51 protein-coding genes and 1 pseudogene (1 of these 52 only partly in view) are annotated in these 56,256 nt (G+C 64.9%); 31 read left to right on the forward strand and 21 right to left on the reverse strand.

Annotated features, from left to right (window positions below):
- Positions 1-331 precede the first annotated feature (331 nt).
- Positions 332-643 (forward strand): annotated as a pseudogene (locus M3I56_RS26820) (integrase core domain-containing protein); the annotation flags it as partial.
- On the opposite strand, the gene M3I56_RS26825 reads toward M3I56_RS26820, so the two are convergent.
- The 3 genes from M3I56_RS26825 to M3I56_RS26835 form a co-directional block, all read right to left on the reverse strand.
- Positions 640-1,287: a hypothetical protein gene (locus tag M3I56_RS26825; protein ID WP_254356519.1), complete on the reverse strand. Its 648-nt coding sequence runs from the start codon at positions 1,285-1,287 to the stop codon at positions 640-642. The pseudogene M3I56_RS26820 and the gene M3I56_RS26825 sit on opposite strands and share 4 nt — an antisense overlap.
- Before the next feature lie 107 nt (positions 1,288-1,394).
- A complete protein-coding gene (locus M3I56_RS26830; RefSeq protein WP_254356520.1) occupies positions 1,395-1,991 on the reverse strand; it encodes a plasmid pRiA4b ORF-3 family protein in 597 nt (198 codons plus the stop codon).
- Positions 1,992-2,002: 11 nt separating this feature from the next.
- On the reverse strand, positions 2,003-3,547 hold the full coding sequence (locus M3I56_RS26835; RefSeq protein WP_254356589.1) for an IS66 family transposase: 1,545 nt from the start codon (positions 3,545-3,547) through the stop codon (positions 2,003-2,005).
- 72 nt (positions 3,548-3,619) lie between these two features.
- On the opposite strand from M3I56_RS26835, the gene M3I56_RS26840 reads away from it, so the two are divergent.
- The 3 genes from M3I56_RS26840 (at position 3,620) to M3I56_RS26850 (ending at position 5,842) form a co-directional block, all read left to right on the forward strand.
- Positions 3,620-4,312, forward strand: coding sequence for a hypothetical protein (locus M3I56_RS26840; RefSeq protein WP_254356521.1), 693 nt, complete (start codon positions 3,620-3,622; stop codon positions 4,310-4,312).
- Complete coding sequence (locus M3I56_RS26845; protein WP_254356523.1) at positions 4,309-4,467, forward strand: hypothetical protein; 159 nt, start codon at positions 4,309-4,311, stop codon at positions 4,465-4,467. Before M3I56_RS26840 ends, M3I56_RS26845 begins: the two co-directional genes overlap by 4 nt.
- Before the next feature lie 598 nt (positions 4,468-5,065).
- Positions 5,066-5,842 carry an NAD(P)H-dependent oxidoreductase gene (locus tag M3I56_RS26850; RefSeq protein ID WP_254356524.1) on the forward strand — a complete coding sequence of 259 codons (777 nt, stop codon included), beginning with the start codon at positions 5,066-5,068 and terminating at the stop codon, positions 5,840-5,842.
- A gap of 51 nt (positions 5,843-5,893) precedes the next feature.
- On the opposite strand, the gene M3I56_RS26855 is transcribed toward M3I56_RS26850, so the two are convergent.
- From M3I56_RS26855 to M3I56_RS26890, 8 genes are all read right to left on the reverse strand, one after another.
- Positions 5,894-6,235 (reverse strand): hypothetical protein, encoded by a 342-nt coding sequence (locus tag M3I56_RS26855; RefSeq protein WP_375541796.1) that lies wholly within the window; start codon positions 6,233-6,235, stop codon positions 5,894-5,896.
- Positions 6,236-6,319: 84 nt separating this feature from the next.
- Complete coding sequence (locus M3I56_RS26860) at positions 6,320-7,252, reverse strand: hypothetical protein (protein ID WP_254356591.1); 933 nt, start codon at positions 7,250-7,252, stop codon at positions 6,320-6,322.
- A 133-nt stretch (positions 7,253-7,385) separates the two neighbouring features.
- Entirely contained in the window at positions 7,386-7,766 is a 381-nt protein-coding gene (locus M3I56_RS26865) for a potassium channel family protein (protein WP_254356526.1), read from the reverse strand.
- Positions 7,763-8,809 (reverse strand): DUF2955 domain-containing protein, encoded by a 1,047-nt coding sequence (locus M3I56_RS26870; protein ID WP_254356527.1) that lies wholly within the window; start codon positions 8,807-8,809, stop codon positions 7,763-7,765. The genes M3I56_RS26865 and M3I56_RS26870 overlap by 4 nt, the downstream gene beginning before the upstream one ends.
- Positions 8,810-8,818: 9 nt before the next feature.
- A complete protein-coding gene (locus tag M3I56_RS26875) occupies positions 8,819-9,937 on the reverse strand; it encodes an HlyD family secretion protein (protein WP_254356529.1) in 1,119 nt (372 codons plus the stop codon).
- Positions 9,934-11,463 carry a TolC family protein gene (locus M3I56_RS26880; RefSeq protein WP_254356592.1) on the reverse strand — a complete coding sequence of 510 codons (1,530 nt, stop codon included), beginning with the start codon at positions 11,461-11,463 and terminating at the stop codon, positions 9,934-9,936. Before M3I56_RS26880 ends, M3I56_RS26875 begins: the two co-directional genes overlap by 4 nt.
- A gap of 64 nt (positions 11,464-11,527) precedes the next feature.
- The gene (locus tag M3I56_RS26885) at positions 11,528-12,634 is read right to left on the reverse strand and encodes an AI-2E family transporter (RefSeq protein ID WP_254356531.1); all 1,107 of its coding nucleotides are present in this window, start codon (positions 12,632-12,634) and stop codon (positions 11,528-11,530) included.
- Between the two features lie 340 nt (positions 12,635-12,974).
- Positions 12,975-13,343 carry a hypothetical protein gene (locus M3I56_RS26890; RefSeq protein ID WP_254356532.1) on the reverse strand — a complete coding sequence of 123 codons (369 nt, stop codon included), beginning with the start codon at positions 13,341-13,343 and terminating at the stop codon, positions 12,975-12,977.
- 501 nt (positions 13,344-13,844) lie between these two features.
- Between M3I56_RS26890 and M3I56_RS26895 the strand changes: the two genes are divergently transcribed.
- Both M3I56_RS26895 and M3I56_RS26900 read left to right on the forward strand, forming a co-directional pair.
- Positions 13,845-14,573 carry a type IV pili methyl-accepting chemotaxis transducer N-terminal domain-containing protein gene (locus tag M3I56_RS26895; RefSeq protein WP_254356533.1) on the forward strand — a complete coding sequence of 243 codons (729 nt, stop codon included), beginning with the start codon at positions 13,845-13,847 and terminating at the stop codon, positions 14,571-14,573.
- Positions 14,574-14,596: 23 nt separating this feature from the next.
- Positions 14,597-15,991 (forward strand): MFS transporter, encoded by a 1,395-nt coding sequence (locus M3I56_RS26900; RefSeq protein ID WP_254356535.1) that lies wholly within the window; start codon positions 14,597-14,599, stop codon positions 15,989-15,991.
- Positions 15,992-16,048: 57 nt separating this feature from the next.
- Here M3I56_RS26900 and cobA read toward each other — a convergent pair whose 3' ends face one another.
- Entirely contained in the window at positions 16,049-16,843 is a 795-nt protein-coding gene (gene cobA / locus M3I56_RS26905; RefSeq protein WP_254356593.1) for a uroporphyrinogen-III C-methyltransferase, read from the reverse strand.
- 673 nt (positions 16,844-17,516) lie between these two features.
- Between cobA and nirB the strand changes: the two genes are divergently transcribed.
- From nirB to M3I56_RS26920, 3 genes are all read left to right on the forward strand, one after another.
- A complete protein-coding gene (gene nirB, locus M3I56_RS26910; RefSeq protein ID WP_254356594.1) occupies positions 17,517-20,108 on the forward strand; it encodes a nitrite reductase large subunit NirB in 2,592 nt (863 codons plus the stop codon).
- Between the two features lie 29 nt (positions 20,109-20,137).
- Positions 20,138-20,485, forward strand: coding sequence for a nitrite reductase small subunit NirD (gene nirD / locus M3I56_RS26915; RefSeq protein ID WP_133186372.1), 348 nt, complete (start codon positions 20,138-20,140; stop codon positions 20,483-20,485).
- A gap of 96 nt (positions 20,486-20,581) precedes the next feature.
- Positions 20,582-24,775 (forward strand): bifunctional nitrate reductase/sulfite reductase flavoprotein subunit alpha, encoded by a 4,194-nt coding sequence (locus M3I56_RS26920; protein ID WP_254356537.1) that lies wholly within the window; start codon positions 20,582-20,584, stop codon positions 24,773-24,775.
- Here the strand turns inward: M3I56_RS26920 and M3I56_RS26925 are convergent.
- The gene (locus M3I56_RS26925) at positions 24,729-25,205 is read right to left on the reverse strand and encodes a hypothetical protein (protein ID WP_254356539.1); all 477 of its coding nucleotides are present in this window, start codon (positions 25,203-25,205) and stop codon (positions 24,729-24,731) included. The genes M3I56_RS26920 and M3I56_RS26925 overlap by 47 nt on opposite strands.
- A gap of 4 nt (positions 25,206-25,209) precedes the next feature.
- Here M3I56_RS26925 and cynR point away from each other — a divergent pair, with 4 nt between their 5' ends.
- Positions 25,210-26,106 carry a transcriptional regulator CynR gene (cynR, locus tag M3I56_RS26930; RefSeq protein ID WP_254356540.1) on the forward strand — a complete coding sequence of 299 codons (897 nt, stop codon included), beginning with the start codon at positions 25,210-25,212 and terminating at the stop codon, positions 26,104-26,106.
- A gap of 35 nt (positions 26,107-26,141) precedes the next feature.
- Here cynR and M3I56_RS26935 read toward each other — a convergent pair whose 3' ends face one another.
- Positions 26,142-27,530, reverse strand: coding sequence for an alkaline phosphatase family protein (locus M3I56_RS26935; protein ID WP_254356541.1), 1,389 nt, complete (start codon positions 27,528-27,530; stop codon positions 26,142-26,144).
- 275 nt (positions 27,531-27,805) lie between these two features.
- Here M3I56_RS26935 and ilvD point away from each other — a divergent pair, with 275 nt between their 5' ends.
- Together ilvD and M3I56_RS26945 are read left to right on the forward strand one after the other, a co-directional pair.
- Positions 27,806-29,665 (forward strand): dihydroxy-acid dehydratase, encoded by a 1,860-nt coding sequence (ilvD, locus tag M3I56_RS26940; protein ID WP_254356542.1) that lies wholly within the window; start codon positions 27,806-27,808, stop codon positions 29,663-29,665.
- Between the two features lie 324 nt (positions 29,666-29,989).
- Positions 29,990-31,201, forward strand: coding sequence for a DUF535 family protein (locus M3I56_RS26945; protein WP_254356543.1), 1,212 nt, complete (start codon positions 29,990-29,992; stop codon positions 31,199-31,201).
- 115 nt (positions 31,202-31,316) lie between these two features.
- On the opposite strand, the gene M3I56_RS26950 is transcribed toward M3I56_RS26945, so the two are convergent.
- Positions 31,317-33,560 carry an NADP-dependent isocitrate dehydrogenase gene (locus M3I56_RS26950; RefSeq protein ID WP_254356544.1) on the reverse strand — a complete coding sequence of 748 codons (2,244 nt, stop codon included), beginning with the start codon at positions 33,558-33,560 and terminating at the stop codon, positions 31,317-31,319.
- Positions 33,561-33,992: 432 nt separating this feature from the next.
- On the opposite strand from M3I56_RS26950, the gene M3I56_RS26955 reads away from it, so the two are divergent.
- Together M3I56_RS26955 and M3I56_RS26960 are read left to right on the forward strand one after the other, a co-directional pair.
- Positions 33,993-34,409 carry a MarR family winged helix-turn-helix transcriptional regulator gene (locus M3I56_RS26955; RefSeq protein WP_254356545.1) on the forward strand — a complete coding sequence of 139 codons (417 nt, stop codon included), beginning with the start codon at positions 33,993-33,995 and terminating at the stop codon, positions 34,407-34,409.
- Between the two features lie 61 nt (positions 34,410-34,470).
- Positions 34,471-34,719, forward strand: a complete 249-nt coding sequence (locus M3I56_RS26960) for a hypothetical protein (RefSeq protein ID WP_028207161.1) — start codon at positions 34,471-34,473, stop codon at positions 34,717-34,719.
- A 24-nt stretch (positions 34,720-34,743) separates the two neighbouring features.
- Here the strand turns inward: M3I56_RS26960 and M3I56_RS26965 are convergent, their stop codons facing one another.
- Together M3I56_RS26965 and M3I56_RS26970 are read right to left on the reverse strand one after the other, a co-directional pair.
- Positions 34,744-35,568, reverse strand: a complete 825-nt coding sequence (locus M3I56_RS26965; protein ID WP_254356546.1) for an alpha/beta fold hydrolase — start codon at positions 35,566-35,568, stop codon at positions 34,744-34,746.
- Between the two features lie 279 nt (positions 35,569-35,847).
- Entirely contained in the window at positions 35,848-36,756 is a 909-nt protein-coding gene (locus M3I56_RS26970) for a LysR family transcriptional regulator (RefSeq protein WP_254356547.1), read from the reverse strand.
- 117 nt (positions 36,757-36,873) lie between these two features.
- Here M3I56_RS26970 and M3I56_RS26975 point away from each other — a divergent pair, with 117 nt between their 5' ends.
- The 5 genes from M3I56_RS26975 to M3I56_RS26995 all read left to right on the forward strand — a co-directional run bounded on the left by M3I56_RS26975 (position 36,874) and on the right by M3I56_RS26995 (position 42,562).
- Positions 36,874-37,752 (forward strand): alpha/beta fold hydrolase, encoded by an 879-nt coding sequence (locus M3I56_RS26975; protein ID WP_254356548.1) that lies wholly within the window; start codon positions 36,874-36,876, stop codon positions 37,750-37,752.
- 35 nt (positions 37,753-37,787) lie between these two features.
- Positions 37,788-39,206 carry a 3-isopropylmalate dehydratase large subunit gene (leuC, locus tag M3I56_RS26980; RefSeq protein ID WP_254356549.1) on the forward strand — a complete coding sequence of 473 codons (1,419 nt, stop codon included), beginning with the start codon at positions 37,788-37,790 and terminating at the stop codon, positions 39,204-39,206.
- Entirely contained in the window at positions 39,199-39,837 is a 639-nt protein-coding gene (gene leuD, locus M3I56_RS26985; RefSeq protein ID WP_254356550.1) for a 3-isopropylmalate dehydratase small subunit, read from the forward strand. The genes leuC and leuD overlap by 8 nt, the downstream gene beginning before the upstream one ends.
- 98 nt (positions 39,838-39,935) lie before the next feature.
- On the forward strand, positions 39,936-41,252 hold the full coding sequence (locus M3I56_RS26990; protein WP_254356551.1) for an MFS transporter: 1,317 nt from the start codon (positions 39,936-39,938) through the stop codon (positions 41,250-41,252).
- Between the two features lie 119 nt (positions 41,253-41,371).
- The gene (locus tag M3I56_RS26995; protein ID WP_254356552.1) at positions 41,372-42,562 is read left to right on the forward strand and encodes a sugar transporter; all 1,191 of its coding nucleotides are present in this window, start codon (positions 41,372-41,374) and stop codon (positions 42,560-42,562) included.
- A 105-nt stretch (positions 42,563-42,667) separates the two neighbouring features.
- Here M3I56_RS26995 and M3I56_RS27000 read toward each other — a convergent pair whose 3' ends face one another.
- Together M3I56_RS27000 and M3I56_RS27005 are read right to left on the reverse strand one after the other, a co-directional pair.
- Positions 42,668-44,095: a sensor histidine kinase gene (locus tag M3I56_RS27000; protein WP_254356553.1), complete on the reverse strand. Its 1,428-nt coding sequence runs from the start codon at positions 44,093-44,095 to the stop codon at positions 42,668-42,670.
- Complete coding sequence (locus tag M3I56_RS27005; RefSeq protein ID WP_254356554.1) at positions 44,082-44,747, reverse strand: response regulator transcription factor; 666 nt, start codon at positions 44,745-44,747, stop codon at positions 44,082-44,084. The genes M3I56_RS27000 and M3I56_RS27005 overlap by 14 nt, the downstream gene beginning before the upstream one ends.
- 159 nt (positions 44,748-44,906) lie before the next feature.
- Between M3I56_RS27005 and M3I56_RS27010 the strand changes: the two genes are divergently transcribed.
- The 4 genes from M3I56_RS27010 to M3I56_RS27025 all read left to right on the forward strand — a co-directional run bounded on the left by M3I56_RS27010 (position 44,907) and on the right by M3I56_RS27025 (position 48,353).
- Positions 44,907-45,953 carry an ABC transporter substrate-binding protein gene (locus tag M3I56_RS27010; protein WP_254356595.1) on the forward strand — a complete coding sequence of 349 codons (1,047 nt, stop codon included), beginning with the start codon at positions 44,907-44,909 and terminating at the stop codon, positions 45,951-45,953.
- An 88-nt stretch (positions 45,954-46,041) separates the two neighbouring features.
- Positions 46,042-47,301: an MFS transporter gene (locus M3I56_RS27015; RefSeq protein WP_302057018.1), complete on the forward strand. Its 1,260-nt coding sequence runs from the start codon at positions 46,042-46,044 to the stop codon at positions 47,299-47,301.
- 199 nt (positions 47,302-47,500) lie between these two features.
- The gene (locus M3I56_RS27020; protein WP_254356556.1) at positions 47,501-47,875 is read left to right on the forward strand and encodes an alpha/beta fold hydrolase; all 375 of its coding nucleotides are present in this window, start codon (positions 47,501-47,503) and stop codon (positions 47,873-47,875) included.
- Between the two features lie 133 nt (positions 47,876-48,008).
- Entirely contained in the window at positions 48,009-48,353 is a 345-nt protein-coding gene (locus tag M3I56_RS27025) for a hypothetical protein (RefSeq protein ID WP_254356557.1), read from the forward strand.
- Between the two features lie 12 nt (positions 48,354-48,365).
- Here M3I56_RS27025 and M3I56_RS27030 read toward each other — a convergent pair whose 3' ends face one another.
- On the reverse strand, positions 48,366-48,740 hold the full coding sequence (locus M3I56_RS27030; protein WP_254356558.1) for a hypothetical protein: 375 nt from the start codon (positions 48,738-48,740) through the stop codon (positions 48,366-48,368).
- Between the two features lie 151 nt (positions 48,741-48,891).
- Here M3I56_RS27030 and M3I56_RS27035 point away from each other — a divergent pair, with 151 nt between their 5' ends.
- Positions 48,892-49,869, forward strand: a complete 978-nt coding sequence (locus M3I56_RS27035; protein ID WP_254356559.1) for an IclR family transcriptional regulator — start codon at positions 48,892-48,894, stop codon at positions 49,867-49,869.
- Positions 49,870-49,911: 42 nt separating this feature from the next.
- On the opposite strand, the gene M3I56_RS27040 is transcribed toward M3I56_RS27035, so the two are convergent.
- Complete coding sequence (locus M3I56_RS27040; protein ID WP_028207175.1) at positions 49,912-50,985, reverse strand: porin; 1,074 nt, start codon at positions 50,983-50,985, stop codon at positions 49,912-49,914.
- 451 nt (positions 50,986-51,436) lie between these two features.
- Between M3I56_RS27040 and M3I56_RS27045 the strand changes: the two genes are divergently transcribed.
- The 7 genes in view from M3I56_RS27045 to M3I56_RS27075 are tightly spaced (at most 45 nt apart) and all read left to right on the forward strand, a layout consistent with a single transcriptional unit that may run on beyond the window.
- A complete protein-coding gene (locus M3I56_RS27045) occupies positions 51,437-51,751 on the forward strand; it encodes a non-heme iron oxygenase ferredoxin subunit (RefSeq protein WP_028207176.1) in 315 nt (104 codons plus the stop codon).
- Position 51,752: 1 nt separating this feature from the next.
- On the forward strand, positions 51,753-52,064 hold the full coding sequence (locus M3I56_RS27050) for a recombinase-like helix-turn-helix domain-containing protein (protein ID WP_254356560.1): 312 nt from the start codon (positions 51,753-51,755) through the stop codon (positions 52,062-52,064).
- A 35-nt stretch (positions 52,065-52,099) separates the two neighbouring features.
- Positions 52,100-53,185, forward strand: coding sequence for an aromatic ring-hydroxylating dioxygenase subunit alpha (locus tag M3I56_RS27055; protein WP_254356561.1), 1,086 nt, complete (start codon positions 52,100-52,102; stop codon positions 53,183-53,185).
- Entirely contained in the window at positions 53,178-53,954 is a 777-nt protein-coding gene (locus M3I56_RS27060) for an SDR family oxidoreductase (protein WP_254356562.1), read from the forward strand. The genes M3I56_RS27055 and M3I56_RS27060 overlap by 8 nt, the downstream gene beginning before the upstream one ends.
- A gap of 45 nt (positions 53,955-53,999) precedes the next feature.
- Positions 54,000-54,536: a cupin domain-containing protein gene (locus M3I56_RS27065; RefSeq protein WP_254356563.1), complete on the forward strand. Its 537-nt coding sequence runs from the start codon at positions 54,000-54,002 to the stop codon at positions 54,534-54,536.
- A gap of 29 nt (positions 54,537-54,565) precedes the next feature.
- A complete protein-coding gene (locus M3I56_RS27070) occupies positions 54,566-55,477 on the forward strand; it encodes an alpha/beta fold hydrolase (RefSeq protein ID WP_254356564.1) in 912 nt (303 codons plus the stop codon).
- Positions 55,474-56,256, forward strand: the 5' portion of a protein-coding gene (locus M3I56_RS27075; RefSeq protein WP_254356565.1) for an IclR family transcriptional regulator. The gene runs 84 nt beyond the window's last position; the window shows 783 of its 867 coding nt (coding positions 1-783); it begins with the start codon at positions 55,474-55,476; its stop codon lies beyond the right edge, outside the window. The genes M3I56_RS27070 and M3I56_RS27075 overlap by 4 nt, the downstream gene beginning before the upstream one ends.

A 56,256-nucleotide genomic window follows, 5' to 3' on the forward strand; every position in this document is an offset into this window, starting at 1 on the left:
GACCAGGCGTTCCCGTCTAACCGTCTGCTCGCCTCGGCCACGCTCGACCGGCTGCGCCACAACGCTTATTGCCTCGTGCTCGACGGTCACTCCTATCGAAGCCCGCGGCACCTTCCGGAGCATCACTTGAACCTTGCAAACGCGACTTAAACGGCCCATTCTTAAACCACAAAGATGCTCGTTTCTACCCACTTCTGCTGGCGCCTATATGCCGGAAATACCCGGCTCCTTTATGCCGGAAGGTGACACCCTGTTTGTTGCGAGGCCCAACCTCGTGGTCTTCCCATTTAACACCTCCATATTAGAGGTGTTGCGACGACCGGTTGAATCCGCCCAATACGTCAGCATTCGCTACAGCGAACGTCTGGCCGAAGCGGGTATCGAGCCCTCCGTCGGCAGTCGTGGCGACAGCTACGATAATGCGCTGGCCGAAACGATCAACGGCCTGTACAAGACAGAACTGATTCATCGGCGCGCCCCGTGGAAAACGCGGGAATCCGTCGAACTGGCAACGCTGGAATGGGTGGCCTGGTACAACCATCATCGGTTGATGGAGCCGCTGGGCTATATCCCGCCCGCTGAAGCTGAGGCAAACTACTACGGGAAACTCAGAAATATCACTGACGTGCCCGCATTAACTTAAACCAACCGGCCTCCACGATTCCCGGTGCGGTTCACTTGCCATAATGCTTCATCTCCATTCACGCCTTTAGCCGCCTTCAGTTGGTTGAAGTAGGTCGGCTCGCTCAGTAACTTCGCAAACGTGGAAACTTGCCGCTTGCGATAGCCAAGAGCAACAACGTCTTCTCTCGTGATAGCCTGACGGACGACCTCTGAGAAGAGGTCTTGGTTGTCCTGAACTAAGCTGGCAGCTTGTTCCTTCGATAAGACAAGCCGCCTCAGTTCAGTATCAGTGATGTTGATTTTGTCCTGCGACGCAAACTCGACGGACGCAATGTGCTCAAAGAAAGCAAGCAGTTTCGGAATCTCTTCGCCAATAAATGAGAAATGAGTTTTATGTGGCGTACCTGTTTGGCCATTGAAAGCCTGAATTGTCAGGACACGCAAGTCTCTTGTAGATTCCAGAAACTTGGCGACGATCTCGGTACGACCTTTTTCGGTGCGCCGCAGCAAGACTTCCTTTTTCACTGTCGCATAGTGAAGCCCGTCTGAGTCGATCACCTTCGAGGCTATCCGCACTGCCTCATGTGCATCGATATAAATCCGCGGACTAATGTAGGTTTTTCCCGGCAACTTGTTTTGATGAATTTGATCTTCGTCGTCCATCGTGCCCCCATGGCTTCGTTGTAGCGAATCGAACAAGCGCCGCTAACAACAGAAAAGCAGGCAAAAGCGCCTACAGCGTAAGCGTCAATCTGAGGCCGTCTTGACGATCAGAACTTGACTTCCGAGAGCTGCTGATTCGCGAGCACGAGATCGAAGGCGGCGGGATCGAAGCTGCCGCCGCACCACTCAAGGAAGTGGTCGTGCTCTTCGTGCCTCGGATCGGCGATCGCTTCGAGGAAGTCGGCATATCCTGGCACTCCACCGACGTCTTCCGGTGGACACGCATTCTGCCCGTCCAGGCACAACGGCCGGCGCATATCTGGATCAGGCACGAGTGCCTTCTCGACTTTGATCCGATGCTGCCAGTTGTCACCGTAGTCGTAGATGTAGGTGAATGACTTCAGCCCGCCCAGCGCCTTCGCCAGCGTGACCCGTGCTTCATTGAGCATCGGCGGATCGCTCTGGAATCCGAAGTCATCCGGTTCACCATAGTTGGTTTCGCCGAAGACGAACTCGTGCAGGTGCCCGCCTTCCCAGCCCATGGCCAGTTGCAGCACGACATGCAGCTTGCCCAGACGGATCGAGCCGGGAACGATGATTCGTCGCCAGATCGCCGGCTTGATGTACTTCAGCTCAACGCGCAGTACGTAATCGGGCACTGGCGCCTTGACCAGGCGCACTGCAGGTTTGCGGGGTTGGACCATCGGATTGATTGTCAGGCGGCTTGCTGCTCGATGTGTGCAGCCGGCATCAGGCGCCACGGCAGCAACTCGTCGATGCGGTTGATGGGATGATCGGCGATGCGCTCAAACACCGTGCGCAGGCAGGCAAACGGCTCGATGCCGTTCAGGCGCGCCGTACCGATCAGGCTATAGATCACCGCCGCGCTTTCGCCACCACCGTCGGAGCCTGCGAACAGATAATTGCGCCTGCCGAGAACCAGCGGCCTGATCGCGCGCTCCGCCGTATTGTTGTCCACCTCGACGCGCCCGTCTTCGCAATAGCGTGTGAGTGCGTGCCAGTGCCCCAGCGAGTATCTGATCGCCTTCGCCAGCCCCGACTTCGCTGAGACCTGTGACAGCGTGTGTTCGAGCCAGGCCTTCAGCTCAGTGAGCAATGGGGCCGAGCGTAGCTGACGCGCAGACAGGCGCACGTCCGGCGTCTGGCCACGAACCTCGCGTTCAACAGCATACAGCGCCCCAATGCGGCGCAGTGCTTCCTCGGCAATCGGTGAGCTGTCCAGCCTGTACAGGTCGTAGAACTTGCGCCGCGCATGCGCCCAGCATCCGGCCTCGATGACCGTGCCGTCACGATACAGCGCGTCATACCCGCTGAAGGCATCTGCCTGCAGGATTCCCGTGTAGCCCGCCAGATGTTCCCGAGGTCGCTCACCTTTGCGGTCGGGTGAGTACCTGTACCAGACTGCTGGTGGCGCGCGGCTCCCTGCCGGGCGGTCATCCCGCACATAGGTCCACAGGCGCGCCGTGCGTGTCTTGCCACGCCCCGGCTCCAGCACCGGCACGGGCGTGTCGTCGGTATGGATCTTGTCTGCGGCGCGCACGTAACCACCGAGTGCGTCGGACAGGGGTTGCAGCAGCGCAGCCGCTTCACGCACCCACGAAGCCAGTGTTGCCCGGTCCAGTTCGATGCCCGCGCGGCGATAGATGCCGGCCTGCCGGTATAGCGGCATATGGTCAGCGTACTTCGCGACGACGACCTGTGCGAGCAGCCCCGCACCCGCCATCGAGCGTGCTATCGGCCGCGAAGGTGCCGGCTCCTGTACTACTGCGGCACAGCGCGGGCAGCTCAGCTTCGGACGTACGTGACGCAGTACCTTGAAGTAGCCGGGCACATAGTCGAGCACCTCCGAGACGTCTTCGCCGAGCGCACGCATCTGTTTGCCGCATTCCGGGCATCCGCAGTTTGACGGCGCATGCACAACCGTTTCGCGAGGAAGATGGGCAGGGAAGTGCCGTGACTTGCGGCGCAGCGGAACAAGGTTCGTAGTGGCCGACGTATCCGCACTCGCGTCGGCATCAGGCGCCTTCGCCGGTGCTGCCATAGCTGGTTCAGGAACAGGCAGCTCACCGAGCGCGAGCTGCAGCTGGTCCATCAGTTCTGTCATGCGCTCCGATGAGCGGCCATACTGCCATCGCTTCAGTCGCGAGATCTCGGCCAGCAACTGCGCGATGGTCTCGTCGCGCGAGGCAACGATGCGCTTGAGAGCGGCGATGTCATCGGGCAGATGGTTGGCTGGCATGCATGTCAGTGTAAATGAAGCCCACGCGCCGGCCGCTACGCTGCCCAAGATAGACTCTTGATGGGTGATGCGATGAAGTCCATCGTCGTGACTGCCTACCTGGCGAAGGCCACGCGGCAGATATGCTGTGTCGCCATGGTGCTCAGCTGCCTTGCAGGCCCCGTCTTGGCAGAGGAGTCCGAGGGAACCCCGGGCAACCCCGCGACCGCGGCTCCGGTCTACAAGGTCGGCGACACCTGGACATTCTCGGTGTGCACGACGAACACAAACTCCGATGCTGCCGTCCAGCACGTCGAGTCTGTCGTCACCGTGGCTGACAATCAGACCACACTCAATGTCCCGAGAAAAGGTGCGCCGCCCCTTGAGATGGTTTTTAATGCCCAGGGCGACGTTATCAGCGATGGTGGCTCAACCTATGAGCCCGCTAAAGGGTTGCTCGATTTCCCGATGGCGGTCGGCAAAAGCTGGGACATTCGTCACGTCAGGCACTGGGCGTCGGGAGGGAACATGGTCGTCAGCGCGCACGCGTCGGTCGAAGCGTTCGAGAAAGTGCAGGTGGACGCCGGATCCTTCGACGCCTACAAAATCGTGGTCCACGGACTGAACAAAGGAAAGCTCAGCGGCGGTCCCGCGTCGCGATTCGACATCACGTACTGGTACGCGCCCAGTACAAAACGAATCGTGAAGTACGTGTACCAGTGGACCAACTATCTCCATCTGGAAAATTACACGTACGAGCTGACGGCGTATTCACTTGCACCTTGACCGCTGATGTCGAACTATTGACATCAGCGGACGGGACCGGCTTCGCACGTTGTGCCGAGCAACAAGCGCGCAAGCTGCGCGCTGGCCTGCTCACTGAACCGGATCGCGAGACCATCGCGGAAGCGCTGGAGCGGCTCGCGCACGCACTGCCGTGAGTGGGTTGGTCGCCGCGCGCGGTCGCTGCAAAACGCTGGCTGGTGGCACCAGGCTGCGGCAGAACCCGTGTCCAGCGGCACGGTCTGGACGGCGAGCGCCGACCGGCGTGGTCGGTTGCAATTGCGGACGGGCGCAGCAGGATTGCTCGCATCGTCAAACCCGCGCCGAGCCTGCGCGAGACCGGGTCTGACACCCGCGGGGTGGGAAAACCGCGCGCCAAACCCGCCCGGCAGCCCCGCGGCGGGGACGGGGGCCCTTGCTCAGCGACTCCGGAGGGCCGGCGATGTGGGGGGCGTGCCGTGATAAGCGGCGTTATCGCCGCTACGTTCCCACCACCGTTGTGCCCTCTGAACACATCTCTCGATATTTCTGTTGGCTTACATGTTTCAGTTTTTATTGGGTCAAACGCAGGTGCTTGTTCTCGTTTTTATTGTTTTCTTTTTTGATCATTTTTGTGGGCGAACACGAGCGTGACGAGCAGGTTGAGATCGAGGCTGCGCAAATTAGCGGACATAATGGCTGGTATTTCCGTTATTCATTTCCACTATAGCAGCCGGGAAACTAAGCTGGGTTCGTACCAGATCACGGAGCCCTCCTATGAATATCCTGCTCGTCTATGCGCATCCCGAACCCAAGTCGCTTAACGGCGCGCTCAGAGACTTCACCGTGCGGCGTCTCGAGGCGGCGGGTCACGCCGTTCAGGTGTCGGACCTCTATGCCATGAACTGGAAAGCGACGCTCGACGCGCAGGACAGCGTCGAGCGCCGGGGCGGCGCGCCGTTCGATCCGTCGCTCGATTCGAAGCACGCTTTCGAGAACGGCCTCCAGGCCGGGGACATCGCGCGGGAGCAGGCCAAGCTCTTGTGGGCCGATACGCTCATCCTGCAGTTTCCGCTCTGGTGGTTCTCCATGCCTGCCATCCTCAAGGGCTGGGTGGAGCGTGTATTCGCGTACGGCTTCGCCTATGGCGTGGGTGAGCACTCCGACGTGCGCTGGGGAAACCGCTACGGCGAAGGTACGCTGGCCGGCAAGCGCGCGATGCTCGTCGTGACGATGGGCGGCTGGGCGTCGCACTACGGGCCTCGGGGCGTGAACGGCCCGATCGACGACATTCTGTTCCCGATCCATCATGGCGTGCTCTATTACCCGGGCTACGACGTGCTGCCGCCGTTTCTCGTGTATCGCACGGGACGCATTGACGAGGTGCGCTATGCGCAAACGCGCGACGCGCTCGGTGCTCGCCTCGATGCGCTGGCAAAGACCGAACCCATTGCGTTTCGCAAGCAGAATGGCGGCGCGTATGAAATCCCGGCGCTCACGCTGCGTGAAGGCGTTGCGCCGGAGCGCACGGGGTTTGCCGCGCACGTAGCGTAAGCGAGTGCGGTGGCGCTTGCGGACTCCGCAAGCGGCCGGGAAACGATCTGCCTAGCGCCCCATGCGCCGGTCGTAGCTGCTCACGACCCGGTGAATCAGCGTGGGGTCGCGCGCGTCGGCGGTATCGAACTTCACGACTACGCTGCCGTCGGTTTGCTGGTGCACGTTCGCCGTCACGGTGCCACCGTCGAGTGTCCCCGCAATCGTGCCCGTGCCGGGGTCCTGCACCGTGATCGCGAGTCCCTCGTCGCGCATGGCGCCCGATGCGGCGGCGAATGACCGGTCGTAGCTGGCGGGCGTCATGACCACGGTGCCGGGCGGCACCGCATAGTAGGGACATCCCGCCAGTGGCAGCAGGCAGGCACAAACCCCTGCGAGCATGAGACCCCTCACGACTGAACCTGCTGTTGAGGAACATTGACGCTCGCCCCGTAGACTCATCACAGTTCTCCTCAATGCGAAATATCGTTCGACATCCTAAAAGCTGACCGCCAGGCCAAACGACACGCCGTGCACGTTGTGGCCAAACACATAGCGGACCATTGCCCGTGTACGGGTGATGATGATGGGATACGTGCTGCTGTCGAGTTCCAGGCCCACTCCCAGCGAGGTCAGTTCGTTAAAGCCGAGCACTCCGGCGCTGTCGCCGAAGTAATGCGAGTAGGCGAACTCCAGCACGTAGCGCACCGGTTTGTCGAGCGCGTGCCAACCCGTTGGCGCGCGCCAGCGCGTCCAGAGGCTCACTTGCTGCGCCATGGCAGAACCCTGAACGGCTTGCGAACTGCCTCCAAAGCTGCGCAGGTAGATATCGGTTGCGCGCAATTCCGCATCGATTTCGTAGTTTTCGCGGTAGTGCTCATAGTCGAGCATCAGCGAACCGCCGTAGCCATACGCGTCCAGATAGCCGTTATTGAGGAACTGGAGATTGCTGTCCGTGACATGGTTGAACAACGTCTGTCCGACGCGCAGATCGCTGGAAACACGGCCAATCGTGCCGTTGATGATCGGGCGAAACACGAGTTCGTTGGTGATGCGGAAGTCCCAGCCAAGCCCCACCGTGCCGCTGAAGGTATTCCACCGCGTGGGCACCGCCCGCGTCTGTGCGCCGTCGGTCGCGATGAACGTCGGGTCGTAGCGGCTATAGGCGAGCGTGCCTTCCATGTACAACGGAAACGACCGGCTCAGCGTAAAACCGCCGCCTAGCTGTGTCTGCCCGAAGCCTGGGTTACCGGTGGTGCCGTTGTTGATCGAAAGCGAACTGGTGGTGACGTCCGGCACCGTGGTGTAGGTCATGATGGACAGCACGGCGTCCGCATGCTGCTTGATGTTGCCGCCTATCACGGTCTGGTTCGACAGTTGACCCGGTACGTTCTGGGCGTGCGCTTGCCACGGCAGCACTGCGGCGAGCATCGCCGCCCCAGTCCTCACTAGCGCGATGCGCAGCTGCAGCCAACGGACGGTGGTGTTCGTCATGTTCGATCCTGCCGGTTCCCGATGCCCGATGGGGTCTGATTGCACCTGCTCGAATTTGCTTAAAGCCTTCTCACGCCCGATTGCGCGCATGGCGTGAGGCCTCCTGCACGCCGCGTACGGCGGCGGCCACGATCAATCCGGTAAACACGAGGCCGATCAGTCCGAGCAGCACCGCGTCGATGCGGCCGAACGCGGTGGTCGGCACCACATCGCCGTAACCGATGGTCAGCGCCGTGATCGCGCAGAAGTACACGGTCTCGCCCATCGGCGAAGGGGTGCGGTTCAGCGTCTCCACGGCGCCGCCGAAGTAGAACATGCCGATCGTCAGGACGACGAATATCAGTAGCAGCCCGCCCAGAAGCAGACGCATGTACCAGATGGTCCGGCTCGATTCCAGCAGGATTTCGCGTGCTTTCGGGGCATGGTCCGCACTTGTTGGCGCATTGTTCATGGTGTATTCCTCTTGGGCGTGGCTGCGCCACGCTGTGCGAAACGCTCGACTATCTGCAGCATCAGGCACGCGTAAGCGGTGACGGCAAGAAAGAGCGCCATGCGCACGGCGAATGCGCGGTACACATCCTTGCCCGCCACGCTGTCCTGGACCGACTGACCCAGCAGAATGATCATGGTGACGAGACTGTTCAGCCAGAAGCCGGGCGAATAACGCGTGGGGCGGATGCGATAAAGCTTGCGCGCCACGAGCAGGCCGAACAGCAGCATCCAGAGATAGAACATCCAGATGTTCACGAAGAGCCTGAGCGCAAACCAGAACGCGACGGCGAGCAGTCCACCGAGCGCCGTGGAGCCGAGCAGTTCACGCGCCGCGCCGCGTGCCGACGTGGTGCAGCTTTGTCTGCCGAGGCTCACGGACTTCATGATGATCGGCATGTAGCTCGCGGGGTCGTTCATCGCCAGCAGCCAGGCGGGCATGACCACGAGCGCGGCCTGCAAGGCGATGCGCGACGCCGTCCCCCGCGGCAGGACGCGCGCGGCCGGTTTGGCGCCCGCCACCGCGGCGCCGGCCTCGGGAAAGAGCGCATGGCTCACGACCGAGACGAGCACGGCGAGCAGCAGCCCTTTGACGAGCGCACCGACCACCGTGGCGGCGAGTTGCTGGTCGGCCACGCCGGCCGCGGTAATCATCGTGAGGCCCGCCGCGAGGAACGTCGCCACGAGATTGTTGCCGCCGCGCAGGCCGGCGCGAAACGCGAGGAAGAGACAGAGGCCGACGAGCAGCACGCCCGCGAACGCGTAATCGCGCAGCACGGGGACGAGCAGCAGGCCGCTGCCCGTCGTGAGCGCGACGACCAGTGCGAGAGCGAGCGCCGCCTTGAGCGAAAGCGGCCGGTTTTGCGTCCCCAGCAGAAAGACGGCGAGCACCGGCGCGATCACTGGAATCGGAAAGGCGAGCGCGAAGCTGATCGCAAGCGTAAGCGCCGTGCCGGTGGCAACGCGTAGCGCGCGGCGGCCGGGAATCGAAGGGCTCGTTTGCATGGACGCCGCTCAGTAGAGGTAGGAGAGCCAGCTCATCACGCGCAGGAACACGCGGCCGAGCGGATTGAGCGGGTTGCCGGCGCTCGGAAACGCCATCACTTCCGCCTGCCCACCCACGCGAACGTTGCGCAGCCGTGCGCGTTCGTCGCTGTCGAACTCGACGATTACGGGAAAGCGTTGCGCGGGCCGCAGCCAGTCGCGGCTATTCTGCACGGTGGGCAGGGTGCCGGGCGGCGTGCTCTGTCCGACGCTCACGCCATAGCCGATGCTGCGCACGCGTCCGGTGAACACTTCGCCCGGCAGCGCATCCAGCGCGATGGCGACGGGCGTGCCCGCATGGAGGCGGCCCAGATTGTTCTCCGTCATGTCCGCGCTGACCCAGACATCGTGAATGGCGATGAGCGTCATGACCGGATTGCCCGCTGCCGCGAACTGGCCGACTTCGGTGCGCAGGTCGGTGATGACGCCGGCCGAGCGCGCGCGAATGCGCGTATTGGCGAGATCGAGTTCGGCCTTTTCGAGCGCGCCTGCCGCGCTGCGCAACTGCGCGTTCTCCGCTTCGCTGCCGCCTTGCTGTTCGCGCGCGCGTTCGATTTCGGCACGGGCCGCTTCGACCTGGCTTTGCGCCTGCTCGTGCGTGGCGCGCGCCACTTCGAGCCGCCGCAGCGAGACCGTGCCCTCGTCTTCGCGGTACAGCCGTTCCAGCCGGTCGCTATCCTGGCGCGCCTTGACCTCGTTGGCGAGCGCCGCGCGCAATGAGGCTTGCGCCGAATCGATACCGGCGGTGCTCGCGCCGATCTGCCGGCGCGTGGATTCGAGGTCGGCGCGCGCGCGGTCGGCGGCAATGCGGTATTGCTCTTTGTCGATTTCGAACAGCACGTCGCCCGCGTCGACCTCCTGGTTGTTGTGCACGAGCACGCGCGTCACGCGTCCCGACACTTCTGCCGCAACGGGCACGACGTAGGCCACAATGCGCGCCTGCTGCGTATAAGGCGTGAAGCGATCGGCAAGCAGGTACCAGACCAGGCTGATGGCGATCAGGACGACGATCCACTTGAGCGCCTTGCCCGAGGAGTCGGAAGCCGGCGGCGCCTCGGGCGGGCTGGAAGGTTCGGACGCGCTGCTCATCGTGTCGGCCCTTCCGGTTGATTGCCGGGGCTCTGCGCGGCAGAGGGCGATGCCGGTTCGTCGAGCAGGTCGCCCCAGTCCGTGCGTCGCTGCATTTGGGCGCGGGTAGCGGGATCGATGAGCGGCTGATCCAGATCCCAACCGCCGTCCACGGCCTTGTACAGCGCAATCAGGCTGCTCACGGCGTTGCCGCGATTGACGACGAACGCGTCCTGCTGCGCGGAGAGTGCGCGCTGCGCGTCGAGCACGCGCTGGAAGTCCGAGTACCCTTCGCGGTAGATCGTGTTGGCGAGCGTGAGGGAGCGCTGCGCCGCGCCCTGGGCGTCGTGCAGGATCGTGTCGCGCTGCAGTGCCGCGTTCAGTGCCGTTGCGGCGTCATCGGCCTCGCGCGCCGCTTCGCGCACGGTCTCCTGGTAGGCGACGATCAATTGCTGCAGGCGGGCATCCTGCACGCGTACGTTGTTCGTGATGCGGCCGTGATCGAACAGATTCCATGTGATGCTTGGGCCGCCCACCACGGCGAGCGTGCTCGGCGCGCCTGCGAGCGAGCTGGCGCTCCACACGAGCGAGCCGACCAGCGAAACGGATGGGTACAGATCGGCCTTGGCCACGCCGATCAGCGCCGACTGCGCGGCCATCTGCTGCTCCGCCGCGCGCACGTCCGGCCGACGCAGCAAAAGCCTCGCGGGCACATCCTGAAGCACGGCGCGGTCGATGAGCGGGACGAAGCCAGCCTTGGCCGGCTGTACATCGAGTTCCGGCAGCGGGCCGGGCGGCCGCCCGAGCAGCACGCACAGCGCGTGACGCGCTACTGCGATCTGGCTCTCGAACACGGGAATGCTGCTCAGCGTGCCGAGATACTGTGTTTTCGCTTGCTGGAGATCGAGCTCGTCGGTTTCGCCGCTCTTGAAGAGCTTTTGCGTGATGTCGTAGCTGCGCTTTTGCAGCTGCGCGTTTTCGCGCGCAATCCGCAGGCGCGCTTCGGTCGTGCGCAGCGTGAAATAGGTGTCCGCGACCTGCGCGTGGACGAGCACGAGCGCGTCCTCGCGGTTGTCCTGGGCGGCGAAGAACGAGGCGTCGGCCGATTCGATCGCGCGGCTAAAGCGTCCCCAGAAGTCCAGTTCCCAGCCGATGCTAAAGCCAAGACCGTACTGAAAGTACGCGCCCGAACGCGGGTCGAAACCGTCGTGGCGCTTGCGCGCCGAGGCCAGCACGTCGGCGTTGGCTTGTTGCACCTGCGGGTAACGCCCCGCGAGCGCGATGCCGAGCTGGGCGCGCGCCTCGATCACGCGCAATGCGGCGATCTTCAGGTCGCTGTTGTTCGCGTCGGCTGCGGCAATCAACTGTTCGAGATTTTCGTCTCCGAATACGCGCCACCATTGTCGCGCGTCGGGTTGCTCATTGGCTTGTGCCGCGATCGACGTGACCTGCTCGATCGACGCGCTGCTCCAGTGCTCGCTCCAGCTCTCGTGTTGCGGCTGAAAGTCGGGGCCCACGCGCGTGCACGCGACCAGTAGCGTGCTCAGGCAGCAGGCGCCGAGCGGGAGCCAGTAAGGGCGCTCGCAGAGGATCACAGGGTGGCCTCGCGGCTCAAGCCTGTTGTTCGTCTTGTGCGTGCTCGGCTTGCGGCTGGTCTTTCACCCAGCGCCAGAACAGTTGATAGCCAACGGCGAGCATCACCGGGCCGATGAACAGGCCGATCACGCCGCCCGTGACCATGCCGCCAATCGCACCGATCAGCACCACGGGCATGGGAACGGCCACACCGCGGCCAAGCAGCAGCGGCTTGAGCACGTTGTCGGCGAGACCCGCGACGAACTCGTAGACGGAGAACACGATGGTCGCTGTGCTCACGCCCTGCGTCATGATCACGAAGATAATGACGGGCACGGTGATGAGCGTGGCGGGCAACTGCATGATGCCGATCAGCAGCACGGCCAGTGCGAGCAGGCCTGCGCCGGGAATGCCCATCACGATGAAGCCGATGCCAATCAATACCATCTGGATGAACGCGATGCCCACCACGCCCTGGGCGACCGCGCGAATCGTGGCGGTGCAAAGCTCGGCGATTTGCGGGCCGTTTTCCGGGCCGGAAACGCGCGAAGCGATCAGCACCGTGCTGCGATGGCCCTTGTCGCCGTGCGCCATGAGAATGCCGGCAACGATCAGGGCTACGAAGAAAATCAGCAGTGCGGCGCCAAGTCCGGTGACGGTGCCGAGCAGGGCGAGGCTGGCCGCCTTCAGTTGCGGCGCGAACCGCTGCACGAGACCGGTGATGTCGGTCGACGCCTGCATCCAGAAATCGTAGACGCGCTGACCGACGATTGGCCAGTGAGCGATCGAGTCGGCGGGAGGCGGGATATGAAACGTGCCGCTCTTCGCGACGCCCATGACATGCTCGATCGAATCGGCCACGGCTACACCGAGCAGCCAGGTGGGCGCGAGGATCACGCCGAACGCCACGAGAATGATGAGCGTGGCGATGAGTCCATCCTTGTGAGGGAAGCTGCGCTGCAGCTTCATTTGCAGCGGATAAAGCGTGACCGCGAGAATCACGGACCAGACCATGAGGTCGAGGAACGGGGCGAAGATGCGAAAGCAAAACATCGCCAGAACGGCAATGAGCGCGGCGCGGATCAGGACGTCGAGCAGATCCCGGGACTGCGCCTTTGGCGCTGATGTAGTGGGCAGCAGCATCGTCTGTGTCTCCTCGCTGACCCGGGCGCGCAATTCAGACGCGCCGAGGCTCCTATCGCGCTCCGGCGAGGACCGCCGGAACCCCAGGTAGTACGAGAAACTGTCCGCCGACGTTGCGCTCCTTCCTGGCATGACCCCGTGACAGGGAGCACAACTCTACGATGTTTGCAGACGCCTGTGAGTTGTGCGGAGCGCTCCGTCGAATTGAGTCTATTACACGCACTGAAAAGGGACAATGAACGTGCGGCCTGCTTTGGACCAGCGAGAAAAGTGGTTAGCAGTGCGCTGAAAATGCCGTCGTGCGGGCTCTGATACTGATTCTGATTCCTGTTTGCAGACCTCAATGCCCCGGACCACTCGAAGGCACGCAACTGAGAACGAGCCGATCGCCGTTGCCCGCGCCGGGAGCCAGTGCCGCGTTGTGGAATTCATGACCGCCGCAGCGCCATTCGGCGAGATAGTCGTTGCGACAGCCGCCCGATTGCGCGGCGATCATCGACACCGGATAGCTGCAGGTTCGCCAACCGTCACAGTGCGCGGCGAGGTCGCGTGTGACATTGCCATGTGGCGCGCCGCAGTTGCTGCCGTAGGTGCCGGAGACGATAGCGATCGTCGCTTCATTCGCGGCGCTCGCCGCTGAAGCGATGACGCCGCCGCCGAGCCCGAAGGTGACCCATGTGAGCGCGAGGGCGATTGCGGTTGGCTTCATGATCCACCTCCCAGGCCGGCGTTACGCATGCGCGCTGGCGCGGCCCTCAAATCCATGTTTACAGATTAGTGCGGTCGCGCCGAAGGGCAAGACGGTGCCCGGCGATGGTGCGGGGGTTCGCTGCAGTGCACCAGCAGCAGCCACCTGAAGCACACGATTGGTGGCGCGCAGCCGGTTACGGCTTTTCGGGCCGCACGCGCTGCGTGAACCGTGAAACCCGCGCCAGCCGGGCGTTGCGCGGGGCGCGCGGGCTGTCTGCGAGCGGGTGGCATACCTATTGCTTTATCGCTACCGGGGCCAATGAAGGCTCCAATGAATTGCATCATCGTCCCGCCGTGCGCGGGATCTTTCGATCGTGCGGGGCAACGGCGTCCCGAAGTGGCACTCCACGGCACAGCGTGCGTGGCGGGTGCGCTTCGGGACGCTTTTTTTATGCGCGTCGCGCAATCGCCGTGGTCTGGCAAACCCCTGGCGACGCGATTTGCACTACTAAAGATGACCATGCGGGAAACGATACCTGACATCTCTGCGGAAATCGTCGGCGAGCTCATCAATCTGGCCGGGCGCCAGCGCATGCTCTCGCAGCGCGTGGTCCTGCATGCGCTGCTCGGCTTGCACGGCGACGCGGCCGCGCTCGTCGTCGCGCGCGAATGCCTCGACACGTTTGCGGCTTCGCACGCACGGCTGGTCGAGGGTGACGATCACTTTCCCGGCGTGTTTTCGACGGCGTTGCGCGAACTCTATTTCGGCGCACGCAAGGCCGACGAGCGCATTCGCGCGTTCACGAAACTCGCCGCGCACGCGTGCGCTTGCCTTGAGCGCTCAGTCCAGGCAGCGACGGCCGATAGCGGGTGCGAGGCAGCCGTGACGGAACTCACCACTGCCGCCACGCCGCTGCTCGAACTGCTGCAAGCGCTGACCCAGGCGTACCAGGACGAATTGCGCAGCGTGGAAGCCGCGGCGGCGAAGCGCCAGGCCGGCATCGTCGATGAACTCGCCGCCATTTCCCTGCGCGCGAATATCGTCGCGCTCAATGCACGGGTGGCTGCCGCCCGCGCCGGCCAGTTCGGCCGCGAATTCGCGGTGATCACGGCAGAGCTGACGCACGTGATAGGCGAAATGGACAGGCTCGTGCAGGGCGTGGTCGGCAAGCCCGAAACGCGCAATGGCGCGCCCGAAAGACATTCTGGATTCCGAAATCAACGGATGCATGCCCGCATGGCGGGTTGAGATCCATTACTGGAGAGAACCTCGTGAAAGACCTAGTAAGCTCGCTCAAGAGCGGTAACTGGCGCGCGCTGGTCGCGTGTTTCCTGTATTTCGACACTGGCTTCACGGTGTGGGTGATGTTCGGCCCGCTCGCGCCGTTCATCCAGAAGGACATTGCGATGACGCCGGCCGAACTGGGCCTGCTCGTGGCCGTGCCCGTGCTCGGCGCGGCGATTCTGCGCGTGACGCTCGGCAATCTGTACCAGGCCTACGACGGCCGCCGTGTCGCGCTGATGGGCATCGCGCTTTCCGCCATCCCCGCTGCCGTGCTGCTGATGCTGCCGGGCACGCCGTCCTATACCTTGCTGCTCGTGCTCGGCGTGCTGCTCGGCGTGGGCGGTGCCAGCTTCGCCGTGGCGCTGCCGATGGCGGGCAGCAACTATCCGCCGAAGGTGCAGGGCCTCGTGCTCGGCCTCGCCGCGGCCGGCAATATTGGCGCCGTGCTCGACGGCTTCCTCTTCCCGGGCCTCGCCAGCCACTATGGATGGGCGCGCGCCACGGGCGCGGCGCTGCCACTGCTCGCGCTCGCCGCGACGGCCGTGACGTTCTGGGCCCGCGACCTCGGCCAGAAGTCCGGCAGCGCGCGGCAGGCATTGCGGTCGTTCGGCATCACGCTCGCCGGCTTGATCGCGCTCGTGCTTGCCGTGCATGCCGGCGTGTTCGGCGCGGGCAAGACCGGTGTGCTGCTGCTGCCGGTGTTCGGCGCGCTGCTCGCCATTGGCGTGTTGCCGCGCCACTATCGCGCGGTGCTGACCGAAGGCGACACGTGGGTCGTGATGCTCGTGTACAGCATCACGTTCGGCGGCTTCGTGGGCATGTCGTCCTATGTCTCGACGCTGCTGATTTCCCTCTACCAGGTACCGAAGCTCGAAGCCGGCGTGGTGATGTCGCTGCTCGCACTGACCGGCGCGATGGTGCGCCCGCTCGGTGGCCTTGTCGCGGATCGGATCTCGGGCGTGCGCGCGCTGGTGGTGCTGCTTGCCGCGATCTCGGCGTGCGACTTCGCGTTTGCGCTGTGGATGCCGCCGTTCGCCGCCGGCATTGCGCTGCTCGCGTTCACCTACGTGTGCTTCGGTCTCGGCAACGGCGCGACGTTCCAGCTCGTCCCGCGCCGCTGGCAGGGCCGCACCGGGCTGATGTCGGGCATCATCGGCGCGGCGGGGGGGATCGGCGGCTTCTATCTGCCGGTCATTATGGGTATCGCCAAGGAGAGCACCGGCAGCTACCAGATGGGCTTCGCGACGTTCGGTGTGATCGCGGCGGCCGCATTCGGGCTCGTGGTGCTGCATCGCGCACGCTGGCTCGAATGGGCGCTGCCCCAGGAGCCGGCGACGGCAACGGCTGTCGTGCAGGGCGCTCAGGCGAGCGCTAGCAACTGAAGACCTGGGTAGTTAGCAGGATGCGGCCCGCGCGCGAGCGACGGGCCGCTAACGCGTTTACGCGCGGCGACGCAGGTCCGCGATACTCGCTTCGCACGAATGCACGCCGAACGACGCAGGCGAAATGGCGAACGAAGCCGCCTCGCCAATCGCGTTGCCCACGAGGATGATGGCGGGGCTGTCAAGGCCTGCTGCACGCGCGTGCGCCGCAATCGTGCCGAGCGTGCCCGTGACGCACTGCTCGTTCGCGCTGCCCGCCCACTGCACGACGGCGGCGGGCGTCGCCGTGGGGAGCGCGGCCACGAGCGTTGCGCACAGCGACTCGATGCGGCTCATGCCCATATAGATGGCGAGCGTCATGCCCGTCGCGGCGAGCGCCTGCCAGTCCGGTTCGCTGTGGTCGCGCAAGTGCGCGGTCACGAAGATCACGCCCTGACAATGGTCACGATGCGTGAGCGATACGCCGAGTCCCGCCGCCGCCGCGAACGCCGCAGATACGCCGTTCACGATCTCCACCGTCACACTCGCACGGCGCAATGCCGCGAGTTCTTCCCCTGCGCGGCCGAACAGCAGTGCGTCGCCGCCTTTCACGCGCACCACGTGCAAGCCGCGGCGCGCGTAGCGCTGCATCAGCCGCTCGATGAACGCCTGCGGTGTGGAGCGGCAGCCGCCTCGCTTGCCCACGCGGATCACGCGGGCCTGCGGCGCGAGCGTGACGATTTCCGGATTCACGAGATCGTCGAGCAGCACGACGTCGGCGCTCGCGAGCACCTTCGCCGCCTTCAGGGTGAGGAGGTCGAGATCGCCCGGACCTGCGCTCACCAGCGTGACCTTGCCTTCGTTGCCCGTCATCATCGTTGTCTTCCTTTGTATTGCGCGCACCCACGTGGGGAGCGCCATAAAACAAATGGCGTCCGCTCGCCGCTTGCGACGAGGGGACGCCATTGTCCGGTGTGTTCGAAAAGAGGCGCGCGGTGCGCGGTGCGCGATGCGCGGCACCAGGGTTGCATGCCCGGCAACGCTGCCGGGCGCCCGGACTCACGCAAGTTCCAGACCAACTTGCACGCGCTCGCGCCGCCCGCCCGCTAGCGGGGCGCTCCCTGGGCCGGGCGCACCGAGCCGGGCCGCACCTAGCCGGCCGCCCCAATTGACCACGCCGCGACCTGCAAGCCCAGGGCGCACAGCGAATGTGCTGCACGGCACCAATCTTGTGCTGGCCTGCATCACGATGCGCGCGCCGGCGAGGTGCCGCACGCCCCGCTCGCCAGCCGCCAAAGTCCGCCGGACGGGGCGTTGCGCGGGATGCGCGCAGATTGGCACAGTGCTTGCGTATTGCTTCGCAGCAAGTGCCACGCGAATCAATGGGGATTCGGCCGCAAGCAGTAGCGCGGCGCACAAAGGTTTCGTATTCAGGGCAACGGCGTCCCCCGAATCTGGCTTCGCGCAAGCTGGAATCGCGGGACGCCTTTTTTATTGGCAGGGGCTCATGGTGCAAGCAACGAACGAAGTGAACAGCTCGGCGGCGATGGAGATCGTCGTTGTCGGCCATGGCATGGTGGGCCACAAATTTCTCGAGTGCATCCTTGCGGACGGCGCGCCCAAGGCGCGCGTGACCGTGCTCTGCGAGGAGCCGCGTCCCGCCTACGACCGCGTGCACCTCTCCGAATTCTTCGCGGGCAAGTCGGCGGACGATCTCTCGCTCGTGGCACCCGGCTTCTTCGATCGCGAGAACGTGCGTCTCGTGCTGAACGCGAGGGCGGTGTCGATCGATCGCGAAGCGCGCACCATCGAGGTGTCCAACGGCCAGACGATTTCGTATGACAAGCTCGTGCTGGCCACCGGCTCCTCGGCGTTCGTGCCGCCCATCGCGGGCAATGATCGCGCCGATTGCTTCGTCTACCGAACCATTGCCGATCTCGAAGCGATGCAGACGCGCGGCGCGCACGCTAAGTCGGGCGTGGTGGTGGGTGGCGGCCTGCTCGGTCTCGAATGCGCGAAAGCGCTGCGCGACCTTGGCCTCGAGACGCACGTGGTGGAATTCGCGCCGCGCCTCATGGCGGTGCAGGTGGACGACGACGGCGGCCGCATGCTGCGCGGCAAGATCGAAGAACTCGGCGTGAGCGTGCACACGCAGAAGAACACGCTGGCGATCGTGGACGGTAAAACGGTGGACGGCGCAACGGCCGCCAACCGCATGCAGTTCGCCGACGGCACGCACCTCGACGCCGACATGATCGTGTTCTCGGCCGGCATTCGCCCGCGCGACGAGATTGCCCGCGCCTGCGGCCTCGAAGTCGGCGCGCGCGGCGGCATCGTGATCGACGGCCAGTGCCGCACGAGCGACGCGAACATTTACGCCATCGGCGAATGCGCGCTCTGGCAAGGCCAGATCTTCGGCCTCGTCGCCCCCGGTTACGACATGGCGCGCATCGCCGCCAGGGCGTTGGCGGGCGAGGCGTCGAGCTTCGCGGGCGCCGACATGAGCACCAAGCTCAAGCTGATGGGTGTGGATGTGGCGAGCATCGGCGACGCGCACGGCAAGACCCCCGGCAGCCGTTCGTACCGCTACGCCGACGAGCGCCGCCAGGTCTACAAGAAGATCGTGGTGTCCGATTGCGGCAAGAAGCTGCTCGGTGCGGTGATGGTGGGCGACGCGAGCGAATACGGCACGCTGCTGCAGATGATGCTCAACGGCATCGATCTGCCCGAGTCGCCCGAATTCATGATCCTGCCGCAGGCCGACGGCAAGGCCAAGCCCGCGATCGGCGTGGAAGCGCTGCCCGACGCCGCACAGATCTGCTCGTGCAACAACGTTTCGAAGGCCGAAATTTGTGCGGCCGTGCGCGACGGTGCGACGACCATCGCCGCGGTGAAGGGGGCGTGCAACGCCGGCACGTCGTGCGGCGGCTGCGTGCCGCTCGTCACTCAGGTCATGAAGTCGGAGATGAAGCGCCAGGGGCTCGCCGTCAACAATCACCTTTGCGAGCACTTCCATTACTCGCGCCAGGAGCTGTATCACATCGTGCGCGTGGAGGGCGTCAAGACCTTCGGCGAACTGCTCGCGAAGCACGGCAAGGGGCTGGGCTGCGATATCTGCAAGCCGGCCGTGGGCGGGATTCTGGCGTCCTGCTGGAACGAATTCGTGCTGAAGAAGGAGCACGCGAGCCTGCAGGATTCGAACGACTACTACCTCGCCAACATTCAGCGCGACGGCACGTATTCGGTGGTGCCGCGCATGCCGGGCGGCGAGGTCACCCCGGACGGCCTCATCGCCGTGGGGCAGGTGGCGAAGAAGTACGGCCTTTACACGAAGATCACGGGTGGCCAGCGCGTGGACCTCTTTGGTGCGCGCGTCGAGCAGTTGCCTTTCGTCTGGGAGGAACTGATCGCCGCTGGCTTCGAATCGGGGCACGCTTACGGCAAGGCGCTGCGCACCGTGAAATCGTGCGTGGGCTCGACGTGGTGCCGCTACGGCGTGGGCGACTCGGTGGGCTTCGCGATCGAACTCGAGAACCGCTACAAGGGTCTGCGCGCGCCGCACAAGATCAAGTTCGGTGTCTCGGGCTGCACGCGTGAATGCGCGGAGGCGCAAGGCAAGGACGTCGGCATCATCGCAACCGAGAAGGGCTGGAACCTCTACGTGTGCGGCAACGGCGGCATGAAGCCGCGCCATGCGGAACTGCTCGCTGCCGATCTCGATCAGGCCACGCTGGTGCGCTACGTCGATCGTTTTCTCATGTTCTACGTGCGCACGGCCGACCGCCTGCAGCGCACGAGCGTGTGGCGCGACAACCTCGAAGGCGGCCTCGACTATCTGATTGACGTGGTCGTGCACGACAAGCTGGGCCTCGGCGCCGAACTCGAAGCGGAAATGCAGCTCGTGGTGGACACCTACGAATGCGAGTGGAAGAAGGCCGTAACCGATCCTGAAACGCGCCGCCGCTTCCGTCACTTCGTCAATAGCGATGCCGGTGACCAGCACGTCACCTTCATTGAAGAGCGCGGCCAGATTCGCCCGGCTACACCCGAGGAGCGCACGCAGGTCCCGCGGGCGGCGCCGCAATTCAAGCGACATGAGGCGCTGTCCGGCATTCCCGTCGTCGTCGAAACCGTCTGATTCCCTTTCATCGAACCGAGGAGTACGCAATGAGCAACGAACATAGTCAAGGCAACTGGGTTCCCGTCTGCACGCTCAACGACATCGTGCCGAACACCGGCGTGTGCGCGCTCGTGAAGGGCGAACAGGTCGCCGTGTTCCATGTCGACGACGGCGACGCGCGCGTGTACGCCATCGGCAACTACGATCCGAACTCGCACGCAGCGGTGCTCTCGCGCGGGCTCGTGGGCAGCTTCGGCGAGCGCATCGTGGTGGCCTCGCCCATCTACAAGCATCACTTCGATCTGTCCACCGGCGAGTGCATCGAAGCGCCGCAGCATTCGGTCAACGCGTTCCCCGCACGCGTGGAAAACGGTCAGGTGTGGATTGCCGCCTGACATGCCGATCGAAGTGACAACGGTAGTGACAAACGCGCGGCGCGCAGGATGCGCCGTGCGCCCCGAATCTGTTTCTAGCTGATATCGATCGACCGCATGAGCAGCGAGAGCGTAAAGAGCGTTTGCCCGTACTGCGGCGTAGGCTGCGGGATGATCCTGCACGTCGAGGACGGCCAGGTCGCGAAGATCTCCGGCGACGCCGAGCATCCGACCAACTTCGGCCGCCTCTGCACGAAGGGTTCGTCGGCGCACGTGGCGCTGCGCAAGTCGGGGCGCCTCGAGCGCGCCTTCGTGCGCCACGCGCGCGACGAGGACCCGGTGCCGCTGCCGCTCGCGCAGGCGATCGCCGATACGGCGCGCCGCCTGCGCTCGACGCTCGACGCGCACGGCCCCGACGCGCTCTCGTTCTACGTTTCCGGGCAGATGTCGATCGAGGCGCAGTACCTCGTGAACAAGCTCGCCAAGGGCTTCGTGCGCACCAACAACATCGAATCGAACTCGCGCCTGTGCATGGCGAGCGCGGGCAGCGGCTACAAGCTCTCGCTCGGCGCGGACGGGCCGCCGGGTTCGTATCAGGACTTCGACCGCGCAGACCTCTTCTTCGTGATCGGTGCAAACATGGCGGACTGCCATCCGATCCTGTTCCTGCGCATGATGGACCGCGTGAAGGCGGGCGCGAAACTCATCGTCGTGGACCCGCGCCGCACGGCGACCGCCGAGAAGGCGTCGCTGTTCCTGCCGATCGCGCCGGGCACCGATCTCGCGTTGCTCAATGGCCTGCTGCACCTGTTGCACAAGAACGGCCACACCGATGCGGACTTCATTGCACAGCACACCGATGGATGGGACGCGATGCCCGCGTTCCTCGACGACTACACGCCGGAAAAGGTCGCCGAAATCACGGGTCTCGCCGTCGACGACATTCGCCGCGCCGCGCAGATGATAGGCGAGGCGCCCGAGTGGATGAGCTGCTGGACCATGGGCCTGAACCAGAGCACGCATGGCACGTGGAGCACGAACGCGATCTGCAACCTGCATCTCGCGACGGGCAAGATTTGCCGTCCCGGCAGCGGACCGTTCTCGCTCACGGGGCAGCCCAACGCAATGGGCGGGCGCGAGATGGGCTACATGGGGCCCGGCTTGCCCGGTCAGCGCACGGTGCTTGCGGAAGACGACCGCGCGTTCGTGGAAGCGGCTTGGGGTGTCGCGCCCGGCACGCTGCCCGTGAAAGTGGGCGGCGGCACCATCGACATGTTCTCGCGCATGGCGGCGGGCGAGATCAAGGCGTGCTGGATCATCTGCACGAACCCGGTGGCGAGCGTCGCGAACCGGCAAACGGTGGTGGCGGGCCTGAAGGCCGCCGAACTGGTGATCGCCCAGGAAGCTTTTCTGGACACCGAAACGAATCAGTACGCCGACGTGCTGCTGCCCGGCGCGCTCTGGGCCGAGGCCGAGGGCGTGATGATCAACTCCGAGCGCAACATGACGCTCATGCAGCAGGCCGTCGAGCCGCCGGGCGAGGCGCTGCCCGACTGGCAGATCATCGCGCGCGTGGCCTGCGAGATGGGTTTTGCGCAGGCATTCAGCTACGCGAGCGCCGCCGAGGTGTTCGACGAAATCACGCGCTTCGCGAACCCGAAGACGGGCTACGACCTGCGCGGCGCGAGCTACGCGAAGCTGCGCGAAACGCCGCTGCAATGGCCCATCGCACCGGATGCCGCGAGCGACCGCAACCCGCTGCGCTATGTGAACGACGGCATGAGCCAGACGCTCAAGGAAAACGCCGACGGCACGCGCCCTCGCATCGCTTTCGCCACGCCGCACGGCAAGGGCGTGTTCTTCGCGCGTCCGCATGTTGCCCCTGCCGAGTTGCCCGATGGCACGTTCCCGGTCGTGTTCAACACAGGTCGCCTGCAGCACCAGTGGCACACCATGACGAAGACCGGCAAGGTGCCGATGCTCAACAAGCTCAACCCGGGCCCCTTCGTCGAGATTCATCCCGAGGATGCCGCTGCGCTCGGCATTGCCGCGCAGGATCGCGTGGAAGTGCGCTCGCGCCGCGGCCGCGTGGTGCTGCCCGCCGTGGTGACCGAGCGGGTGCGGCCCGGCAACTGCTTCGCGCCCATGCACTGGAACGACGTGTATGGCGAGGAGCTTTGCGTAAACGCAGTCACGAGCGACGCGATCGACCCGATTTCCCAGCAGCCCGAATTGAAATTCTGCGCGGTCGCGCTCACGCGCGTCGGCCCGCAAGCCGCGCCGCGCGAGACCACGCGCGTACCGGACGCCGCCGATGCCGCCGTTGCGTCTGCTGAACACGCCAGCGGGGCGCAAGCCGTCAACCCGTCTCAGGAACTCGACATGTCCCGTATCGATGCCTTTTCGACGCTACTCGGTCTCGATGACGTCGCCCCGCCGCAACTGGGCGACGCGCAACGCCAGTATCTCGCGGGCTTTGTCGGCGGCCTGCGCTCGTTGCGGGCCGCCGAGCCCGTCGGCGTGCCGATGCTGCCCGTGCACGCGCCGTTTCCCGCCGACACGCGCGTATGGCTGGACGGCCTGCTGGCGGGGCTGTTCAGCCGCGGCGAGCCCGTCGCGCGTACGACTGCGCTCACCGCGCCGGGCGCGCCCGAAGAAAAGCCGCATGGCGTGCGCATCGCCCACACGCGCCCCAAGGTCGTGCTGCTGTGGGCCTCGCAAACTGGCAACGTCGAATCGCTCGTCGAGCAATACGCAATGCAACTGATGGAGTCGGGCTTCGAGATTCGCACGGCCTGCATGACGGATTACCCGCTCGCGAACCTCGCCACGGCGCAATACGTCCTCCTGATGACGAGCACGTTCGGCGACGGCGACGCGCCCGACAACGGCGAAGCCTTCTGGGGCTCGCTCGCGGCAGAAAACGCGCCGCGCCTCGCCTCGCTGCGCTTCGCCGTGCTCGCCTTCGGCGACCGCAACTACGACGCGTTCTGCGGCCACGGGCGCAAGCTCGACGCGCGCCTCGAAGCGCTGGGCGCCACGCGCCTCATGGAGCGCGTGGATTGCGACAGCGAATACCAGAGCACTGCCGACGCATGGCTCGAGCGCATTGTCGTGCGCATCAAGCAGGAGGATGCGGCGCTGCACGCGGTGCCCGCCGACGGTTCGTTTCCCGAGGTGCTGCCCGGCTGCGCGGCGACGAAGGCGCGTCCAGCCGCCTCGAAGCTGCTGAAGAACGTGCGTTTGAATATGAAGGGCGCGACGAAGGACACGCGCTACTTCTCGCTGGCAACGGGCGAGGCGGGCCTCGACTATGAGGCGGGCGATGCGCTCGGCGTCTGGCCCACCAACTGTCCCGCGCTCGTCGACGAGTTGCTTGACCTCACGCGCCTCGCCGCCGACACGCCGGTCGCCGTGAGTGGCCACGGCGAGATGCGCCTTGGCGAGGCGCTTGGCAAGCACTACGAGATCGCGCGCCCGAACCCCGATGCGCTCGCGTTCATTGCGTCCCGCACGCGCTCACGGGGTCTCGCCGAGATGCTCGACGAAACACGCAAGGGCGATCTGCGCAACTGGCTCTGGGGCCAGCAGTTCGCCGATGTGCTCCACGAATATCCCGTCGACATGAGCGCGCCGGAACTGCTCGGCATGCTCAAGCGCCTGCAGCCGCGGCTCTATTCGATTTCGTCGAGCCCGAAGGCCCATGCGGGCGAAGTGCATCTGACCGTTTCGGCCGTGCGCTACAACAACGGCCGCCGCGAGCGCAAAGGCGTGGCCTCGACCTTCCTCGCCGACCGTGCGCAGGAGGGCAGCGTCCCGGTGTTCGTGCAGAAGAGCACGCATTTCCGGCCGCCGCGCAATGGCGACGCGCCGATGATCATGGTCGGTCCCGGCACGGGCGTCGCTCCCTTCCGCGCCTTCCTGCACGAGCGGCAGGCGCGCGGCGACACGGGCCGCAACTGGCTTTTCTTCGGCGAGCAGCACGCGGCCACCGACTTCTACTACCGCGACGAACTGGAGCAAATGCGCAAGGACGGCCACCTCGACCGGCTCGACCTCGCGTTTTCGCGCGACCAGAGCGATAAGGTCTATGTGCAGGACCGCATGAGGGAGCAGGGCGCGCAGCTATGGGCGTGGCTGCAGGAAGGGGCGCACCTCTACGTGTGCGGCGATGCGAGCCGCATGGCGAAGGACGTGGATGCGGCGCTCAGGGAGGTGGTGGCGGGCCATGGCGGCATGAGCGCCGAGGCCGCACACGACTACGTCAGTGCGCTCGGACGGGACAAGCGCTACCTGCGCGACGTCTATTGAAGGGGCGCGGCGCGGCTTCGGTGTGGCTCTGCGAGGCACGGCCGCCTGCGCGCCACGTTTGCAGCGCGCGAAAGCGGCGCGTACGCGCCTGGTCCGTGCGCGCGACGCTTTCATCGTCTTTGCCGAGCCCGGCATACAGGCCGCCCCGGGCGCCTTTGGCCACGACGGGTTCCGGCAGCAGGACGGCGATGAGAAACGTCAGGCACGAGCCTGCGAACACCGCCATCACGCTCATCCAGATCGACTCGAACATCCGTTTGTCCCCCGGTAGAATGGAGTCCGGCGGCCGATGCCGCGCGTACTGCGCACCGCATCGCCGCCATCGCAATCCATTTTGCGCAGGGCGCGCGTCCACGTCCAAGACGATATTCGGATCGTCACGATAAGCGCGCCTTATGAAAAAAACCGGAGACACACGGGAGGCAGCCATCTTGATGCTTCGCTCGATACGCTACGTGCTCACCGTAGCGGAGTTGAAGAATTTCACACGCGCGGCCGAAGTGCTGCACGTCTCGCAGCCGGCGCTCTCACAGCAGATCCGCCAGCTGGAAAACGATCTCGGCGGCGCGCTGTTCGACCGCAGCGGCCGCGCCATCAGCCTCACCGAATTCGGGCGCGTGTACATCGAACACGCGCGCCAGGCGCTCGCGCATCTCGACGCCGGCAAGCGCGCGCTCAACGAGGTGCGCGACCTCACGCGCGGTCTGCTGCGGCTCGCCTATACCCCGACCTTCGCGGAATATCTGATCGGCCCGGCGCTGCGCGGCTTTCGCGAAGCGCACCCGGCTATCGCGCTCGAGGTGAGCGAGCGCCCGCTGGAAGATATCGAAGGCGGACTCGAGCGCGACGAACTCGATCTCGGCATCGGCTTCACGGATGTGCGCTCCGACGAAATCGAAGTGCGTCCGCTCTTTGCCGAGCACATGGCGCTGCTCGTGGCCACGCGCCATCCGCTAGCGCGCCGCCGCGCGGAAGTGACGGCCGAGCAGTTGGGGACGATGCCGCTTGCGCTATTGAGCCCCGACTTCGTGGTGCGACGCTTCGCCGATGCCTATTTCCGTGCGCACCAGTTGATTCCGCGGGTGATGCTGCAAGCCAACTCGGTGGGGACGGTGCTCAAACTCGTGAAGGATGGCACGCTCGCCACGCTGCTGCCTTCGGCGGTGCTGCGCGAGCATCGCGGGCTCGTCACGCTGCCCGTCACGCCGGCGTTGCCACAGCGCACCGTCGCGCTGCTCAGGCGGCGGCGCGCATCGAGCACGCTCGCCGCCAACGCGTTTTCGGACGTGCTGCTCGCGTTGATTTCGCAGGAAGGGCTGGGCGAAGCCTGAGGCGGCCTTGCCTGCCCGGTGATTTTTTGGTCGGCTCAGGGTTGGTCGGACGAAAGCAGGTTGTGGAAGAAGTCCACCGCGTGCTGACGGGTCGGCATCGTCCCGAGCGTGGCTGCGGGGTCGAGCCCCGAGCGCCGCGCCGTGCCGCTCACGAGACTCTTTTGCAGGTCGTTGAGCGGGCGGGCGAGATTGGTGGCGATGAATCCGGAAGCGGGCGGCGCGGCGATAGCCGGCAGGTCGGTGCGCGGCGTGTCCAGGGTGAGCAATGGAGCGAGCGTGGGCGCGGCCGCGACGCGCCGGCTCGCGAGCATGTCGGCGGGCGCGATGCCGAGCCAGTCGCGCAGTGTGGCGAGAATCGACGTGTGATCGTAGGGTGTGGCGCCGGGTGAGCGGAACACGGTGCCCGGCGCGATATACGGCGACACCACGACCGCCGGCACGCGCACACCAAAACTGTCGAAGGCGAAGTTCTGGTCGCCGGGATTGCTCGCGGCATCGGGCGCCACGGCGCTGGCGGGCGGCAGCACGTGGTCGTAGGTGCCGCCGTGCTCGTCGTAGGTGATCACGAGCAGCGTTTCGGGCCATGCGGGCGACGTGCTCAACGCGTGCCAGATGTCGTAGAGAAAGCTCTCGCCCGCATAGACATCGTGTGGTGGGTGCTGGTCGTTGGGATCGAGCAGAAAACGTGGCTCGATGAACGAATACTGTGGCAGCGTGTTGCTCTGGCAGGCAGAGACGAAGTTGCTGAAGCGCTGGAAGTTCGCCTTATATTTCGCATCCCATAACGTCGGGAACATCGTGAGCGTGAGCGAGGGCGCGACGAGCGCAGCGCTGTACACGGCCCAGCTCGTGTCCATGTCGCCCAGCACGTTGAAGATAGTGCGCACTTGCCAGTCGAACGGGTCCGGCGGCGCGCCGTTGTCGACGTGGCCGTTCGACGTGCCCGCGTGGGCGAAGGCGCGGTTCGGCCAGGTCTGGCTCGGCACGGGGGCGAACCAGGCGTCGCAGACGGCGTATTCGCGCGCGAGTGTCGAAAGCACCTTCAGTTGCTCGGGGCTGTGGCACTGCATGACCTGGCTCGCGTCCGTCGTCGCGGTCGTTTCGTAGTCTTGTACGAAGCCGGACATGGGCGTTGCGCCTGCCGCGTTGCCGAGCAGTTGCACGCGCACGTTTGCGAACGTCTCCTGCGGATCGGGGTCGGGCAGCGTGGCCGTGGTGGCCGGCGTGGTTGCGGCGATGGTGCCGCCCGCCTTCGTCGGGTTGCTCAGGCCCGCCTTGAGCCCGTCGAATGGCTGTTCCGCGCTGGCGGCGGGCAGGAAATGCGTGGGGCTGCTGCCGTTCATGTACAAGCCGCCAAGCATTGTGTCGAACGAACGGTTTTCGAACATCACGACAACGACGTGCTTGATGTTCTGCAGGGACATGGGTTCTCTCCGTCACGCGGGTCTGACGCAGAATAGTGGTGCAGGCGTGTGGATTCGGCAAGGTTCGGCAACCCTGAGAAAACGGCCGATGCTTCTCTGGGCGTACTGCCCGCCCGCCACGACCGCCGCCGGCCGATCCAGCGGAGCGCCCATGCGTGTGGGATAATCGCAAGCTTTGCCCAGAGCGCAGCTCAAGAGGTTGTTCGCAAGGGCGTGCGTGGGGCCTTTATTCCCGTGGCCCGCTTCCTTTCTGCGATTTTTCTCCTACAGCCACAATGCCCGCATACCGTTCCAAAACTTCCACCGCCGGCCGCAACATGGCAGGTGCGCGCTCCCTCTGGCGCGCCACCGGCATGAAAGACGAAGACTTTGCCAAGCCGATCATCGCGGTCGTCAACTCGTTCACCCAGTTCGTGCCCGGCCACGTGCACCTGAAAGACCTCGGCCAGCTCGTTGCGCGCGAAATCGAAGCCGCGGGCGGCGTGGCCAAGGAATTCAACACGATCGCCGTCGATGACGGCATCGCCATGGGCCACGACGGCATGCTGTATTCGCTGCCGAGCCGCGACATCATCGCGGATTCGGTCGAATACATGGTCAACGCGCACTGCGCCGACGCCATGGTCTGTATCTCGAACTGCGACAAGATCACCCCGGGCATGCTCATGGCCGCCATGCGCCTGAACATCCCCGTGATCTTCGTCTCGGGCGGCCCGATGGAAGCGGGCAAGACGCGCCTCGCGAACCCGGTCACGAAGGCTATCGAGGTCAAGAAGCTCGACCTGATCGACGCCATGGTGATCGCGGCGGACACCAAGTACTCCGATGCCGAAGTGGCCGAAGTCGAACGCTCCGCCTGCCCGACCTGCGGTTCGTGCTCTGGCATGTTCACGGCCAACTCCATGAACTGCCTGACCGAGGCGCTGGGCCTCTCGCTGCCGGGCAACGGCACCGTGGTCGCCACGCACGCGGACCGTGAACAACTCTTTAAGCGCGCCGGCCGCCGCATCGTCGAACTCGCGCGCCAGTACTACGAGCAGGAAGACGAGCGCGTGCTGCCGCGCTCGGTGGGCTTCAAGGCGTTCGAAAACGCCATGACGCTCGACATCGCCATGGGCGGCTCGACCAACACCATCCTCCACCTGCTGGCCATTGCGCAGGAAGCGGGCATCGAGTTCGGCATGACCGACATCGACCGCCTTTCGCGCGTCGTGCCGCAGCTGTGCAAGGTCGCGCCGAACACGAATAAGTACCACATCGAAGACGTACACCGCGCCGGCGGCATCATGGCGATCCTGGGTGAACTGGCGCGTGCCGGCAAGCTGCACACCGACGTGCCGACCGTGCACACGCCGACGCTCGGCGACGCGCTCGCGCAGTGGGACATCACCCGCACGCAGGACGAAGCGGTCAAGACGTTCTACATGGCCGGCCCGGCTGGCGTTCCCAGCCAGGTTGCGTTCAGCCAGAACACGCGCTGGCCGAGCCTCGACTCGGACCGCGCCGAAGGCTGCATCCGCTCGTATGAGCACGCGTTCTCGAAGGAAGGTGGCCTCGCCGTGCTGACCGGCAACATTGCGCTCGACGGCTGCGTGGTGAAGACCGCAGGCGTGGACGACAGCATCCTCGTGTTCGAAGGCACGGCTCACGTAACGGAATCGCAGGACGAAGCGGTGGAGAACATCCTCGCCGACAAGGTCAAGGCCGGCGACGTGGTGATCGTGCGCTATGAAGGCCCGAAGGGCGGCCCCGGCATGCAGGAAATGCTCTACCCGACGAGCTACATCAAGTCGAAGGGCCTCGGCAAGGCGTGCGCGCTGCTGACCGACGGCCGCTTCTCGGGCGGCACCTCGGGCCTCTCGATCGGCCACTGCTCGCCGGAAGCGGCGGCGGGCGGCGCAATCGGCCTCGTACGCGACGGCGACAAGATCCGCATCGACATTCCGAACCGCACGATCAACGTGCTGGTCCCGGACGAGGAACTTGCGCGCCGCCGCGAAGAGCAGAACGCCCGTGGCTGGAAGCCGGCGAAGGTACGTCCGCGCAAGGTGTCGGCGGCTCTGAAGGCCTACGCCAAGCTCGTGATGTCGGCAGACAAAGGCGCCGTGCGCGATCTCTCGCTGCTGGACGATTGAATTTGCAACGGGCTTCGCGCCCGGCATTCAGCAGTCTGAAGCCGCTCCTCGGAGCGGTTTTTTTTCGCCGGCGCATCACGGATTCGCGCGAAACGGGAAGCGGCGCTGGAGGTCGGCCAAGCCCTGGACTGGACCGTGCGGTTGCTTGATGGTTTCATAAGGCTTGCAAAAATATAACGATAGCGCCCTCGGTTGAAAAAATCTGTAACGGTTCGTAATACTGTGATATGTTTCATGACCTCGACAGCTGGTCAAACCCTCGTAAGAGCGTTCGTACTGGCTGACCGAACGACTGCTGTGTGACATCCCGTGTATCGAAGATCGGTGAGTGAGGCAATTTTTTATAAGGACTGCGATGCATTTGCGCAGCATATTCCACCCACCGGCATTCGGATCGTCATCGAACGCCAGTCGCAACGCCGTCACGGCTGCATCGGTTGCCTTCGCATTTTGGCCATTCATGAAAACGGATCGCGGACAATGAAATCGATTTCCGAGATTTTCCGCTTGCTGGCGAGGGTTATTCCTGGGAGAAGTCCTGGCGCCCTGTTTCGGAGGGGGCGTGTGCTCATGTACGCACTGCTTCACCCGTTTGCGGCACGCGTCTGGCTGAGTGCATTGGCGGCAAACTCCCTGCTTGCCGATATTGTCGTCCGTAACCGCCGCTATCTTGACCGCCCTTTTCGCCGCTTCGTCCAGGCGGACATGCGTGCCTGCGCGCGTGCCGAGCTACTGTGCGGACATTTTCGGGTCGTGCGGGAACGCTTCGGCGAGGATTTGGTGCGCAGTCTTTATCTGAATTCAGCAGACGTGACGTTGGCGTCGAGCGGAAGGTACGCCATCGTCGTGAGCGAGCCGGTACGTTGTTGGCGCGAAGGGTTGCTGAGCGTCGCCTGGCGCGACGTGGTCGATCGCGTCGATCTTGCGTGGGCGACAATCAGTTTCGAGTGGCACGCCGAATCGGGGAAAATCGGGGCGCTAATCGGCGGCCTGCAAGGGCCATCCGGCGCGGCCAGGGAGCGGGTGCGCGAGGCGACGCGTGCATGCCATGGATTGCGGCCCAAGGCTGCTGTCATGGAGGCGGTCTGCGTATTGTCCAGGATGGCAGGGGTGGACATGCTGACCGGCGTGACGAAGAAGACGCACGTCTCCGATTCCAGGCGGGCTCAGATACACGCGGACTACGATGGTTTCTGGCAGGAACTGGGTGGCGTCGAACGCAATGGGCGGTATGTGCTGCCGCTTCGTCTGCATCACCGCGACGTCAGCGAGGTTCCGTCAAACCGGCGTGCTGCCTTCCGCAGGCGACAGACGCTGATTGCAGATTTACTCGCGCAGATCCCTCGGGCCATCGACACGGACCGGATTGAAGAGGTCATGCCGCCTCATCTGGGTCATGCGGATTCGGGCAAGCATCTTCTGGATCTTGCTGTGGCTCTGGCAACCGATCGTTGTAACGTAAAGCCGGGCATTGCCCTCGAAGAGAGAGATCCGACGCGGGACGATCGGCCGCTCGAGCAAAAACTCGCCGCCTGATATCGGCCGCCACAATTAGCCGCGCAAAAAAATCGAGCCTCCCACAGCGATGTGAGAGGCTCGATTCGTTTGGTGGAACGTCCCCCGCGCAATGCACGGGGACGGTTTCCATTACTTATTTCGCAGCGGCTGCGAGTGCGGCGTTGAACGTCGCGCTCGGGCGCATGACTTCAGCGAGCTTCGCGAAGTCCGGCTTGTAGTAGCCGCCGATATCGACCGGCTTGCCCTGAACCGCGGCCAGCTCGCCCACGATCTTCTGCTCGTTCTCGGCCAATGCCTTCGCCAGCGGCGCGAAGTGTGCCGCGAGTTCCGCGTCGTCCTTCTGTGCGGCCAGCTCTTGCGCCCAGAACATCGAGAGATAGAACTGGCTGCCGCGGTTGTCCAACTCGCCGGTCTTCGGCGACGGGCCCTTGTTGTTGTCGAGCAGCTTGCCGGTGGCGGCGTCGAGCGTCTTCGCGAGCAGCTTGGCGCGCGCGTTGTTCGTCTTGATGCCGAGGTCTTCCAGCGAAACGGCCAGCGCGAGGAATTCGCCGAGCGAGTCCCAACGCAGGTGGTCTTCCTGCACCAGCTGCTGCACGTGTTTCGGCGCCGAGCCGCCGGCGCCCGTTTCGTACATGCCGCCGCCGGCCATCAGCGGGACGATCGAGAGCATTTTCGCGGAGGTGCCCAGTTCCATGATCGGGAACAGGTCGGTCAGGTAGTCGCGCAGAATGTTGCCGGTGACCGAGATCGTGTCCAGGCCGCGGATCACACGCTCGAGCGTGTAACGCATGGCGCGGACTTGCGACATGATCTGGATGTCGAGGCCGTTCGTGTCGTAATCCTTCAGGTACGTTTCGACCTTCTTGATCACTTCGTTTTCATGCGGACGGTACGGGTCGAGCCAGAACACGGCCGGCGTGTCCGAGTTCTTCGCGCGCGTGACGGCGAGCTTGACCCAGTCGCGGATCGGCTCGTCCTTCACGAGGCACATACGCCAGATGTCGCCTTGCTCGACTGGCTGCGTCAGCGCTTCGAGCACTTCGCCCGAGGCGTTGTCGACGATGCGCGCCGTGCCGTCTTGCGTGATCTCGAACGTCTTGTCGTGCGAACCGTACTCTTCAGCCTTCTGCGCCATCAGGCCGACGTTCGGCACCGTGCCCATCGTGCGCGGGTCGAATGCGCCGTTGGTCTTGCAGAAGTTGATGATTTCCTGGTAGATGCGCGCGAACGTGCTTTCCGGAATCAGGCACTTCGTGTCGGCCGGGCGGCCGTCGGCGCCCCACATCTTGCCGCCTGCGCGGATCATGGCCGGCATCGACGCGTCGACGATCACGTCGTTCGGTGCGTGCAGGTTCGAGATGCCCTTGGCCGAGTCGACCATGGCGAGCGCCGGACGGTGCTCGTGGCATGCGTGCATGTCGCGGATGACTTCTTCGCGCTGCGATTCCGGCAGCTTTTCGAGCTTCGTGTAGAGATCGACGAGGCCGTTGTTCACGTTCACGCCGAGTTCTTCGAACAGCTTGGCGTGCTTGGCGAACGCGTCCTTGTAGAACGTGCGCACGGCGTGGCCGAACACGATGGGGTGCGAAACCTTCATCATGGTCGCCTTCACGTGCAGCGAGAGCATGACGCCGGTCTTGCGCGCGTCTTCCATCTGGTCTTCGTAGAAGGCCAGCAGGTGCTTCTTGCTCATGAACATGCTGTCGACGATTTCGCCGGCTTGCAGCTTGACCTTCGGCTTGAGCACGATGGTTTCGCCGGCCTTCGTCACGAGCTCCATGCGGACTTCGCGGTCCTTGTCGTTCGTGATCGACTTTTCACCGTGGTAGAAGTCGCCGTGCTTCATGTGCGCGACGTGGGTGCGCGAAGCCATGCTCCACTCGCCCATGCTGTGCGGGTGCTTCTTCGCGTAGTTCTTGACCGCGAGCGGTGCGCGGCGGTCCGAGTTGCCTTCGCGCAGCACCGGGTTCACGGCCGAACCGAGGCACTTCGAATAGCGCTTCTGGATAGCCTTTTCTTCGTCGGTCTTCGGATCTTCGGGGAAATCAGGGACCTTGTAGCCCTTGCCCTGGAGTTCCTTGATCGCGGCGACGAGCTGCGGCACCGATGCGCTGATGTTCGGCAGCTTGATGATGTTCGTTTCCGGCAACTGCGTGAGACGGCCCAGTTCGGCCAGATTGTCCGGCACGCGCTGTTCTTCCGTGAGGAATTCCGGGAACTCGCCGAGGATACGGCCCGCAACGGAGATATCGCTGGTCTCGACGTTCACGCCGGCCGGCGCAGCGAAGGTGCGGATGATCGGCAGAAACGCGCTGGTGGCGAGCAGCGGCGCTTCATCGGTCAGGGTATAGATGATGGTGGGTTGCTGGGTACTCATCGGCTTCTTGGCGGGGTTCAAAAACGGGGTGATAACACCACCGGCTGCGCGCAGTCGGCGAAACACCTGGATTTTGCCTGAATTTGCAGCGGGCCGGGGGCCAACCTTGCCTATATTTCATATTGTGGAAAGCTGTTGCGCAATGTTAATTGACCAGAAAGTCGGCGCGTTTGCCTTGATCGGCCGGCCGCGCGCTGAAAACGTTTCGGCGCCGGAGCCCCGTTGCATAAGGCTTTGCGAGGCGATACCGGCGATCCGGTAACGGCTCCGAAGTTTTATGGATCGCACCCTTGATTGACTGTCAAGCTGGTAAAGACCCTTGTGAAAAGAGAAGAGACTCGGGGAGTCTTATATAAGAATTTTGTCCCGCAAGGCTCGCTGAAACTTACGATAACGGTTGTCTTGCTAACCAATTCGTGGTTTCATTCCCCCATGTTCGATCACTGTCTTTACTTCAATTCGTCGGCGCTCGCGCGGCTCGTCGAGCGCGAGTGGAGTGCCGCTTATGCGCCGTTCGGCCTCACGCCCGCGCAAGGCTTCGTGCTGCGCGTCGTGCTGGCGAAGCCCGGGTGCCTCGCGAGCGATGTCGCGCAAACGCTCGGCATCGCGCGGCCCACGGCGACGCGTCTCGTCGACAACCTGAGCGAGAAGGACTTGCTCGAGCGCCGCCAGGGCGAGGCCGATGGCCGCGAATGGGGACTCTTTCCCACGGCGAGCGGCACGGCGCTCGACGGCCCGATCAACGGCGCGAGCGCCGAAGTCGCGCGGCGCCTGCGCGCGCAAGTGGGTCCGGACCTCTTCGAGTCGACGGTCACCGGCATGCGCAAGATACGCAAGGGACTCGCATAAGGCGTTCGCGCCTTTTTTAAACATCCAATAATTGTCTTGCTAATCAATAAGGAGAAGAGCGATGAACGAAGCGGCGCTAAAAGGGACGGGGGAGGAAGCCTGGCGTTGGGCGATTGGCGTGGCGATCGCCGGGCTGGCGGTGGGCGGCGTGGTGGCGGCGATTCTCGTCATGCCACGCGCCGTAGAGGCGAACAACCGCGCGTGCGTGAACGCCTACGCCAACGATCTGCACGCGGATCTCGCGGCGTTCGCGCAAGACCCGGCGTGGCAGGCGCAATACGTGGAGGCGCTCACGGCGTGCGCGCGTTAAGCGGGCACGCCGCGCCGGACCCCGCTACTTGCGGTTCAGGAACGCGAGCAGGTCGGCGTTGACCTGACCGGCCATCGTCGTGCACATGCCGTGCGGGCCGCCCGGATAGATCTTGAGCGTCGCGTCCTTGACGATCTTCGCGGAGAGCTTGCCCGCGTCGTCGATCGGCACGATCTGGTCATCGTCGCCGTGCAGGATCAGCGTGGGCACGTCGAACTTCTCGAGGTCTTCCGTGTAATCGACCTCGGAGAACTCGTGGACGCAGTCGTGCAGCGCGAGGATGCCGCCCCACATGCCCTGCTGCCAGAACGAGTCGATGACGCCCTGCGAGACCTTCGCACCGCTGCGGTTGTAGCCGTAGAACGGCACGGCCAGGTCCTTGAAGAACTGCGAGCGGTCGTCGATCACGCCCTTGCGGATGCCGTCGAACACATCCTTGGGCAGGCCGCCCGGATTCTTCTCGCTCTTGATCATGATGGGCGGCACCGCGCCGATCAGCACCGCGCCCGAGACGCGCTTCGTGCCGTGGCGGCCGATGTAGCGCGCGACTTCGCCGCCGCCCGTGGAGTGGCCGACGAGCGTGGCGTCCTGCACGTCGAGCTTGTCGAGCAGGTCGGCGAGATCGTCGGCCCAGGTGTCCATGTCGTTGCCCTTGGCGGGCTGATCGGAGCGGCCGTGGCCGCGGCGGTCGTGCGCGATCGTGCGAAAGCCGTTTTGCACGAGAAAGAGCATTTGCGCGTCCCAGGCGTCGGCGGTAAGCGGCCAGCCGTGGGAGAAAACGACGGGCTTGCCGCTGCCCCAATCCTTGTAATAGATCGACGTGCCATCGCGGGTGGTGAAGGTGCTCATGGAAACTCTCCAGTTTCTTTTACAGCATCACAAAGCAGGCAGACGCCGGCGCGTTGGCGCGCGCGGTCGCGCTTCGCGCGGCGGTGTTTGGCGGCGTCCAGGGAGGGGCGATGCGGGTGGAACGTGCCGGCACCTGCGCGTCGTGGAAAGAGGCAGGGGGCACGCGGGTCAGTATAGAGAGAACGCCAGAGCGATGCCGCGAAGCTGTGCGGCCTGAAATCCGCTCTGCGCCGCGGATGTTTGCAGACGGCTTGTGAGCTTCAACGGCGCCGCGCCCGGCTAGGCGATTTCCACGCCGACTGCATCGCGCAGGTAGTCGCCGAGGAACTCGACAAAACTGCGCAGCTTCGCGGAGAGCTTGTTGCGCTCGAGATAGATCGCGTGAATATCGGCGTTCGGCAGCGCCCAATCCGTAAGCAGCGGCACGAGTTCGCCACGCTCGACAGGCTCGCCGATTTCCCACTGCGAGCGCACGACGATGCCGCGACCGTCGAGTGCCCAGCGCAGCACGGTGCTGCCGTCGTTACTCGACAGTGCGCCATCGACCTTCACGGTTTCCGTGCGCTTGCCCCGCGTGAAGTGCCAGGTGCCGTATGCCGAGTCGTTTTCGCGCAGGACGATGCACGCGTGGCGCGTGAGATCGTGCGGCGCCGATGGCTTGCCGTGCCGCTTCAAATACGCCGGCGACGCGCACACGACGCGCCGGTTCTTCAGCAGCAAACGCGCGTTGATGCGCGCGTCGGGCACCTCGCCGAAGCGGATGCCGAGATCGAAGCCTTCTTCCTGAAGACTGAGCGGCCGCTCGGTCAACTGCAGCTGAATCTTCATCGAGGGAAAGCGCTCGACATAGGCGGACACCGCTGGCGCGACATGCGTGCGGCCAAAACCAAACGACGCGTTCACGCGCAGCAGCCCGGCCGGTTCGCCGCGGCTGCGCGTGACGAGTTGTTCCAGTTCCGAGAGTTCGTCGAGGATGCGCGAGCCGTTCGCGAGATAAAGCTCGCCTTCCGGCGTGAGAGAAAGACGCCGCGTGGTGCGGTTCACAAGCCGCACGCCAAGGCGCTGCTCCAGTTGCGCGAGCCGCTTGCTCACGGCGGGCGGCGTGACCCCCAGCTCGCGTGCCGCCGCCGCCAGATTGCGGTTGCGTGCTACGAGCGCAAACAGATTCAGATCGGAAAACGCGTCCATCGCGCCGCTCCCGTTGGCTTGTGTGATTCGTTCCTGAAAGTTACGACCGGATTGCTTTTGCGGAAACCCAATCGCCCAAGGCATCAATTAGACTGCATGCAACCTCGGGAGACAAGCATGTTCGACGGTTTCACAGACGCTTCGGCAGACATCGAAGGCGTTCGCATTCACGCAATCCAGGGCGGACGCGGCCCCGCGCTGTTGCTCCTGCACGGCCATCCGCAAACGCACGCCATCTGGCACAAGGTGGCGCCGACGCTCGCGGAACACTTCACGGTAGTTGCCGCCGACCTGCGCGGCTACGGCGACAGCGGCAAACCGCAGGGCACGCCCGACCACGCCAGCTACGCGAAGCGCCGCATGGCGCTCGATCAGGTTGCGCTCATGCGCGCCCTCGGCTTCACATCGTTCGCGGTGATGGGTCACGACCGGGGCGGACGCGTCGCCGCGCGCATGGCGATCGATCATCCCGACGCGGTCAGCCAGCTCATTACGCTCGACGTCGCGCCAACCGTTGCGATGTACGAGCAGACGTCGTTCGAATTCGCGCGCGCTTACTGGCACTGGTTTTTTCTCGTGCGCCCGGCGCCGTTTCCGGAAACGCTAATCCGCGCCGACCCCGATCTGTATCTGAAGCAGACGATGGGCGCGCGCAGCGCCGGGCTCGCGCCATTCGCGCCCGAGGCCTACGCGGAGTATTTGCGCTGCCTCTCGGACCCGGCGACGGCACACGGCATCTGCGAGGACTATCGGGCGTCGATCACCATCGACCTCGAACACGACCGCGCGGATCTGGGGGCGGGCAAGCGCATCGCGTGCCCGTTCCTCGCGTTGTGGGGCGCGCATGGCACGGTTGGCCAGTGCTTCGATCCGCTGGCGCAGTGGCGTAGCTGGAACGCCGGTGTGAGCGGCGAGGCTCTGGCGTGCGGCCACTACATCGCGGAAGAAGCGCCACAGTTGCTCCTCGAACGCGTGCTGCCGTTTCTCCAGCGCTGATCCGTTCGTTCGTCATTATTCAGTCGGGCTTCATCATGTCCTCACAAACGCTTTACCGGAAACTGGTTGATTCGCACACCGTATCGATAATCGATGCCGAGCACGTTCTGCTTTACGCCGATCTGCACATCATGAACGAGTACACGAGCCCGCAAGCTTTCGCGGGCTTGCGTGAGAAGGGCCTGCGCGTGCGCCGCCCGCGCCAGCAGATGGGCGTGGTCGATCACGTGATTCCCAGCAAGCCCGTGCCCGTGGCCGCGCGCACGATCGAGATCGTCGATGCCGCGAAGCAGGCCGCGAACTTCACGCGCAACTGCGTGGAGCAGGGCATTCATCTGTTCGATATCCACGATCCCATACAGGGCATCGAGCATGTGGTGGCGCCCGAGATCGGTCTGATTCGCCCCGGCATGGTCGTGCTGTGCGGCGACAGCCACACGACGACCTACGGCGCACTGGGCGCGCTCGGGTTCGGCATCGGCACCTCGGAAGTCGAGCACGTATTGGCGACGCAGACACTCGTTTATCGCGTCGCGAAGGACATGCGCATCGTGGTGGACGGCGCGCTGCCCGCGGGAACGACATCGAAGGATCTCGTGCTGCACATCATTGCGAAGATCGGCGCGCAGGGCGCGCGCGGCTACGCCGTCGAATATGCGGGCGCAGCGATCGCCGGGCTCTCCGCCGAGGCACATATGACCCTCTGCAACATGACCGTGGAGGCGGGCGCGCGCGCCGCGCTGATCGCGCCGGATCGCACGACGCTCGACTACGTGGCCGGCAAGGTCCGCGACCTCGACGCCAGGACGCTCGACGCCGCGTGCAGCGCGTGGTCGAAACTGCGCACCGATGACGATGCCCAGTTCGATATCGAGCATCGCTTCGACGCCGCGCGCGTCGCGCCTTACGTGACATGGGGGACGAGCCCGGACCAGGCGCTGCCGGTGGACGGCCGCATTCCCGAGGCCGCCGAAGGCGCGGGTCTCGACGCCGCGACGCTGCACAAGGCGCTCGATTACATTGGCCTCGCCGCAGGCGCGCCGATCGAGGGCACGCCCATCGACCGCGTGTTCATCGGCTCCTGCACGAACGCACGCATCGAGGATCTGCGCGCCGTCGCTCAGGTCGTGCGTGGCCGCAAGGTGGCCACGACCGTGCGCGCGATGGTCGTGCCGGGCTCGGGCATGGTGCGCGACCAGGCCGAGCGCGAAGGCATTGCGCAACTGCTGATCGACGCGGGCTTCGAGTGGCGCCAGCCGGGCTGCTCGATGTGTCTCGCGATGAACGACGACGTGCTCGCGCCGGGCGAGCGCTGTGCGTCGACGACGAACCGCAATTTCGAAGGGCGCCAGGGGCGCGACAGCAAAACGCATTTGATGAGCCCCGCGATGGCCGCCGCCGCCGCGATAGCGGGCCGCATCGTCGACATTCGCAAGGAGCTTGTACATGGCTAAGCCGTTCATGATCTCGGGCGTTGCCGCGCCGCTACCGGTCAACAACCTCGATACCGACCAGATCATGCCCAAGCAGTTTCTGCTCGGCATCGATAAGTCGGGACTCGCGCGCGGGCTGCTGTACGACTTGCGTTTCGATGCCGATGGCCGCGCGCGGGAGACGTTCGTGCTCAATCGCGCCGAGTATCGCGGCGCGAAGGTGCTCATCGGCGGCTCGAACTTCGGCTGTGGATCGAGCCGCGAACACGCCGTGTGGGGCCTGCAGCAGGCAGGTTTCGAAGCCGTGATCGCGCCGAGCTATGGCGAGATCTTCTATTTCAACTCGACGAACAACCGGCTGCTCCTCGTCACGCTGCCGCGGGAACAGGTCGAGGCGCTGGTCGCGGAGATCGCGGACGGCGACGACAAGCACGTGTCGATCGATGTCGAAAACGAAGTCGTGATCGCGCCTTCGGGCGAGCGCTACGCGTTCTCGCTGCCGACGCGCCAGAAGCAGATGCTCGTGGAAGGGCTCGACATGATCGGCATGACGCTGCGCCAACAGGAGGCGATCGATGCATTCGAGGCGAAACACTGGGCCGCGCAGCCGTGGTGCCGCATCGACCTGCCGGCGCAGCAGCAGCGCGGATAACCCATATTCATAACCAGACCGTTCGTGCGACGCGCGCAACGGCACCGGAGCGCGCTTACCGCCAGGCGCGGCAAGTGCGCCCCCATATGGAGACACCCATGAACATTGCCGCAGTCCATCCGCAGGACGCCGCCGCGCTGGAGCCCAGCGTCGTGCGCAAGGTCTCACGACGCATCACGCCGTTCATCATCGTCCTGTATTTCCTGAGCTTTCTGAACCGCGTGAACGTCGGCTTCGCCGGGCTCACGATGAATCATGACATCGGGCTCACGCAGGCCATGTTCGGCGTTGGCGCGGGGATCTTCTTTGTCGGCTATATCGCGGCCGGCATGCCGTCGAACCTCGCGCTGCAGCGCGTGGGCGCCCGCAGATGGATCGCGCTGCTGATGGTGGCATGGGGTCTGCTTTCCGCGGCCACGGCGTTTGTCACCGGCCCCTATAGCTTCTATACGCTGCGCTTCGTGCTCGGTCTCGCCGAAGCGGGTTTCTTTCCCGGCATCATTCTCTACCTGAGCTTCTGGTTTCCCGCGCGCCATCGCGCATTCGTCACGGCAATGTTCATGACCGCCGCGCCGCTCTCGAACATGATCGGTTCGCCGATCTCGGGCGCACTCATGAGCCTGGAGGGCGTGGCGCATCTGCACGGCTGGCAATGGCTCTTCCTCGTCGAGGGCGCGCCCACTGTGCTGCTCGGGATCGTTTCGTACTTCTATCTGATTGACCGGCCCGAGGACGCGCAGTGGCTCGCGCCCACCGAGCGCGAGTGGCTGAGCGGCGAAATGCGGCGCGAACGCGAAGCGAAGGCGGCGCAGAGCAAGTCGAGCGTGTGGGGCGCGGTGAAGGACCCGCGCGTGCTGCTGCTCGCGCTCGTCTATGCGGGCACGTCGACCGGACTCTATGCCATCGGCATCTGGGCGCCGATGATCATTCACCGCTTCGGCTTCAGCTACTTCGAGCTGGGCCTTGTGAACGCGATTCCGAATCTGTTCGCGGTCGTGACGATGGTGCTGTGGGCGCGCAACTCGGACCGCACGAACGAACGGCGCCTGCACGTTGCGATTGCGTGTCTCGCGGCCGGTATCGGCATGCTGATGTCCGGACACGCCGCCAACGCCATTGTGCTGATCATTGGGCTTTCGATCGCGAACTTCGGCATCAACGCGGCGAAGCCGCCGCTCTGGAGCATGCCCACGCAGTTTCTCTCGGGTTCTGCCGCGGCTGCGGGCATTGCGATCATCAACGCGATGGGCAGCCTCATCGGCGGCACGATCGGCCCGATGGTGATTGGCCGGCTGCGCGACCTGAGCGGCGACTATTCGCTGGGGCTGTATTTCGTCAGCGCGACGCTGCTCGTCTCGGCGGCGCTCGCGTTTGCGTTCGGCTTGCGCGGCCGAAGCATGCAGCCGCAGCCGTGAAATGAGCGCGCCGGCCCGCGCAGGTTGCGGCGAGGGCCAGAAGAGGCACTGCACGGTTCAGGCATCGCATACCGCGCGATACGCGATAATCGCCCTTTATCGATTCCCGCATCTCTCGTATGTCGACGCCTGAACCGGTCTCGTCCGGGCACGCCTGGTGGGGCGTGCTCGTATTGGCGCTCTCGGCCTTCATCTTCAACACGACCGAATTCGTGCCCGTCGCGCTGCTGAGCGCCATTGGCGACAGCCTGCACATGAAGCCGACCGACGTCGGCCTCATGCTGACGATCTACGCGTGGACGGTGGCCGTGGCGTCGCTGCCCCTGATGCTGATGACGCGCAACGTCGAACGCCGCAAGCTGCTGACCTGGATATTCGCGCTCTTCGTCGTCAGCCATATCGTGACGGGCGTGGCGTGGAACTTTACGGTGCTGATGGTGGGCCGGATCGGCATTGCCTTCGCGCACGCCATCTTCTGGTCGATTTCCGTCTCGCTGGTGGTGAGGCTCGCGCCCCCCGGCAACAAGAGCCGCGCGCTCGCCATGCTCGGCATGGGCACCTCGATCGCCATGGTGGCGGGCATTCCGCTTGGGCGCGTGATTGGCGAGACGCTGGGCTGGCGGCAGACCTTCTTCGTCATTGCGGGCGCGGCGGCGGTTGCGCTGCTCATGTTGCGCATCATGCTGCCCGTATTGCCGAGCCAGCAAACGGGCTCGTTCAGCAGCGTGCCCGTGCTGTTCAGAAAGCCGATGCTGGCCTCCCTCTATCTGCTCACGATACTCGTCGTGACCGCGCACTTCACGTCGTATACGTATATCGAGCCCTTCATTCACACCGTGGGCCACGAAAGCAGTCAACGCATCACCTATATCCTGATCCTGTTCGGCAGTGCCGGCATTCCCGCGGCCGTTTTCTTCAATCGCCTTTATCCGCGCGATCCGGCGCAGTTCCTGCAAGCGGCTGTGGTCGCCGTGTGCGTGTGCCTGCTCGTGCTGTTTCCCGCCGCGCTGAGCATCGTCACGTTGTCCGTTCACACGCTGGTTTGGGGCGGGGCGATCGTTTCCTTCGGCCTTGCCATGCAGGCGTGGGTGCTCAAGCTCGCGCCCGAAGCCGCGGATCTCGCGGTCTCGATCTATTCCGGCCTCTATAACGTGGGGATCGGCGCGGGCGCACTGCTTGGCAACCATATTGCCAACGGCTTTGGCGTGTCGTGGGTTGGCAGTTTCGGCGGGGTGGTGGGCGGCATCGGCGCGGCGGTATGCTGGCTGGCGTTGCGCATGTATGCGCGGGCGCATCCTTCAGAGCACTGATGTACTGCGCGCGCGCCGCCGCGCTGGATTATCACGGCACGATCGGCCTCGAAGCCTGGGCGAGCGGCGACGCCGAACTCGCGCTGCAACGCTTTCGCGAGGCGTTCACAGTGGCGTAGCGGGCGGCGGCTCGCCTTCCGCGGGAGGAAACGTCAGCACCACGGCAAAGCCGCCCCCGGCGGGAAACGCAAAGTTCACGCGGCCGCCGTGCGCCTTCATCACCGCCTGCACAATGGCGAGCCCAAGGCCCGAGCCCGTCGTGCGCTCCGCGCCTTCCTGGCCGATGCGCTCGAACGGCCGCAACGCGGCGTCCCAGTGTTCGCGCGCAATGCCGCGTCCGTTGTCGGTCACGGTCAGCGTAACGGCCTCCGGCGAGGCGCTCACGGTGACGACGATATCGTCGGCCTTGCCGTGCAGTAGCGCGTTGTGCAGCACATTCGACAGCGCTTCCTGCAGGCTCACTGGGTCGCCCGCGATCCAGACTTGCGGCGCGCTGCTCTCGAATGCCACTTTCACGTCGCGCTCGTCGGCGAGCGGAATGGTGCGGCCCAGCCCTTCCCTGGCGAGCTTTGCGAGGTCCACGCGCTGCAGCGGGACCACTTCGGTGCGGTGAATCACCATCGCGTGATTGAGCAACTGGCCGGTGAGCCGGCCCACGTCCGAGCAGGTGGCCCGCAACGCTTCGAGCCGCGCGGCGTGGCGCGCGGGATCGGACTCGGTGCTGAGCAGCTCGATCTGCGCGTCCAGCCGCGCGATCGGCGTGCGCATCTGGTGCGCGGCGTCGGCGATAAAGCGCTGCATGGCCGTCATGCGCTCAGCGAGCCGGCCGATCAGCCCGTTGATGGCGCCGATCAGCGCGTTGATTTCGCTTGGCGTGTCGTGCGCGACGGGCCGCAGGTCGGCCGGGTCGCGCGCGGCGATGATCTGCTCGATCTGCGCGAGCGGGCGCAGGCCGCGCCGGATCGCCAGTCCGCTCGCGCCGATGGCGAGCACGCTCATCAGCAGAATCAGCGTCCAGACCTTGAGGCTCATGTCGTTCGTGAGCTGCTGGCGCGCGTGCGTGGTCTGCGCGACCGTGACGAGGGCCCAGCCGGGCGGTCGCGCGTCCGGCATGTAGCGCCCGATGGTCGCCGTGCGCACGCGCTCACCCTGGTAGCGCGCGTTCGCGAATGTCGGACCCTGGCGCGCGCGCATCGCGCTCGTTGTATCGGTCGGTCCGGGAAGGTCGCCATAGCCCGCGACGACCAGGCCGCGCGCGTCGACCACTTTGTAGTAGACGACGTCATAGCGCGAGAGCGTGGAGAGCGCCGCCACCGGCGGATTGAGCGCGAGCACGCCGCCCTGCACGTAGAGGTTTTCGGCGACCTGGATGGTTGCGCCCGCAAGCAGCTGGTCGTAGGCGCGCTCGGACGCGACGCCCGCGTAATAGCGCGCGATACCCGCGAGCGCCGCCGCGCCTGACGCCACCACCAGCGCAATGAAGAGCAGCGTGCGGCCGAGCAGCGTTTTCGGGAACCAGTCAAAGCGCGGCAATTTGATATCCCATGCCGCGCGCCGTGCGGATTTCGACCGAACTGCCCTGCAGCTTCTTGCGCAGGCGCGTGACGTATTGTTCGACCGCGTTCGCGGTCGGCTCGTTGCCGTAGCTGAACAACTGATTCAGCAGTTCTTCCTTTGGGAAGATACGTTGCGGACGGCTGGCGAGGATTTCGAGCAGCGCGAACTCCTGGCGCGAGAGCGAAAGCGGTTTGCCGTCGAGTTCGGCCAGCCGGCTGCTGCGGTCGATGGCGAGACCGCCCAGCCTCACCACATCGTTCGCGTGCCCGCTGTTGCGGCGCAGGAGCGCCTGCACGCGCGCCTCGAGTTCGCGGTAATCGAACGGCTTGACGAGGTAGTCGTCGGCGCCGAGGCCGAGGCCGCTCACGCGGTCGTCGATGGCCGAGCGTGCCGTGAGCAGCAGCACCGGCGTGGTCGAGCCCGCCGCGCGCAGATGGCGCAGGATCTCGAAGCCGTCCATGGCGGGAAGCATCACGTCGAGCACGACCAGGTCGAAGCGCTCCACGCCGAGCAGGCTGTTCGCCGTGGCGCCGTTCGCTTCGAGGTCCACCGCGTGACCGAGGCGCGTGAGGCGGCTGCGGACCGCCGCGCCGATTTCCGCGTCGTCCTCTACCACCAGAATGCGCATGATGCGGTTCCTGCCAAAATCTTCATGGGTGCGATTGCGGGTTTTCCCCGAGGTCTACTCTGCGTGTTTCTCAGCATTTTCTCAGACTCGCCCGGTAATCTCGCGAACCATGGAAGATAGAGCGACGTGATTACGACACGAACCACCGGAGACGGCAAGATGCGCGTGAAGGCGCCGCGGCCTTCACCGCGTCGGCGCGCGCTCGTTGCGGCGGGGCTTGGCGTGGCTGCCGTTGCCGCGGGGCTCGCGCCTGCCTGGGTCCGGGCCACGCCGCGCACGGTGCGCATTTCGAAGGGCTACGGGCTGCTGTACCTGCCGCTGCTCGTGATGGAAAAGGCGCGCCTGTTCGAGCGCCATGCGGCCCGCCAGGGGCTCGCGGACGTGAGCGTGGAGTGGGTGAGGCTCGACGGCGGCAATTCGGTAGACGACGCCATGATGGCCGGCACGCTCGACTTCGCCGCCGTGGGCGCGCCCGGCTTCATCGAACTGTGGGCGCGGGCGCGCGGCATACCGAACGTCGAGGTGATCGGCATCAGCGGTCTTTCGGCCACGGCGCTCTCGCTCAACACGAACCGGCCGCAGATCGCGACGCTGCGCGACTTCACGAGCGCCGACCGCATTGCGGTGCCGGGCATTCGCACCTCGCTTTCGGCCGTCGTGCTGCAAATGGTGGCGAGCAAGCTGCTCGGGCCGCAGCACTTCGCGCAGCTCGATTCGATCACCGTCGGCCTGCCGCATCCGCAGGCCATGCAGTCGCTGATCCGGCGCGAGGGCGGCATTACCGCGCATTTCGCGTCGCCGCCATTCTCGACGCTGGAATTGCAGCAGCCGGGCATCCACCGCGTGGTCAATTCGGTCGACGTGCTCGGGCCGCTCACGCTCGACGTGGTGTTCGCGCCCAAGCGCCTTGTCGATACCGAGCCGGCGCTGGCAAGAGCGTTCCTTCACGCGCTCGACGAGGCGAACCGGATGATCGCGCAGGACAAGGCGGCCGCGGCGCAGATCTATGTCGATTCGTCGGGCTTCGGCGCGTCGCGCGAGCACGTAGTGCAGACGCTCTCTGCGCCGGAGTCGCGCTTTTCGGTCTGGCCCGAGCAGTTGATGGAGTACGTGGATTTTCTGTACATGGTGGGCACGATCAAGGCGAAGCCGCGCACATGGAACGACATGTTCGTGGCGATGCTCGGGGAATTCCGTCCGTCCTAGACAGACGCATAGACACAAATAAACGTAGGAGAACAGAGTGAATATAGACACAACCGTCGATCAACAGTCCGCTGAAGAGCGGGATGTCATGTCGAAGATCGCACGCCGCCTAATGCCGATCCTCGTCGTGATGTTTCTGATCTCGTTCATCGACCGCCAAAACGTCGGCTTCGCGAAACTGCAGATGGTGCACAGCCTCAACATGACCGAAACGGCGTTCGGCCTTGCGTCGTCGCTGTTCTTCATCGGCTATCTGCTGTTCGAAGTGCCCAGCACGCTCGCGCTGCACCGCTTCGGCGCGCGCGTGTGGCTCGCGCGCATCATGCTCACCTGGGGTGTGATTACGGTACTGATGGGCTTCACCACGTCGATGAAAGTGTTCTGCGGCCTGCGCCTCGCGCTGGGCGTGGCCGAAGCCGGCTTCTATCCCGGCGTGATCTACTATCTCACGCTGTGGTTTCCGCAAAGCTATCGCGCGCGCGTGCTCGGCATCTTCACGCTGGGCAGTGCGCTCGCCAACATGCTGGGCTCGCTCGTGGGCGGCTGGCTGCTGAGCCTCAATGGCGTCTGGGGCCTCGCCGGCTGGCAGTGGGTGTTCATCGCCACGGGCCTGCCCGCCGTGCTGGTCGGCATCGCCGTGTTCAGGCTGCTGCCGGCGTCATACCAGGAAGCGCGCTTTCTGAACGAGCGCGAAAAGCAGATCGTAGCGGCCGCGCACGAGCGCGAGAAGCCCGAGCACGCCGAACACGCGCAGCCCTGGAAGGCGCTGCTCGATCCACGCGTGATGCTGTTCGCGGCGACCTATATGCTGATGTCGACGTCGCTGTACGGCGTGACCTACTGGCTGCCCACGCTCGTGAAGTCGTTTGGCGTGTCGAGCAGCGTGAACGGGCTGTTGAGCATGCTGCCGTGGGCGCTGGCGGTATTGCTGCTGCTGTGGCTGCCGTCGAAGCTGCGCCGCGCGAAAAGCATTCTGCGCGCGATGGCGATCGTCGCGGCGCTCGGCACGCTGGGCTTCCTGCTGAGTCTCCTGCTGCCTTCCACGCCGCTGCGTTTCATCGCGCTCGTGTTCGGCGGCGCGTGCATTCCGCTGCTGTACCCGTGCTTCTGGTCGATGCCGCCGCGCTACTTCACCGGCGCGCGGGCGGCGGCGAGCGTCGCAGCGATCAACTCGATCGGCAATCTCGGCGGCTTCTTTGGCCAGAACCTCATGCCGCTCGCGGGCAAGGTCACGGGCACCGCATTCGGACCGATGATCGTGCCGATCGTGTGCCTCGCGGTGCTCGGTCTCGGCGTCGCGGTGGCGTGGGGACGTACCGGGCGTGCGTTGGAGGGCGTGCCGGCCTGAAGCTGGCTTGACCCGGTGGGCTTTCGCATCATGCTGGCGCGCCCGGAACGCTTGCAAACGCTCGTGATCCAGAATGCGAACAGCCACGAGGAAAGCCTCGGGCGCAAGTGGGCGGCGATCCGGGAGTACTGGGCCAACCCGGCGGCGAAGCCCGAGGTCTTCGAGGCGTTTGTTTCGTTCGAAGGCGCGCGGCTTCGCCATGCTGGCGACAGCCCGAACCCCGAGCGCTACAACCCGTACACGTGGACGGACGGAGTTCGCGTTTCTCAATCTGCCGGGCCACGCCGAAATCCAGGCCGCGCTGCTTTGCGACTACCGCACCAATGTTGCCGCTTACCCGGCATGGCAGGCATGGCTGCGCGCGCATCGACCGCGCACGCTCGTGATGTGGGGTCGCTACGACAGTTCGTTCGTCGCGGCGGCGGGGGCCGCGTATCAGCGCGACCTGCCCGACGCCGAGGTGCATCTGCTCGATGCGGGCCACTTCGCGCTCGACGAAAACGTAGACGAAATCGCGGCGCTGATGCACGCGTTTCTCGCGAAACACCTACGTAGCCGCTCGTCGCGTCCATAGGGCCAGAAAGGGATCGCGATTGTATTTCTGGCGGTAACAGTGAATTCAGTCTATGGGCATAGACTTTCGATAGGGCGACCCTAAAATCCACTTTCATGTGAGCGTATTGCGACGCTCGATGTGAGAGGGATTCATGGAGCAGATTTTCAAGGGGACCGTCAGGCTTGCGGGTGTGGCGAGCCGGTCCTGGCCCAAGCTCGCCGTATCGCTTGCCGCCGCCTGCGCCGTGCTCGCGGGTTGCGCGTCGGCCGGCGACGTCACCACGGCGGGCAATCCGGGCACGTACGTCGTTTCGGCGTCCGCAACGGGCGGGCGCCTCGCGTGGGCGCGCGCCCACAAGCGCGCGGTGAGCGAAGCCAACGACTACTGCGAGAGCCGCGGCATGCAAACGAGTCTCGGCATGGAGCACACCGAAGGGCTCGAGGCGCTGCAGCAGCAGGCCTCCGTTATCCGCTTCGAGTGCCATCCCAAACTTTGATGCGCGTGCCCCTCAGCGAATCACGAACGTTTCCCGGCGAGCCCCGTACCACTTCGTGACTTCGGAGTGCGCGGTCAATCTGGACGACTTCAGAATCGGGCTCGTGACGCGATACAGCCGGTCCGGGTCGGGCCCGTACATGTATAGGTAGCCGTCGTTGCCGTCGAGGTGAATTTCGGTTTCGCCGAGTTCGCCGGCGTCCGCGCGCTCGATGGCGCTGGCCAGCCGCTGTTCGAGCGTATGAATCTGGGGGCGGTCTTTCGGGTAGTAGTCGAAATGGACCATCATGGCCGGTCCCGGCGGCTTCTGCGCGGGTTGCGCGGCGGCGCTGCCCGCGGCGAGTGCGATGCCCAGTAACGTGGCGAGTGTTTTCCGGATTTTCGGCATGGGTGGATGGCATCCGCGAGAGAAGCTGCGATGTTCGCATATCGACGGGGCGGCATGGGGTCGCGGTGCTTCGCGTTATGATTGACCCCATCAAAGAAAGGTCCGGCCGGGTAACACCCGGTCCAACCCGGTCCACCCATTCAAGCCGCCAATGGTCACGAAACAAACCACAGGCCCCGCGCGCCGCAGCGCCGGGCCGGGCAAGCGCGCAGCGCTGCCTCCCGAGGAGACCCCAGCCGACGTGGATGCCGCCGGTTCGAATGCCGAAGCGAATCCCGAAGCGGACGAAGAGGGCACGGGCGCATCCACCTATCTCGTGCCGGGCCTCGAGCGCGGCCTGCGCATTCTCGCCGAATTCTCGGCGCGCGAGCCCGTGCTGGGGGCGCCCGAACTTTCGCGGCGCATCGGCATTCCGCGCACGACCACGTTTCGCCTCCTGCAGACCCTCGAAGCACTCGGCTTCATCGAGCGCGCCAACGGCGACCGGCAATACCGGCTGAGCGTAGCGGTGCTGCGCCTCGGCTTCGAATATCTCAGCTCGCTCGAACTCACCGACTTCGGCACGCCGCTGCTCGAGCGCCTGCGCGACGCGACGGGCCTCAGCACCCATCTGCTGATTCGCGACGGGCGCGACGTGGTGTTCGTGGCGAAGGCGCAAACGCGTGAGCCGATGTTCAGTTCGGTGAAGGTTCATGTGGGCACGCGCTTGCCCGCGCACGCCACCGTGCATGGCCAGGTGCTGATGGGCGACCTCACGCTCGCCGAACTGCGCACGCTCTACCCCGAGAAGCAGCTCGAACGTTACACGGAGCGCACGCCCGCGACCGTCGCCGATCTCTATGCGCGCGTGCGCGAGTTCGCGCAGCAGGGCTATGCGGTGAGCGAAGCGTCGTTCGAAACCGGCATCTCGGTGGTCAGCGCACCGGTGCGGGATCAGTCGGGCCGTATCGTGGCGGCGCTCACGGCAACCGTGCCGCGATCGGACATCGGCGAGGCCGAGCGTGCACCGCTGGTCGCCGCCGTGTGCGCCGCGGCGATCGACCTCTCGGCGCGGCTCAATTACCGGCCCGCGCCGAGCGACCCCACTGCGGCACAGGCCGCGCGCACCCGCAATTCGCACGCGCTCTGAATCTGAGGCCAGGCTCAGGCACGGCGCCCGCAGGCGCCGCGATCAGAACGAGTGGTGAATGCCCGCGAGCACAATCGCCTGATTGCGCCCGCTCGACACGCCCGCGGTGAAAAAGGCCGCCTGCGCTTCGGAGTTGGCGTGCTGGTAAAGCGCGTTCACATAGACCTGCGTGCTCTTCGAAAGCGAATACACGTCGCCGATCATCGCCTGGGTCCAGCGGCGGCCGGACAGCGTGGACGTTGCCGCGCCGCCCACTACGGCGTTGGCCGTCGTGAACTGGTAGTTCGCACCGGCGTCGTAGCTCTGGAACGTGTCGGAGTAGCCGTTGGACTGCAGCTTCGTGCGAGTGTAGAGCCCGTGTACGAGCAGCTTGCCGAATGAGTACGACGCGCCCACGCCCATGTTCTCGACCTTGTCGGCGATATACGTGGCCGCCGGTTGACCCTGGAATTCCGTGATGCCGGTGGTCGCTATCGACACCGAGCGGTCGTGCTCGTTCGACCACGACGCGCCGGCCTTGAACGGACCGTTAGCATAACTGAGCGAAAAGCTCATCGTTCTGCCGGTCGAGAAGTTCGTGGTATTGCCGAAGCCGAACATGGCGCCCGCCGTGAAGCCGTAAAAGCTCGGCGAACGATATTTGACCGAGTTGTTGTAAGGCACGACGCCCGTATCGGCCAACTGGTCGATGTTGCCCGGGTGGAACGCGTACCAGCTCGCCGCGAGATAAGCCGTGCTGAACGGACCGAGTGTGTCGAACGAGAACGGCGTTTGATTGCCCAGCGTGAGCGTGCCGAACTGCTCTGAATTCAGGCCCACATACGCCTGGCGGTTGAACAGCGTGTTGGCCTTCGCCAACGCGCCCGTATTGGTGTAGAAGCCGTTTTCCAGCTGGAAGATCGCCTTGAGGCCCCCGCCCAGATCCTCCTGGCCGCGCAGGCCCCAGCGGTCGGGCTGGGTGTTGCCCTGCTCCATCATCCACTTCGAGTGGCCCCCGACGTTGCTGATGTAGGCCACGCCCGCATCCAGACTGCCATAAAGCGTGACGCTGCTTTGCGCCCATGCAGACGAGACGGCGCAAATGCCCGTCAACCCCGCGGCAATGAAATGCTTCAACTTTGGACTCCTGATCGTATGACGAAAAGCCGGGCGAGTTGATCCGGCATCCCCAACCCGCATGGCCAACTCATAGGCAGTGCGCGGCGTGCTTCTGTCGGCAAGCGCTCTCGCGTGGCTCCGTTTGTTCCATATATGGTTAGACGTGCTGCCTATGGAAAGTATAGAGACTCTTGCGAGACGCCAAAACACTTTTTTGGGACGGTGATTCCCCCAGGTGCGGCCCGGCGCCCGGATGCGCCATACGCGCGTAAGTGCACGTGCCGTAAGCGTTTTGGCAACCAGAACGGCACCCTCGGCGACCCTGGCGGTGTCATCTTGCATGCTGCGGTCGGTGTTTTCCCCAGGCACGCCGGATTTCTATTTTTTTCTTCCCGAGACCGTCTCATAATTGACCATACACGAACTACTGTTCCGTATATGGAACACGGTTGAACGGGAAAGGTGACACATGGCTGAAGAATGGCGCTGCGCCGGGCATGCCGGCGATCTGTCCGAAGACGGGCCGCTCGAATACAAACTCGACGGCACGGAGATCGGCATCTACAAAGTGGGCGACGAGATCTACGCGCTGGAAAACGTCTGCCCACACGCTTACGCGTTGCTGACGCAGGGCTTCGTCGATGGCGACACCGTCGAATGTCCGCTGCACGAAGCCGTGTTCCATATCCCGACCGGCAAGTGCCTCAAGGAGCCTGGCGGCCGCGATCTGAAGAGGTACTCAGTGCGGCTCGCCGGTGAAGAAATCCAGATCAAGGTGGAATGACATGCGAGAAGTCCCCGTGAATTTCAATCCGTCGCTCAAGCCATGGCTCGCGCCGCAACCGAACAACGTCGCCGGCAAGGGCGTGATCGAGCAGCCGGGCGAGGCGCAAAACCTGGTGTGGCAAACGCGTAAGGCGGAGCCCACGCAATACGAAAACGACTTCGGCGACGCGCTCGAACAGGTGTTCGAAGCGGGCGCCGCCGAACTCGAGGAAGTCGTGTCGGGCCTGAACCGCATCGGCTTTCGCACGCCCGAAGGCGCAGCCTGGAACGCCGAGCGTCTCGCCGCCGAGTTCCGTTTGCTCGCCGAATGAGCCGGCGCTGCCCACACTGAATACGGAGACCCCACATGACGTCCCCCACGATTGAAGCCGCAGGCGGCGCCGATCCCATCCGCGCCTATCTCGACCGCGGCATCAAGAACTACTGGTATCCCGTCGCCCCGAGCTGGCAGGTGGGCAACGCGCCCATCGGCATCACGCGCCTCGGCGAACAGATCGTGTTGTGGCGCGATCAGGACGGCCAGGTCCATGCGCTCGAAGACCGTTGCCCGCACCGCGGCGCACGCCTGTCCCTCGGCTGGAACCTCGGCAACCGCGTGGCGTGCTGGTATCACGGCATCGAAGTCGATGGCGGCGGCACGGTGCAAAACGTCCCGGCCGTTTCGGCGTGCCCGCTCGAAGGGCAGAAGTGCGTGAAGTCGTATCCGGCGCAGGAGCATGCCGGCGCGGTGTTTCTGTGGTTCGGCGACGAAGCGCACCAGGAAGCCGCCCCGCTGCAATTGCCGGAGGAACTCGTTGGTGAGGAGTACGCAAGCTTTCTGTGCATGTCGAACTGGAAATGCAATTACCAGTACGCCATCGACAACGTGATGGACCCGATGCACGGCGCGTATCTGCACGCCACTTCCCACTCGATGGCCGATGGCGACAAGCAGGCCGACATGCGCGTGCGCAAGACCGAATCCGGCCTCGTGTTCGAAAAGATCGGTCAGCGCGACGTCAACTTCGACTGGGTCGAACTGGGCGAAACCGGCTGCCTGTGGATGCGCCTCGCAATTCCGTACAAGAAGAAGTTCGGCCCGGGTGGCAACTTCGGCATCATCGGCTTCGCCGTGCCGGTGGACGAAAACAACTGCCAGGTCTACTTCTGGCGCACGCGCAAAGTACAGGGCTGGCAGCGCGACGCATGGCGCTTCATGTATCGCAATCGCCTGGAAGGTCTGCATTGGGCCGTGCTGGAGCAAGACCGCTACGTGCTGGAAAGCATGGCGCCGAACGCGCGCGATCACGAATTCCTCTATCAGCACGACGTCGGCATGACGCGTGTGCGACGCATGCTGCGCCAGCGCGCCCAGCAGCACTTTGCCGAACTCGACGCGCTGCGCGCCCAGCCGGACGCCAACGCACAAACCGCCGGGCATGGCCATGCATGACGCCACGTTCGCGGTGCAGGTCGCGCTCGCCGGGCGGCGCGTGGTCGTCACGGGCGGCGCACGCGGTCTGGGCGCGGCGTTCGTGAAGACGCTCGCAACGGCCGGCGCGCGTGTGACCTTCGGCGACGTGCTGGTCGAGGCGGGCGAAGCGCTTGCTCAGCAACTCGCCGCAGCCGGGCACGACGTCGCCTTCGCGCCGCTCGATCTCGCGCAACCGGCAAGCATCGCCGCCTTCGTCGATGCCGCCGCGCAGCGCATGGGCGGCGTGGACGCGCTCATCAACAACGCGGCGATCACGAACTCGGGTGGCAAACTCGCGCACGAAGTGAGCGTAGAGACGTGGGACGCGGTGATGGACGTGAACGTGCGCGGCACCTGGCTCATGTGCGCGGCAGCACAGCGCTGGCTGCGCGAGTCGGGCCGCGGCGCGATCGTCAACATCGCTTCCGATACGGCACTGTGGGGCGCGCCCAAACTGCTCGCCTACGTGGCGAGCAAGGGCGCCGTGATCGCGATGACGCATTCACTCGCGCGTGAATTCGGCGCGGACGGCATCACCGTCAATGCCATTGCGCCCGGCCTGACCGAAGTGGAGGCGACGGCCTACGTACCGGCCGAGCGCCATGCGTATTACCTGGAAGGGCGCGCGCTGCGGCGCGCGCAGGTGCCCGAGGACGTGACGGGCCCGGTGTTGTTCCTCTTGTCCGACGCCGCGCGTTTCGTGACCGGACAATTGCTGCCGGTCAACGGTGGCTTCGTGATGAACTGATTTCGTAGAACTGACGATACGTTCGAAAGAACCCAAGGAGAAAACATGGCTGATGCCGATATCGAGCGCAAGTCGTGGGACCGCCCCGCCGACGCGAGCTTTGAAGACTGGATGAACATGCGCGTGGCGCGCTTCGAAACGCGCCGCTACGACTGGGACGCGCTGAAGTTCCAGGCCGACTACGACCCGAAGTACCGCCGCGCGCAGATGCGCTATGTGGGCACGGGCGGTACGGGCGTCGCGAAGGACGTCAACACCGTGCCCGCTGGCGGCTTCACGTTCTCGACCATGGTGATTCCGGCCGGCAACATCGGCCCGAGCCATATCCATATCGATGTCGAAGAAATTTTCTTCGTGCTGCGCGGCAAGATGAAGGTCGTCTGCGAGAAGGACGGCGAGACGTGGGAAGCCGTGCTGGGCGAACGCGACCTGATTTCGGTGCCGCCGGGCGTGTACCGCACGGAAATCAACGTGGGCGAGGAAGACGCGCTGATGTGCGTGATGCTCGGCTCGTCGAAGCCCATCACGCCGACGTATCCGCCCGACTCGCCGCTCGCGAAGATCAAGCGCGAGATGAAGTAGGCGACATAGCCGCAATCCGACCCGAAGCCATGAACGACACGATCCATACCGCATCATCAGCCGCCACGCTCGAAACGCGGCTCGCGCGCTTCGCACTGCATAGCGCGCGGGCGGGCGAAGCCAGCGTGAGTTATCGCGAAGCCGTGGGCGAGGGCGCGAGTGAGGACGATAAGGAGGCGCTGCCGCTCGTGCTCCTGCATGGCATCGGCTCCGGCGCGGCGTCGTGGGTGCAGCAGTTCGAAGCGCTCGGCGGCGCGCGCCGCGTGCTCGCGTGGGACGCGCCCGGTTACGGCGCTTCCACGCCGGTCGCGAGCGCGTCGCCTGTCGCGGCGGACTATGCGCGTGTGCTGGCGGACTGGCTCGACGCGCTGTGCATCGCGCGTTGCGCACTGGTGGGCCATTCGCTCGGCGCGATCATGGCCGGTGCGTTTGCCGCCGCGCATCCCGAACGCGTGGCCGGTTTGCTGCTGATCTCGCCGGCAGGTGGCTATGGCGCCGCCGATCCCACCGTGCGCGCGCAAAAGCGCGACGCGCGCCTCGCCATGCTGGCCGAACTCGGTCCGCAAGGTCTCGCGCAACAGCGCAGCGCGAACATGCTTTCGCCGCACGCCGGCGACGCCGCACGCGCCTGGGTGCGCTGGAACATGGCGCGCATCGTGCCGCACGGTTACGCCCAGGCCACGCATCTGCTCGCGAACGCCGACCTCGCCGCGGACCTCGCGCGTTGCGTGGGCCGGGTGCCGATGGCCGTCGCGGTCGGTGCGCAAGACACGATTACGCCGCCCGAGGCCTGCGAGCGGCTCGCGCAGATCGCCCACGCGCCGTTCCATACCGTGCCGCGCGCGGGCCACGCGGGCTACATCGAACAACCGCTGGCTTATAGCACGCTGATCGAATTCACGCTGAACCGTACATTCAGTACTACGGAGCTCAAGGCATGACACCCGACGTCGACGAAGACCGCAACGACGCCAGCTACCGCGTGCCCGGTCTGGAGCGCGGCTTGCGCATACTGACCGAATTCTCGCCGCGCGAGCCGGTGCTCGACGCGCCCGAACTGTCGCGCCGCCTGGGCATTCCGCGCACCACGGTGTTTCGTCTCCTGCAAACGCTCGAATCGCTGGGCTTTCTGGAGCGCGCCGACCGCGACCGCAACTATCGCCTCGGCGTCGCCGTGCTGCGTCTCGGCTTCGAATACCTCAGCTCGCTCGAACTCACCGACCTCGGCCTGCCGTTGATCGAGGCGCTGCGCGACGCGACGGGACTGACCGCGCATATCGTGATTCGCGACGGACGCGACATCGTATTCGTCGCCAAGGCACAGAGCCACGCGCCCATTTTCAGCTCGGTGAAGGTGAACGTCGGCACGCGCCTGCCGGCGCACGCCACGACTCACGGCCAGGTGCTGATGGGCGATCTCACACTCGGCGAACTGCGCGCGCTTTATCCGGAGCCGCGGCTGGAACGCTTCACGCCCTCCACGCCGGAGACAGTCGAGGCGCTCTTCGAGCGCATTCGCGAAGACGCCGAGCGCGGCTATGCCGTGAGCGAATCGTCGTTCGAGCGCGGCATTTCCGTGGTGTCGGCGCCCGTGCGCAACGACACGGGCCGCATCGCCGCCGTGGTGACGACGACCATTCCGCGCCCCGGTATCGACGTGCAACTGCTCGACGGCGGGTTGATCGAGAAGGTGCGCCACGCGGCCAACGAACTCTCGAAG

The sequence above is a fragment of the Paraburkholderia sp. CNPSo 3281 genome (assembly GCF_024206515.1).
GTDB lineage: Bacteria > Pseudomonadota > Gammaproteobacteria > Burkholderiales > Burkholderiaceae > Paraburkholderia > Paraburkholderia nodosa.

What these genes read in the sequence shown, in the direction of transcription:
- M3I56_RS26825 (WP_254356519.1), bottom strand. Translation starts at nt 1,287, where the DNA reads ATGGACGACGAAGATCAAATTCATCAAAACAAGTTGCCGGGAAAAACC.
- M3I56_RS26830 (WP_254356520.1), bottom strand. Translation starts at nt 1,991, where the DNA reads ATGGTCCAACCCCGCAAACCTGCAGTGCGCCTGGTCAAGGCGCCAGTG.
- M3I56_RS26835 (WP_254356589.1), bottom strand. Translation starts at nt 3,547, where the DNA reads ATGCCAGCCAACCATCTGCCCGATGACATCGCCGCTCTCAAGCGCATC.
- M3I56_RS26840 (WP_254356521.1), top strand. Translation starts at nt 3,620, where the DNA reads ATGAAGTCCATCGTCGTGACTGCCTACCTGGCGAAGGCCACGCGGCAG.
- M3I56_RS26850 (WP_254356524.1), top strand. Translation starts at nt 5,066, where the DNA reads ATGAATATCCTGCTCGTCTATGCGCATCCCGAACCCAAGTCGCTTAAC.
- M3I56_RS26860 (WP_254356591.1), bottom strand. Translation starts at nt 7,252, where the DNA reads ATGCTCGCCGCAGTGCTGCCGTGGCAAGCGCACGCCCAGAACGTACCG.
- M3I56_RS26865 (WP_254356526.1), bottom strand. Translation starts at nt 7,766, where the DNA reads ATGAACAATGCGCCAACAAGTGCGGACCATGCCCCGAAAGCACGCGAA.
- M3I56_RS26870 (WP_254356527.1), bottom strand. Translation starts at nt 8,809, where the DNA reads ATGCAAACGAGCCCTTCGATTCCCGGCCGCCGCGCGCTACGCGTTGCC.
- M3I56_RS26875 (WP_254356529.1), bottom strand. Translation starts at nt 9,937, where the DNA reads ATGAGCAGCGCGTCCGAACCTTCCAGCCCGCCCGAGGCGCCGCCGGCT.
- M3I56_RS26885 (WP_254356531.1), bottom strand. Translation starts at nt 12,634, where the DNA reads ATGCTGCTGCCCACTACATCAGCGCCAAAGGCGCAGTCCCGGGATCTG.
- M3I56_RS26890 (WP_254356532.1), bottom strand. Translation starts at nt 13,343, where the DNA reads ATGAAGCCAACCGCAATCGCCCTCGCGCTCACATGGGTCACCTTCGGG.
- M3I56_RS26895 (WP_254356533.1), top strand. Translation starts at nt 13,845, where the DNA reads ATGCGGGAAACGATACCTGACATCTCTGCGGAAATCGTCGGCGAGCTC.
- cobA (WP_254356593.1), bottom strand. Translation starts at nt 16,843, where the DNA reads ATGACGGGCAACGAAGGCAAGGTCACGCTGGTGAGCGCAGGTCCGGGC.
- nirB (WP_254356594.1), top strand. Translation starts at nt 17,517, where the DNA reads ATGGAGATCGTCGTTGTCGGCCATGGCATGGTGGGCCACAAATTTCTC.
- nirD (WP_133186372.1), top strand. Translation starts at nt 20,138, where the DNA reads ATGAGCAACGAACATAGTCAAGGCAACTGGGTTCCCGTCTGCACGCTC.
- M3I56_RS26920 (WP_254356537.1), top strand. Translation starts at nt 20,582, where the DNA reads ATGAGCAGCGAGAGCGTAAAGAGCGTTTGCCCGTACTGCGGCGTAGGC.
- M3I56_RS26925 (WP_254356539.1), bottom strand. Translation starts at nt 25,205, where the DNA reads ATGGCTGCCTCCCGTGTGTCTCCGGTTTTTTTCATAAGGCGCGCTTAT.
- cynR (WP_254356540.1), top strand. Translation starts at nt 25,210, where the DNA reads ATGCTTCGCTCGATACGCTACGTGCTCACCGTAGCGGAGTTGAAGAAT.
- M3I56_RS26935 (WP_254356541.1), bottom strand. Translation starts at nt 27,530, where the DNA reads ATGTCCCTGCAGAACATCAAGCACGTCGTTGTCGTGATGTTCGAAAAC.
- ilvD (WP_254356542.1), top strand. Translation starts at nt 27,806, where the DNA reads ATGCCCGCATACCGTTCCAAAACTTCCACCGCCGGCCGCAACATGGCA.
- M3I56_RS26950 (WP_254356544.1), bottom strand. Translation starts at nt 33,560, where the DNA reads ATGAGTACCCAGCAACCCACCATCATCTATACCCTGACCGATGAAGCG.
- M3I56_RS26955 (WP_254356545.1), top strand. Translation starts at nt 33,993, where the DNA reads ATGTTCGATCACTGTCTTTACTTCAATTCGTCGGCGCTCGCGCGGCTC.
- M3I56_RS26960 (WP_028207161.1), top strand. Translation starts at nt 34,471, where the DNA reads ATGAACGAAGCGGCGCTAAAAGGGACGGGGGAGGAAGCCTGGCGTTGG.
- M3I56_RS26965 (WP_254356546.1), bottom strand. Translation starts at nt 35,568, where the DNA reads ATGAGCACCTTCACCACCCGCGATGGCACGTCGATCTATTACAAGGAT.
- M3I56_RS26970 (WP_254356547.1), bottom strand. Translation starts at nt 36,756, where the DNA reads ATGGACGCGTTTTCCGATCTGAATCTGTTTGCGCTCGTAGCACGCAAC.
- M3I56_RS26975 (WP_254356548.1), top strand. Translation starts at nt 36,874, where the DNA reads ATGTTCGACGGTTTCACAGACGCTTCGGCAGACATCGAAGGCGTTCGC.
- leuC (WP_254356549.1), top strand. Translation starts at nt 37,788, where the DNA reads ATGTCCTCACAAACGCTTTACCGGAAACTGGTTGATTCGCACACCGTA.
- leuD (WP_254356550.1), top strand. Translation starts at nt 39,199, where the DNA reads ATGGCTAAGCCGTTCATGATCTCGGGCGTTGCCGCGCCGCTACCGGTC.
- M3I56_RS26990 (WP_254356551.1), top strand. Translation starts at nt 39,936, where the DNA reads ATGAACATTGCCGCAGTCCATCCGCAGGACGCCGCCGCGCTGGAGCCC.
- M3I56_RS26995 (WP_254356552.1), top strand. Translation starts at nt 41,372, where the DNA reads ATGTCGACGCCTGAACCGGTCTCGTCCGGGCACGCCTGGTGGGGCGTG.
- M3I56_RS27005 (WP_254356554.1), bottom strand. Translation starts at nt 44,747, where the DNA reads ATGCGCATTCTGGTGGTAGAGGACGACGCGGAAATCGGCGCGGCGGTC.
- M3I56_RS27010 (WP_254356595.1), top strand. Translation starts at nt 44,907, where the DNA reads ATGCGCGTGAAGGCGCCGCGGCCTTCACCGCGTCGGCGCGCGCTCGTT.
- M3I56_RS27015 (WP_302057018.1), top strand. Translation starts at nt 46,042, where the DNA reads ATGTCGAAGATCGCACGCCGCCTAATGCCGATCCTCGTCGTGATGTTT.
- M3I56_RS27020 (WP_254356556.1), top strand. Translation starts at nt 47,501, where the DNA reads ATGCTGGCGACAGCCCGAACCCCGAGCGCTACAACCCGTACACGTGGA.
- M3I56_RS27025 (WP_254356557.1), top strand. Translation starts at nt 48,009, where the DNA reads ATGGAGCAGATTTTCAAGGGGACCGTCAGGCTTGCGGGTGTGGCGAGC.
- M3I56_RS27030 (WP_254356558.1), bottom strand. Translation starts at nt 48,740, where the DNA reads ATGCCGAAAATCCGGAAAACACTCGCCACGTTACTGGGCATCGCACTC.
- M3I56_RS27035 (WP_254356559.1), top strand. Translation starts at nt 48,892, where the DNA reads ATGGTCACGAAACAAACCACAGGCCCCGCGCGCCGCAGCGCCGGGCCG.
- M3I56_RS27045 (WP_028207176.1), top strand. Translation starts at nt 51,437, where the DNA reads ATGGCTGAAGAATGGCGCTGCGCCGGGCATGCCGGCGATCTGTCCGAA.
- M3I56_RS27050 (WP_254356560.1), top strand. Translation starts at nt 51,753, where the DNA reads ATGCGAGAAGTCCCCGTGAATTTCAATCCGTCGCTCAAGCCATGGCTC.
- M3I56_RS27055 (WP_254356561.1), top strand. Translation starts at nt 52,100, where the DNA reads ATGACGTCCCCCACGATTGAAGCCGCAGGCGGCGCCGATCCCATCCGC.
- M3I56_RS27060 (WP_254356562.1), top strand. Translation starts at nt 53,178, where the DNA reads ATGCATGACGCCACGTTCGCGGTGCAGGTCGCGCTCGCCGGGCGGCGC.
- M3I56_RS27065 (WP_254356563.1), top strand. Translation starts at nt 54,000, where the DNA reads ATGGCTGATGCCGATATCGAGCGCAAGTCGTGGGACCGCCCCGCCGAC.
- M3I56_RS27070 (WP_254356564.1), top strand. Translation starts at nt 54,566, where the DNA reads ATGAACGACACGATCCATACCGCATCATCAGCCGCCACGCTCGAAACG.